Source organism: Jejuibacter sp. L23 (assembly GCF_050815825.1).
GTDB lineage: Bacteria > Pseudomonadota > Gammaproteobacteria > Enterobacterales > Enterobacteriaceae > Jejubacter > Jejubacter calystegiae.
This window is the reverse complement of sequence record NZ_CP138199.1, coordinates 2,066,995-2,124,433: the sequence shown is the minus strand read 5'-3', so window position 1 is coordinate 2,124,433 and position 57,439 is coordinate 2,066,995. Positions and strand designations below refer to the sequence as shown.

Sequence of the window (57,439 nt, the reverse complement as noted above, 5' to 3'; positions counted from 1 at the left end):
GGGCCTGGCGCTGCCGGAGAATATTTTTACCCTTAGCGTCGCCATCCGCGGAGTGCGCCATACCTATGCGCGCATTGCCCGTTCAATAAATCGCTGAGCCCGCGTAGCGTTGAGCCGGGGTTTACCCCCGGCCGCGTAAAACGGTTTTGTCGTTAACATTATTTAAGGAGTGAACATGCGCGTCCTGGTCGTGGAAGATAATGCGCTGTTACGCCATCACCTGCAGGTTCAGTTACGTGAGCTGGGCCACCAGGTAGATGCCGCGGAAGATGCCAAAGAGGCGGACTATTTTCTGAATGAGCATATGCCCGATATCGCCATTGTCGATCTGGGGCTGCCGGGCGAAGACGGCATGTCGCTGATTCGCCGCTGGCGCGGCCATGATGTCACCCTGCCCATTCTGGTGCTGACCGCCCGCGAAGGCTGGCAGGACAAAGTGGAAGTGTTAAGCGCCGGTGCCGACGACTACGTGACCAAGCCGTTCCATCTGGAAGAGGTGATGGCACGCATGCAGGCGCTGATGCGCCGCAACAGCGGTCTGGCCTCGCAGCTTATTTCGATGCCGCCGTTCCAGGTGGATCTGTCACGCCGCGAGCTTTCAATTAACGGTAACCTGATCAAACTGACCGCGTTCGAATACACCATTATGGAAACGCTTATCCGCAACGCCGGTAAGGTGGTCAGCAAGGATTCCCTGATGCTACAGCTTTATCCCGACGCCGAGCTGCGTGAAAGCCACACCATTGACGTTCTGATGGGGCGACTGCGCAAGAAGATTCAGGCAGAGCACAACGGCGATGTCATCACCACCGTGCGCGGCCAGGGCTACCGGTTCGATCTCAACTAAATGAAAATTCTGCGCCATTTTCTGCCGCTTTCGCTGCGGGTCCGCTTCCTGCTGGCCACCGCCGCCGTGGTGCTGGTGCTGTCGCTGGCCTACGGCGTGGTAGCGCTGGTGGGCTACAGCGTCAGTTTCGACAAAACCGCCTTCCGGCTGCTGCGCGGCGAGAGCAATCTGTTCTACACCCTGGCGAAGTGGGAAAACGGCAAAATCAGCGTCGAAATGCCGGAAAATCTCGACAGGCAAAGCCCCAGCCTGGCGCTGATCTACGATGAGCGCGGTAAGCTGCTGTGGCAACAGCGCCAGGTACCGCACCTGATCGCCCAGATCCGCAAGGAGTGGCTGCACGCCGACGGCTTCCAGGAGCTGGAGGCCGACTACACCACCAGCAGGGAGCTGCTGGGGGCCAATGCGCTGCTGCAAAATCAGCTCAATGAACTGAGCGACGACGATAAAGACGACGAAACCACCCACTCCATCGCCATTAACCGCTATCCCGCCACCGCCACCATGCCCGCCCTGACCATTGTGGTGGTGGACACCATTCCCAGCGAGCTGAAGCACTCTTATATCGTCTGGAACTGGTTTTTCTACGTGATGGTCGCCAACCTGCTGCTGGTGCTCCCGCTACTGTGGGTCGCCGCCTGGTGGAGTCTGCGCCCTATCGAAGCCCTGGCCCGGGAGGTGCGCGAACTGGAAAAACACGATCGCGAAACCCTGAACCCGGAAACCACCCGCGAGCTGACCAGCCTGGTCAACAACCTTAACCAGCTGCTAAAGAGCGAGCGCGAGCGTTACGACAAGTACCGCACCACCCTGACCGATCTGACCCACAGTCTGAAAACGCCGCTGGCGGTGCTCCAGAGTACCCTGCGTTCGCTGCGTACCGGTAAGCTGGCGTTGGAACAGGCGGAGCCCCAGATGCTGGAGCAGATTAGTCGTATCTCTCAGCAGATCGGCTACTACCTGCATCGCGCCAGTATGCGCAGCGGCAGCGCCCTGATCAGCCGCGAGGTGCACCCGGTGGGACCGCTGCTGGATAACCTGACCTCGGCCCTGAACAAGGTGTATCAGCGTAAGGGCGTCTCTATTTCGCTGGATATCTCGCCGGAGATTGTCTTTATCGGTGAGCGGAACGACTTTATGGAAGTGATGGGCAACCTGCTGGATAACGCCTGTAAGTACTGCCTTGAGTTTGTCGAAGTCTCCGCCCGTCAGCAGGAAGAGACGCTGCACCTGATTGTCGAAGACGACGGACCGGGCATACCGGAAACCCTGCGCGGTCGGGTGTTCGATCGCGGCCAGCGCGCCGATACCCTGCGCCCCGGCCAGGGGGTGGGACTGGCGGTGGCCCGCGAGGTGGCGTCGCAATATCAGGGGCAAATTGTCGCCGGAGAAAGCCCGCTGGGCGGCGCGCGCATGGAGGCGATTTTTGGTCGCCAGCGCCTGGGTGAAGCCGAAAGCTGAAGCCCGCCCCGGCCTTCATGTATACTTGACACAAGCCCGAAACCTCACGCCGCAACGGAAAATATATGGATTACCGCTTAGAGTTAAACTGGCCCGACTTTATTCAACGCTACTGGCAGAAGCGCCCGGTGGTGTTAAAGCGCGGCTTTCAAAATTTCGTCGATCCCCTTAGCCCTGACGAGCTGGCCGGGCTGGCGATGGAAAGCGAAGTGGACAGCCGACTGGTCAGCCACCAGGACGGTAAATGGCAGGTCGGCCACGGCCCCTTTGAAAGCTACGATCACCTTGGCGAGACCAACTGGTCGCTGCTGGTACAGGCGGTGGATCACTGGCACGAGCCTGCGGCGGCGCTGATGCAACCGTTCCGCGCCCTGCCCGACTGGCGCATCGACGATCTGATGATCTCCTTTTCAGTGCCCGGCGGCGGCGTGGGGCCCCATCTGGACCAGTACGACGTCTTTATTATTCAGGGTATTGGCCGCCGCCGCTGGCGGGTGGGCGAAAAGACCCCCATGAAGCAGCACTGTCCGCATCCCGACCTGCTGCAGGTCTCCCCCTTTAACGCCATTATCGATGAAGAGCTGGAGCCCGGGGATATTCTCTATATTCCGCCCGGCTTCCCGCACGAAGGCTACTCGCTGGAAAATTCGATGAACTATTCGGTGGGCTTCCGCGCCCCCAGCGGCCGGGAGCTGATCAGCGGCTTCGCCGATCACGTGCTGGAGCATGAACTGGGCAGCCGCCGCTATGGCGATCCGGAGATTCCCCAACGCCAACACGCGGCGGATATTCTGCCGGAAGAGCTGGATAAAGTGCGGGCCATGATGCTGGAGCTGATCGACGATCGCGATAACTTCCGCGAGTGGTTCGGCGAGTTTATCAGCCAGTCGCGTCACGAACTGGATGTTACGCCGCCGGAGCCCCCTTATCAGCCGGACGAAATCTACGACGCGCTCCAGCAGGGAGACGCCCTGCGCCGCCTGGGCGGGCTGCGGGTGGTGCGTATCGGCGAAGAGATTTACGTCAACGGCGAGCGGGTGGAAAGCCCGCTCCGCCCGGCGCTTAATGCCCTGGCGGATCACACCACGCTCGAAGCCCGCCACTTTGGCGAAGCGCTGGACGATCCTTCGTTCCTGGCAATGCTGGCGGCGCTGGTGAACAGCGGTTACTGGTACTTTGCCGAATAAGACTTGCAGGCAGCGATAAAAATCCCGGGGTCAGTGATGGCACCGGGATTTTTCAGTTTTATCGCCTCTACACCGGGCAAATCATTATTCTACCCGGCTCAATGTGCACCTTCACCAAACAGCCGGTTTCGAATCCGGCTTCGCCCAGCCAGTGGCCTTTCAGATGCAGACTGGGGCTGCGGCTGTAATAAAACAGGGGTGGCCTGAATTTCTGCTTCCTGAATCTGTCTCGCAATAATTCTGTGTTGTTTCATGGAGGTGGCAATATTTTCGTAATGATGCTGTCTTCAGGGGAAATATGTCGCGCTGGCGAAGATTCCGTTCACTTTAAGGTGATTTCTCTTATATCAGTTCCGGAACCGGTGAACGGGTCAGGAGGCTCAAGCGCCGCCTCCTGACAACCTGGCTTTCCGGCGTAAAAATCGCCCTTCGGGTCCCCTCCGCTTTTCCCATCCGCCGGACGGGTCGGGCATAACGGCACATCCCTGTGCCGTATGCCCTCAGCCAGACTTCCCTGTCTGGCTGACCCTGGCGGCCGTGAACGCTGCGGCGATTTTCAGGCCGGAGAATGTCATCGCTTTGACCTTCTGTCCTGACTGACAAAAAAGAGTGTGCTGGACGCATTTGAGCAATCCAACTGAAGCGACGAGGATGTTATGTCCCGGCTTAAAAACGCCGGAGCGTTCACGGAGGGCCGGAGGAGTGACAGGGATGTCACTCCAGGGCGAGGTCGCCAGGGATGGCGACTCTCGCCCGTGCCGAAAAGCCCGACGGGAAGTAGCGGAGGACAAAATTGCCGGGAGCAATTTTGAACAACGCCGCAGGCGTTGCCCCGAAGGGGCCCGGCCCAGGGATGGGCCGGGTTATTCCCGAAGGGCGTTTTTTACCGCCGGGGAGCCCGGGTCGCCGGAGGGGTGGCGCCTGAGCTCCCCTGGCCCGTTCACCGGCTGTGAATCAACAGAGAAGCAGTCACGCAAAGTGAACGGAACAGCCCACCGCTTCATTATATTCTGCCGGTTTTCAGATTTCGCTTTCGAACACTCCAGCTAATCTGCGACAAACCGATTTTACGCCCGCTGAGCCGTCAGCTCAGCGATACGCACAATCACCGCCACCGCTTTCTCCATCCCCTCCAGCGTCACAAACTCATGCTTACCGTGGTAGTTATAGCCGCCGGTAAACAGATTCGGACAGGGCAGCCCTTTAAAGGAGAGCTGCGCGCCATCGGTACCGCCGCGAATCGGCTTCATCTGCGGTTCGATACCGCAATCCACCATCGCCTGACGGGCCAGATCCAGAATATGCGGATGAGCAGCCACCTTATCGCGCATATTGTAGTAGCTGTCCTCAATAGTCAGTTCGATATAACAGTCGGGATGCAGCCCCTTCCCGACCCTTTTAGCTGTCTCCATCATAGTACGCTTACGAGCTTCAAAACGATCGCGATCGAAATCGCGAATGATGTAGTGCATCTCGGCCCGTTCAACGCTGCCCTTCATGCTATGCAGATGATAAAAACCGTCGTGGCCGTCGGTGCACTCCGGGGTTTCATCGGCCGGTAGCGCGGCCTGAATACGCGCCGCCAGCGACAGCGCATTCACCATCACCCCCTTCGCCGAACCAGGGTGAACGTTATTACCCACAATGCGAATGCTGACCGAAGCTGCGTTAAAATTCTCATATTCCAGCTCGCCCACGCCGCCGCCGTCCACGGTATAAGCCCAGCGAGCATTAAAGGCCTCCACATCGAAATATTTAGCCCCTTTACCCACCTCTTCATCCGGGGTGAAAGCAATGCGGATATCGCCGTGCGGAATGTTCTGCTGCTTGAGGATTGCCAGTGCGGTCATAATCTCGGCGACGCCCGCTTTATCATCCGCCCCCAGCAGCGTTTTGCCATCGGTGGTGATAAGCGTCTGCCCCAACAACTGGTGCAGCACCGGAAACATCACCGGCGACAACACCTCATCGCCGATCCCCAGCGCAATATCGCCACCGCGATAGTTTTCCACAATCTGCGGATTCACGTTTTTACCGCTAAAATCGGGAGAGGTATCAACATGAGAGATAAACCCGATGGGCGGCACATCGCCTGTAACATTGGCAGGCAACGTCGCCATCAGCGTGCCGTGGTCGCTGAGCGTGATATCAGTAAGCTTCAGCTCTTCCAGTTGCGTTTTCAGCAGTCGCAGCAGCCTCCACTGTCCCTCGCTGCTCGGCACATGCCTCACGCCCGGCTTCGACTGGGTATCCAGAGAGACATAATGCAGAAAACGCTCGAGTAATTTATCCATCTATCCGCCCTCATGTTAGTGCTGGTCATTATCCGGAAGAGCCCGGGGATAAATATTGAGTCAGGTCACTATTAGTCCTGTATCGCCGAGATTATTCTCCAGAGCTGCGTGAATGGCGTACTATTTGTCTATCCTTCTATTAGATTATTAACCAAATCGCCATGAATCTTGTTCCTATAGTCCTCAAAGCATTGGCGATTTTTGCGGTTTGCCGTAGAATGCCTGCCCTCAGACAGTACCCCGGCCTGATACACCGGTACTGACGGGGTACCGATTTGTTATGTGCCGCACCCTGAGGGGGTATACCACACACCCAGCGCCGGATTGAAGACTTGCGCGTTCATATGGGACAGAGTAAGAAATTGAATACACAGACTCGTTCACTTTCACCGCTGGTGCAACTGTCGGGAATCGGTAAAAGTTTCGATGGCAAAACCGTTATTTCCGACCTCTCCCTGACCATCAATAATGGCGAATTCCTGACGCTGCTTGGCCCTTCCGGTTGCGGAAAGACCACGGTATTACGGCTTATCGCAGGACTTGAAAACGTCGATACCGGCACCATTTCCCTGGACGGCCAGGATATTACCGAGGTTCCGGCGGAAAGCCGCTACGTCAATACCGTCTTCCAAAGCTACGCGCTATTTCCCCATATGTCGGTATTCGACAACGTAGCCTTCGGCCTGCGAATGCAGAAATGCCCCAACGCCGAAATCACGCCCCGGGTCACCGAAGCGCTGAAAATGGTACAACTGGAAGAGTTTGCCCGGCGTAAACCGCATCAGCTTTCCGGCGGCCAGCAGCAGCGGGTGGCTATCGCGCGCGCGGTGGTCAATCGGCCTAAGATCCTGCTGCTGGATGAGTCGCTCTCGGCCCTGGATTACAAACTGCGTAAGCAGATGCAGAACGAGCTGAAAGCGCTGCAGCGTAAGCTGGGCATCACCTTCGTGTTCGTGACTCACGACCAGGAAGAGGCGCTGACCATGTCAGACCGTATCGTAGTGATGCGTAACGGCATCATCGAACAGGACGGCTCGCCGCGTGAAATCTACGAAGAGCCGAAGAACCTGTTTGTGGCGCGCTTTATCGGCGAAATCAATATTTTCGACGCCACCGTGAGCGAGCGGGTGGATGAACAGCGGGTGCGGGCCAGCGTGGAAGGCCGCGAGTGCCATATCTATGTCACCTTCCCGGTCACCCAGGGCCAGCGTCTGAAAGTGCTGCTGCGCCCCGAGGATCTGCGAGTGGTCGAAATCAACCACGAAGGCGAGGCCGAAGGGTTTATCGGCTACGTGCGCGAGCGCAACTACAAGGGCATGACCCTGGAATCCAGCGTTGAGCTGGAAAACGGCAAGATGGTGATGGTCAGCGAATTCTTTAACGAGGACGACCCTGACGTCGACCATTCGCTGGATCAGAAAGTGGCTATCACCTGGGTAGAAAGCTGGGAGGTTGTACTGGCTGATGAAGAGCTCGAATAAATTCCAGAATGTGGTAATCGCCACCATCGTCGGCTGGCTGCTGCTGTTCGTCTTTTTACCCAATCTGATGATCATCGGTACCAGTTTCCTGACCCGGGACGACGCCAACTTCGTGAAGATGGTCTTTACGCTGGACAACTACGCCCGGCTGATGGACCCGCTCTACTTCGAAGTACTGCTGCATTCGCTGAATATGGCGCTGATCGCCACCCTCGCCTGCCTGGTTCTGGGCTATCCCTTCGCCTGGTTTCTGGCGCGACTGCCCGAACGGATCCGTCCGCTGATGCTGTTTTTGTTGATAGTCCCGTTCTGGACCAACTCCCTGATTCGCATCTACGGGCTGAAGATCTTCCTGAGCACCCGCGGCTATCTGAATGAGTTCCTGCTGTGGCTTGGAGTGATCGACACGCCGATCCGCATTATGTACACCCCATCGGCGGTGATTATCGGCCTGGTCTACATTCTGCTGCCCTTTATGGTGATGCCGCTCTATTCCAGCATCGAAAAGCTCGATAAGCCGCTGCTGGAAGCAGCCCGGGATCTGGGCGCCAGCAAGTTGCAGACCTTTATCCGCATCATTATTCCACTAACCATGCCAGGCATTATCGCCGGTAGCCTGCTGGTAATGCTGCCAGCAATGGGGCTGTTCTATGTCTCGGATCTGATGGGCGGCGCCAAAAATCTGCTGATCGGTAATGTGATTAAGAGCCAGTTCCTGAACATCCGCGACTGGCCGTTCGGCGCAGCCACCAGCATTACGCTGACCGTGGTGATGGGGCTGATGCTGCTGGTGTACTGGCGCGCCTCGCGCCTGCTGAATAAGAAGGTGGACCTGGAATGATGGGACGTTGCCTGCGTGGCGGCTTTATGGCCGTCATCTACGCCTTTTTATATATTCCGATCGTGATTCTGATCGTTAACTCCTTTAACCGTTCACGCTTCGGTATTAACTGGCAGGGGTTCACCACCCAATGGTATGAACTGCTGTCCAATAACGACAGTCTGCTGCAGGCGGCCCAGCACTCGCTGACCATGGCGGTGCTCTCTGCCAGCTTTGCCACCGTGATCGGCTCCCTGACCGCAGTGGCGCTCTATCGCTACCGCTTTCGCGGCAAGCCCTTCGTTAATGGCATGCTGTTTGTGGTGATGATGTCGCCGGACATCGTGATGGCTATCTCGCTGCTGGTGCTGTTTATCCTGCTGGGGATTCAGCTCGGTTTCTGGTCGCTGCTGTTTTCCCATATCACCTTCTGCCTGCCCTTTGTGGTGGTGTCGGTCTACTCGCGTCTGAAGGGTTTTGATGTGCGGATGCTGGAGGCGGCGAAGGATCTGGGCGCCAGTGAATTCACTATCCTGCGTAAAATCATTCTGCCGCTGGCCATGCCCGCGGTAGCGGCCGGCTGGCTGCTAAGCTTTACTCTGTCCATGGACGACGTGGTGGTCTCTTCGTTCGTCACCGGGCCGGGGTATGAAATTCTGCCGTTGAAGATCTATTCAATGGTGAAGGTCGGCGTTTCGCCCGAGGTGAACGCTCTGGCCACTATCCTGCTGGTGCTGTCACTGGTTCTGGTGATTGCCAGCCAGCTCATTGCGCGAGATAAAACACAGGGGAAGTAAAATGAAAAAATGGTCACACCACCTCCTGGCGGCAGGCGCTCTTGTTCTGGGTATGAGCGCCGCCCACGCAGATGATAAAACGCTCTACTTCTATAACTGGACCGAGTATGTGCCCCCCGGCCTGCTGGAACAGTTCACTAAAGAGACGGGCATTAAAGTGATCTACTCTACCTATGAGTCCAATGAGACCATGTATGCCAAGCTCAAAACCTACAAGGACGGCGCCTACGATCTGGTGGTTCCCTCCACCTACTTTGTCGATAAGATGCGCAAAGAAGGGATGATTCAGAAGATCGATAAGAGCAAGCTCAGCAACTTCCATAATCTGGATCCGGATATGCTGAACAAGCCGTTCGACCCCAACAATGACTACTCCATCCCCTATATCTGGGGCGCCACCGCCATTGGCGTTAACGGCGACGTGATGGATCCGAAGAGCGTGACCAGTTGGGCCGATCTGTGGAAGCCGGAGTATAAGAACAGCCTGCTGCTGACCGATGACGCCCGTGAAGTGTTCCAGATGGCGCTGCTGAAGCTGGGCTATTCGGGCAATACCACCGATCCCAAACAGATTGAAGCGGCCTATAAAGAGCTGCAGAAGCTGATGCCGAACGTGGCGGCCTTTAACTCAGACAACCCGGCCAACCCCTATATGGAAGGCGAAGTGAATCTGGGGATGGTATGGAACGGTTCCGCCTGGGTGGCGCGGACTCAGGGCGGTACGCCGCTGGAGGTGGTGTGGCCGAAGGAAGGCGGTATCTTCTGGATGGACAGCCTCTCAATTCCGGCTAATGCCAAAAACGTCGACGGCGCGCTTAAGTTGATTAACTTCCTGCTGCGCCCGGAAATCGCGAAGCAGGTGGCGGAAACCATCGGCTATCCGACCCCGAACCTGGCGGCGCGTAAGCTGCTGGATCCGTCCGTCGCCAACGACAAGTCGCTCTATCCGGACAAGGCGACCATCGAAAAAGGCGAGTGGCAGAATGACGTTGGCCAGGCCAGCGCCATCTACGAGTCTTATTATCAGAAGCTGAAGGCGGGGCGTTAAATACCCCTCCCTCCCCCGCAATCGCCCCTTGCTCGTTATTTTGAATAAGGGGCTTTCACTTTTCTTTTTAAGAGTTATCCAGTCACTTTTCTCCCTCTGCCCCCCCTATTTCGCACCGCTAATGGTGTAACAAAATATCGACAAAACAATCTGTTACAGCCAATTCCTTCGCCACAAGCGCCTGCATACCGCAAATAAAGATTTCTGTCAGAATTCCGATAATATCTTTGATCTTTGTTCTCTAAGGAATGGAAAGCATGCTAAGCAAAATAAAAATCATCAATGGAATACTGACTGCAATTGGTTTGTTCGTTATTCTCCAGTTAGTTTCCGGGGGGCTGTCTTATAACGCCATGAGAACCAATCAAAAGAATATTCAGGAGTTAAATCACCTTTCTCACCAACTGACTATCCTTGAAAGTAGCTGGAGTAATATGCTACAGGCGCGAATTGAACTTAATCGCGCAGCCCTGCGTGTTATAGGCGATGACAACATTGACGTAAATGAAACCCGGGAAAAAGAGAAAAGCCTGAAATCTGCAGAACAGCTACTCAGAACGACGCAACAAAAAATCACAGAATTTAGCAAAATGCCACAGGACCATATAGATCCAGACGTTAGAAAAAACGTTATTGAGGCATTCAACAACTATGACACCGTCCTGCATAATTTCATGTCTATGATACAGGGGCGTAATTTTCAAGGCATATTAACCACCCGCTGGCAGGATCATCAGGAAGAGTTAAGGCATCACTATGATATCTTCCAACAGAGTAGCCAGCGATTCTATCAGTCGGCATTCGAAGAGTCGCACCACGGATATCAATCAGCAATCTGGAGCCTGATCGCCAGCTTAATTATCATGGCTATCATCACGCTCGTGGTCTGGCGGGGCTTTCATCATATTCTGCTGCGACCGCTCAGAACGCTGATAGAAGCGATTCATCATATGGCCGCCAGCGACTTGACCAGGAAAATTGATATCACAGGCACCAATGAAATGGGGGTACTGGCAGCTAACTTTCGCGATATGCAGACGGCGCTGGCAAGCACCGTTGGTGAAGTCCGGGTCAGCGCCAACGCAATACATACAAGGGCGATGGAAATCTCCGCCCGCAATACCGATCTTTCTTCCCGAACCGAACAACAGGCCGCTTCGCTGGAAGAAACCGCTGCCAGCATGGAAGAGTTGACCGCGACCGTGAAACAAAACTCTGAAAATGCCACTCATGCCAACAACTTTGCCCAGGAGGCCTCAGAGATCGCCCGCCAGGGTGGCGAAGTCGTTAATAAGGTCGTGACGACCATGGATACGATCGTTTCCAGCTCCCAAAAAATTGCCGAGATCACCAACACCATCGATGCCATCGCTTTTCAGACCAATATACTGGCGCTGAATGCGGCTGTTGAAGCGGCCCGGGCGGGGGAACAAGGCAGAAGCTTTGCGGTCGTCGCAGGCGAAGTCCGCAACCTTGCACAGCGTAGCTCGAAAGCGGCTGGTGAAATTAAACAGCTTATTGATGATTCCTCCAGCCAGGTCGCTCATGGTTCAGTGCTGGCTAAAAATGCGGGTAACACCATGCAAGAGGTTGAGAAGGCCGTAGCTCGCGTCACCGATATCATGGGAGAAATTGCGCTGGCTTCTCAAGAGCAAAGCCGGGGTATCAGCCAAATCAGCATCGCCATTTCCGAAATGGATATCGTGACGCAACAAAATACCGGTCTGGTTGAAGAATCTGCGACTGCGGCGCATACGCTGGAAAAAGAAGCCAACAACCTGATAAGTTCGGTCGCCGCATTTAAAATCGATCAATCCGGTGCGCATACGGTAAATAAAAAAACGCCGCCTGCGAAAATATCCCCTCTTCCTGCTGCTGAAAACACAAACAGCTCATGGGAAACCTTCTGACGGCTTCGTTCTTTCCCCTTCCTGATTCAGGAAGGGGATTTGCGTGAAATCTAAAATCACATCTCTTTCAGCAGTTCTTCGATATACGCTGGCACCACTTCGCTCGCCAGACCATAGTGCTTCTCTTCAAATTCGCTGCCGACCTGGCTCGGCTCCAGGTTCAGCTCCACGGTATGAGCGCCCTGTAACTTTGCTTCGTGTACAAAGCCCGCCGCCGGATAGACATGACCCGAAGTGCCGATGGCGATAAACAGATCGGCGCTGGCCAGTGCCTGGTAGATCTCATCCATCTGCAGCGGCATTTCGCCAAACCAGACCACGTGGGGGCGCAGCAGCGCCGGAAACTGGCAGCAGTGGCAGCGCTCGCCGGGCTGGACATCCCCTGCCCATTCCAGCACCTGGCCGCTACGTTCGCAGCGCACCTTCAGCAATTCACCGTGCATATGGATGATATTGTGATTCCCTGCCCGCTCGTGCAGGTTATCGATATTCTGAGTCACCAGCAGAAAGCGATCGCCCAGCGCCTGTTCCAGTTCGGCCAGCGCCAGATGCGCGGCGTTGGGTGAAATCTCCGGCTGGGATAGCTGACGGCGGCGTTGATTATAGAAGTTCTGCACCAGCTCTGAGTCACGAGCAAAGCCTTCCGGGGTGGCGACATCCTCAACCCGATGCTCTTCCCACAGACCATCGGCGGCGCGAAAGGTACGGATACCGGATTCGGCGGAGATCCCCGCGCCGGTTAGTACCACTACTCTGGGTTTATCCATAGCGTCCGATCCCATTCTGTCGTTGAAAAATGCCCGCTGGCGCTGGCGCTCGCGCAAACGACGCTTGCTTCTTCGGAAACGGCTGAGCCTGTTCAGACGGCGCGATTGTATCATCATCCTCTGCGGTTACTCCTTCAGATGCAAAAAAGCGGCGCCGCGCATACCGCCCGCGGCACCGTGACGCGCGCGCTCGATAGGCGGCACCCGGGCGGCAGGCAGCAGGTGGCGCGGCAGTCGGGCGGGTAGCGCCTCTATCAGCTCGCTAAAGCCGGACAGGCCGCCGCCAATCACCACCAGATGCGGATCCACAACAGTTAACAGATTAGCCATACAGACCGCCAGCAAGTCAAGATAGCACGCGACATGCTCCCGGGCCTGGCTATCCCCCGCCTGCCAGCGTTCAACAATTTCCGGCGCCGTCAGCCGACTGCCATAGTGATGCTGCCACAGCCAGGCGAAGCCGCCGCCGGAAAGATAGTTTTCAATACAGCCGGACTGGCCGCAGCCGCAGCGCAGCAGCGGAATATCGCGCCCCAGCACCGTCAGGGCATCCACCGGCAGTCGGGTATGGCCGAATTCGCCGCTAAGCCCGGTCTGACCGCTAATCACGCGGCCATTCATCACCAGCCCGCCGCCCACGCCGGTGCCCAGAATCAGCCCCATCACCAGAGGGTAGCGACGAAACTCATCGTCCCAGGCCTCGGACAGGGTGAAGCAATTGGCGTCGTTTTCAATCCGCACTTCGCGCTCCAGCAGCGCGCTCAGATCGCGGCCCAGCGGGCGACCGCTGGCGGCGGAAAGATTGGCGGCATACAGCGTGCCGTCGGCGCTGGCCGGCAGCCCCGGAATACCGATGCCGACGCTGCCCGGCTCGCCGTACAGCGCATCGGCTTCCCGGACCATCCCAGCCAGGGTATTCAGAAAGCGTGAATAGTCGTCATGCGGCGTCGGCACGCGGGTTTCACGCACCAGACGCCGCTCAGAATCGTAGACGCCCAGAGCAATTTTACTGCCCCCGATATCAAAGCCGTAAAACATGGCCTCTCCTCGCCGTTACTGACCGCTCAGCACCCGGGCCGGGTCGAGATTGCTGGCGCGCCGCGCCGGATACCAGCTGGCAAGCAGGCTCAGCACCAGCGCAGTTAACAGCACCCAGACCACATCCATGGCGTGCAGCTCGGACGGCAGGAAGTCGATAAAGTAGATATCGCCGGACAGGAAGTGATGCCCGGTAATCGTTTCAATAAAGCGGATAATATCGGTCAGGCGCCAGGCGGCCAGCACGCCGATAATCACGCCCACCACGCTGCCCAGCAGCCCTGCCAGCAGTCCGTACCAGACGAAAATGGCGCGAATCAGCCCATCCTTCGCCCCCAGGGTGCGCAATACCGCGATATCGCCGCTCTTATCCTTCACCGCCATCACCAGGGTGGAGACAATATTGAAACAGGCCACGCCAATCACCAGCACCATCGCCAGATACATAATGGCGCGAATCATCTGGATGTCGCGGTACATATAGCCGTAGGTGCCAATCCAGCTCTTAATATAGACGTAGGCATTGGTCACTTCCCCGGCAGCACGCACCAGCTTATTGGCGTTAAAGACATCGTTAACCTTGATGGCGATACCGGTGACGCTGTCCCCCATATCGAGGTAATTCTGGGCGTCCTGCATCGGCACCATGGCGAAGCTGTGGTCCAGTTGGCCGCTAAGCTGCAGGATACCGGCTATCTGCAGGCGCACCCGTTTGGGCTGCAGCAGCTTCTTACCGCCGTCGGAATTGTCGGGGATCATGATCGAAATCCAGTCCCCCTGCTTCACCTTCAGGGCATCGGCCACCCCTTTACCCAGGATAATCTGCTGGGCACCGGCGCGGAAATTGCGCCAGGCGTTGTTCTGAACAAAGGACGGCAGCGCGCTCAGGCGCTGTTCCTGCTGAGGGTTAACCCCCTTCACCTGGATGGCGCGCAGATTGGCTCCGCTTTCCACCAGCCCGGTAAAATTGATATAAGGCGCGGCGGCAACGATACCTTTCACCTTTTCCACCCGTCCCAGCACATCGTTCCAACCGTTAAACGGCTGGTGTACCGGCTCGATTTCACCATGGGGCACCACCGCCAGAATGCGGTTATTCAGCTCGCGCTCAAAGCCGTTCATGGCGCTTAAGCCGACAATCAGCACCGCCACCCCCAGCGCGATACCCACGGTGGAGATCACCGAAATCAGCGATACCATGCCGCTGCGCCGCCGACCGCGGCTAAAACGCAGCCCAATCAGTAACGAGAGAGGTGAAGCCATTTTACTTCGCCCCCATCAACGTCAGCCGATCGCTCAAATGACCGTCGCGCATCTCCAGCCTGCGGGTCATACGCCCGGCCAGTTGCAGGTCGTGAGTCACTACCAGGAAGGCGGTGCCCTGACGGACATTCAGCTCGCCCAGCAGCTCAAAAATGGCGTCGGCGTTGCGGGCGTCCAGGTTACCGGTCGGTTCATCCGCCAGTACCAAACGCGGCTGATTCACCAGGGCCCGGGCGATAGCGACGCGCTGACGCTCCCCGCCGGACAGTTCAGAAGGCCGATGACTGGCGCGATGTTCCAGCCCCACCGCCGCCAGCATTTCGCGAGCGCGATTTTGCGGCTCATCGCCTTTTTTATGGCCAATCAGCAACGGCATCGCCACGTTTTCCAGCGCGGAGAAATCCGGCAGCAGATGGTGGAACTGATAGATAAAGCCCAGCTCGCGGTTACGCAGTTCAGCTTTGGCCGCCGAAGACATGGAAGACAGAGAGCGGCCGTCAAAAATCACATCGCCGGAGGTCGGCGAATCCAGGCCGCCCAGCAGGTGCAACAGGGTACTCTTGCCGGAGCCGGAGCTACCGACAATCGCCATCATTTCGCCGCTGCCAATGCTGAAGCTGACATCGTGCAGCACGTCCGTCTGCACTTTCCCCTCCTGGTAGCGTTTGCACAGTTTGTCGCACTGCAACAGGACAGAATTACTCATAACGTAAAGCCTCGGCGGGTTGAGTGGCGGCGGCGCGCCAGGACGGATACAGCGTGGACAGCAGCGCGACGGCCATCGCCACCAGCGCGATACCCACCACCTGCAGGGGTTCAATAGCCACCGGTAGCGCCGCGCCATCAAGCACAGCGCCAATAACCGGCATCAGATTATTCAGCTGGCTGGCCAGCAGCGTTCCTAACGCGGCGCCCAGCAGCGCGCCGATCACGCCAGCGCTGGCCCCCTGGACCATAAACACCGCCATAATCTGGCGGCGGGTCAGCCCCTGGGTCTGGAGGATCGCCACCTCGCCCTGTTTTTCCATTACCATCAGTCCCAGCGAGGTGATGATATTAAAGGCAGCCACCGCCACGATCAGGCTCAGCAGCAGCCCCATCATATTCTTTTCCATACGGACGGCCTGAAACAGTTCACCCTTCCGATCGCGCCAGTCCTGCCAGTGGGTCCCTTCCGGCAGTCTCTGTCGGCTGAGGCTGTCCACCGCCAGCGGATTCTCAAGGTAAAGGCGCCAGCCGGTGATGTTACCCGTTGGATAGCGCATCAGGCGCGAAGCGTCCTGAATATTGACCAGCATCTGATAACCGTCCACCTCGCTATTGGCGGCGAAGGTGCCAATCACGGTAAACAGTCGCTGGCTAGGCACCCGCCCCATAGGAGTGAACTGGCTGGCGGAAGGCACCATCAGGCGGATACTGTCGCCGGGACGCACGGCGAGCTGCCCGGCAAGCTGCTCGCCGAGAATCACGTTATAGCGCCCTTTTTCCAGCTGCTGCTGCTTTACATTCACCAGCCAGGGCGTCAGCGGATCTTTTTGCTGCGGGTCGATGCCCAGCATTACGCCAACGGCCACGTTATGGGGGCTTTGCAGCACCACATCGCCGGTGGTCAGCGGCGATGTGCGCGTGACACCCTGTAACTTTAACTGGTCCGCGGGTAGCTGTTCAGGATTTACCGAGCCTTTGTCGGCGGTGATCAGCGCCTGAGGCATTAGCCCCAGGATGTTGTTCTGCAGCTCGCGTTCAAAGCCGTTCATCACCGACAGCACAGTGACCAGCGCCATCACCCCCAGGGTAATGCCGATGGTGGAGAGCCAGGAGACGAAGCGACCGAAGCGATCCGCTGCTCGCCCACGCATATAGCGCAGGCCAATAAATAACGCGACAGGTTGATACATGAAGTCCGTGTAACCGCGATTTGGCAAATGAACAGGCAGTATATAAGCGATACGGTAGCGGGTAAATGAAAGATAGCGCGGCATAATGCCCGGCTGTTACAGAAAATCACTACTGAATCAATCTGATAACCATGGCATACAGGCAGAGCCCCGATTCCGTGATTTCCGCAACTTGCGGTTAAAACCACCCTGATCCTTTTCCGAATTTTGGCAAAAACCGCGAAAAACAGACAATTCGAGGTAGAGATGTGTCCATAGTACTTTCAGGATGAGCGTTTCGAGCAAAAGCAAATACGGCCTGGTAAGTATGAAAAACAAACAACTTTGGATAAATCAGATCAAGGGCATGTGTATCTGCCTGGTGGTGATCTATCACTCCGTCATCACCTTTTATCCGCACATTTTGCCGCAGCTTACGGGGAACGCGACTTACCTCGCTAAGCTGTGGGTCTATGGCAACCTCTATCTGGCGCCGTTCCGCATGCCGGTGTTCTTTTTTATCTCTGGTTTTCTGATCACCCGCTATACCGATCAGGTGCCGTGGCGCGGCTGCATCAATAAACGGGTGTGGAATATCGCCTGGGTATTGGTGCTGTGGGGCGTGATCCAGTGGCTGCTGATTAGCCATATCAATCAGTGGATCCCAGGAGTTGAGCATAACCCGGCCTCCAACGCCGCCTATGCTGAAACCCTGGGCCAGTTTGCCTTCAGCATGCTGACCGCCGGAACCAGCCTGTGGTATCTGTATGCGCTGGTGGTCTACTTTATCGGCTGTAAGCTGCTGCATCGCTATAAGAACCTGGTCTTCCCGCTGCTGATTCTGGTGAGCGTGGGGATAAACTTCCTGCCTACCCCGTTCTGGGGCATGAACAGCGTGATCCGCAATATGCCCTATTACGCCATGGGCGCCTGGTTCGGCTCACAGCTGGTGGAGATGATGAAGCTGTGGCAGGTCATGAAACGGCCTCTGCCGCTGATCGCCGCCCTGGTGGTCGCGCTGGCGCTCTACTTTAAGAACGTCAATCTGCCGCTGTCGATGCTGTCTATTCTGCTGATCATGAAGTGCTTTTTCACTATGGAGCAGAAGTTTGGCAGCAGCCCTAACTCGCTGTTCAACGTTATCGGCTCCAACACCATCGCTATCTACACCACCCACCGGATTCTGGTGGAAGCGTTAAGTCTGGTGGTGATCGGAATGTTTAACCAGCATCGTCTGTCATCCGGCGTCGAGATAGCGATACTGTTGTGCTATCCACTGTTCAGCTTAGGTCTTTGTACCCTACTGGGGCTGGTGATGCGCCGCCTGTCCAAAATCGCCACCGGCGATCTGCTGTTTACACCCCCCCGCGGTCTGGTGGCCGAACGTTAACCCGCCTGCGCCCCCAAATTTTGGGGGCGTCATTCCTGTTTTATACTGTAATCAGTGCAACGGTTGCCAACCGCAGCCGTTCGCGGATAATAACGCCCTGACAAATGAACCCTTTTCCGCACGCTGGCCGGGCCGCCTGGACGACGCGCGGCGCAAGCAGAGAGATTGCAGCCTCCTCTATGTCTGAAAAGAATCGATACAGCCTGCCTCTGAAAGCAGGTGACCAGCGCCAGTTGGGCGAACTCACCGGCGCGGCCTGTGGCCGTGAAGTGGCCAGTATTGCCGAACGCCATCCCGGCCCGGTGGTCCTGATTGCCCCCGATATGCAAAACGCCCTGCGCCTGCAGGATGAGGTCCGGCAGTTTACCGATGCACTGGTAATGAACCTCGCGGACTGGGAGACCCTGCCCTACGACAGCTTCTCGCCCCACCAGGAGATCGTTTCGGCCCGTCTGACCACCCTGTGGCAGCTCCCTTCGATGAGTCGTGGCGTGCTAATTTTACCGGTTAACACCCTGATGCAGCGGGTCTGCCCCCATAGCTATCTGAACGGTCACGCCCTGCTGATGCGCAAAGGCGAACGGCTGTCGCGTGACGGCCTGCGCGACAGGCTGGAGCAGGCGGGATATCGCCATGTCGACCAGGTGATGGAGCATGGCGAATATGCCACTCGCGGCGCTCTGCTGGATCTGTGGCCGATGGGTAGCGAACTCCCCTATCGGCTCGACTTCTTCGATGACGAAATCGACAGCCTGCGTCTGTTTGATCCCGACAGCCAGCGCACCCAGGAGGAGGTGGAGCAGATAAACCTGCTGCCGGCCCACGAATTCCCCACCGATAAAACAGCCATCGAACTGTTCCGAAGCCAGTGGCGCGACAACTTCGAAGTACGGCGCGATCCCGAACACGTGTATCAGCAGGTCAGCAAGGGGACGCTTCCGGCAGGTATCGAATACTGGCAGCCGCTGTTCTTTAACGAACCGCTGCGGGATCTGTTCAGCTATCTGCCTGCCAATACCCTGCTGGTGAATACCGGCGATCTGCAGGGCAGCGCCGAACGCTTCTGGCAGGAGGTTAACGCCCGCTATGAAAGCCGCCGCGTGGATCCGATGCGCCCTCTGCTTCCTCCGGAACGCCTGTGGCTGCGGCCGGATGACCTGTTTGGCGGGTTGAAACAGTGGCCGCGGGTACAGCTAAAAACCGACACCCTGCCCGATAAAGCGGCCTGCGTAAACCTGGGCTACCAGCCGCTGCCGGATCTCTCGGTTCAGCCCCAGAATAAAGCGCCGCTCGATAATCTGCGCCGCTTCCTGGAAGGCTTTGATGGTACGGTGATTTTCTCGGTAGAGAGCGAAGGCCGACGCGAGGCGCTGGGTGAACTGCTCGGGCGCATTAAAGTGGCGCCGAAGCGCATCTGGCGCCTGGACGAAGCCCGGCCTGGTGCCGCGTGGCTTATCCAGGGCGCCAGCGAGCACGGGTTTATCGATACCCTGCGTCATCAGGCGCTGATTTGCGAAAGCGATCTGCTGGGCGAGCGAGTCAGCCGCCGTCGCCAGGAAAACCGGCGTACCATCAACCCCGATACCCTGATCCGCAACCTGGCGGAGCTGCATCCCGGCCAGCCGGTAGTGCATCTGGAACACGGAGTTGGCCGCTATGTGGGAATGACCACTCTGGAAGCGGGCGGCATCACTGGTGAATACCTGATGCTCAGCTACGCCGGGGATGCCAAACTCTATGTCCCTGTTTCGTCACTGCATCTGATTAGCCGCTACGCCGGCGGCGCCGAGGAGAATGCCCCGCTGCACAAACTGGGCAGCGACGCCTGGTCCCGGGCGCGCCAGAAAGCGGCGGAAAAAGTGCGCGACGTGGCGGCGGAACTGCTGGATATCTACGCTCAGCGCGCTGCCAAACCCGGCTTCGGCTTTAAGCATGACCGCGAACAGTATCAGCTGTTCTGCGACAGTTTCCCGTTCGAGACCACGCCGGATCAGGCCCAGGCCATCAATGCCGTATTGAGCGATATGTGCCAACCGCTGGCGATGGACCGGCTGGTATGCGGCGATGTGGGCTTCGGTAAGACCGAAGTCGCCATGCGCGCCGCCTTCCTCGCCGTGGAAAACCACAAGCAGGTGGCGGTGCTGGTGCCCACCACCCTACTGGCCCAGCAGCACTTCGACAACTTCCGCGACCGCTTCGCCAACTGGCCGGTACGCATCGAAATGCTGTCGCGCTTTCGTAGCGCCAAAGAGCAGGCCCAGGTGCTGGAGCTGACCGCCGAGGGTAAGGTCGATATTCTGATCGGCACCCACAAGCTGCTGGGCAGCGAGCTGAAATGGCGCGATCTGGGGCTGCTTATCGTCGACGAAGAGCACCGCTTCGGCGTACGTCATAAGGAGCGCATTAAGGCAATGCGCGCCGACGTCGATATCCTGACCCTGACTGCCACGCCGATCCCGCGTACCCTGAATATGGCCATGAGCGGCATGCGCGATCTGTCGATTATCGCCACCCCACCGGCTCGCCGGCTGGCGGTCAAAACCTTTGTGCGCGAGTACGACAGTCTGGTGGTGCGCGAAGCTATCCTGCGTGAGGTGCTGCGCGGCGGCCAGGTCTACTACCTGTATAACGATGTAGAAAATATTCAGAAGGCGGCCCAGCGTCTTGCAGAGCTGGTTCCCGAAGCGCGTATCGCCGTGGGCCACGGGCAGATGCGCGAACGCGAACTGGAGCGGGTGATGAACGACTTCCATCATCAGCGCTTCAACGTGCTGGTCTGCACCACCATTATCGAGACCGGCATCGATATCCCCAGCGCCAACACCATTATTATCGAGCGGGCCGATCACTTCGGCCTGGCCCAGCTCCACCAGCTACGCGGCCGCGTAGGCCGTTCCCACCACCAGGCCTACGCCTGGCTGCTGACGCCGCATCCAAAGGCGATGACCGCCGATGCCCAGAAGCGGCTGGAGGCAATCGCCTCACTGGAAGATCTGGGCGCCGGATTCGCGCTGGCGACCCACGATCTGGAGATTCGCGGCGCCGGTGAGCTGCTGGGCGAGGATCAGAGCGGTCAGATGGAGACCATCGGCTTCTCGCTCTATATGGAGCTACTGGAAAATGCCGTCGATGCGCTAAAAGCGGGACGCGAGCCGTCGCTGGAGGATCTGACCAGCCAGCAAACCGAAGTGGAGCTGCGCATGCCGTCGCTGCTGCCGGACGACTTTATCCCGGACGTCAATACCCGGCTTTCGCTCTACAAGCGTATCGCCAGCGCCACCGACAGCGACGAACTGAACGAAATCAAAGTAGAGCTTATCGATCGCTTCGGGCTGTTGCCGGATCCCGCCCGCAATCTGCTGGATATCGCTGCACTGCGCCAGCAGGCTCGCAAGCTGGGGATCCGCAAGCTGGAGGCTAATGAAAAAGGCGGCGTGATGGAGTTCAACGAAAAGAACCACGTCGACCCCGGCTGGCTTATCGGCCTTCTCCAGAAAGAGCCCCAGCATTACCGGCTGGACGGCCCGACCCGCCTGCGCTTTACGCGCGAGCTGGAAGAGCGCACCGCACGGATGGAGTGGATCCGCGGCTTTGTGCGTCAGCTTGAAGAGCACGCCATTCCCTGACGTACACGGACGTTACGGTGCCCGTGAGACTGATGACAAACCTGGGCCGAACGTGTTCGGTCCAGGAATCACCAGAAAAATAAACGAGGAAAATCAACTCATTGATTTTCGGCCGATAACCACAAAGAGGGAAAAAAACCATTTTTTCCCCTCTTTGTCATCAACCTGACGGGCGCTACGGCGCCCGTCTTCTTTTTACAAAACATTGCACATCGCCTGGATTTCCCGACAGCGCATTACAGATAATTCGCACACAGGAAATCTAACGGAGTTTCGCGCAATGATGGTACCTGCACGCCTTTCCCGCTGGCTAAGCGGGCTTACCCTGTGCGCCGCCATGGCGCTCAGCGCCCTGCCCGCCAGCGCCAATACTTACCCGCTCCCTGCATCAGGTAGCCGACTGGTGGGGGAAAATCTCTACCATCAGGTAGAGCCCGGCGGCGGCTCGCTGGAAGAGATCGCCAGGAAATATAATGTCGGCTTTCTGGCCCTGATGCAGGCCAACCCTGGGGTCGATCCCTGGGTACCGCGCCCCGGCAGCATTCTGACCATTCCGCGCCAGGTGCTACTGCCGGACGAGCCACGTAAGGGGATCGTTATCAATCTGGCAGAGCTCCGGCTCTACTATTATCCGCCCGGTAAAAACGAGGTGGTGATTTATCCGATTGGTATCGGCCAGCTCGATGGTAACACCGTCACGCCCACCATGAAGACCGTGGTGTCGCAGAAGCGCGCCAACCCAACCTGGACGCCCACGGCCAATATTCGCGCCCGCTATAAAGCAAAAGGCATCGAGCTACCGGCGGTCGTCCCCGCGGGTCCGGACAATCCGATGGGCCATCACGCTATCCGCCTGGCCGCTTACGGCGGGGTTTATCTGCTGCACGGCACTAATGCCGACTTCGGTATCGGAATGCGCGTCAGCTCTGGCTGTATTCGCCTGCGCGATAACGATATCAAATGGCTGTTTAATACCCTGCCGGTCGGTACGCCAGTCAATATCATCAATACGCCGATTAAAGCATCTCTGGAGCCGGATGGCCGCCATCTGGTGGAGGTGCATCAACCGCTATCGAAACGCCTGGAGGACGATCCCCAGACCCTACCGATTCCGCTGAATAGTGCCATGAAGGCGTTCCGTGACAGCCCGGTCACCGAGCGTGCCGTATTCGATAAAGCACTGAATATTCGTTCCGGTATGCCGATTGAGGTCGGTCATGATATGCAACCGACTCAGCCCCATAAAATCTAAAAAAAAGCCACCCCCAGGGAGGGGCGGCTAACTTAATGAAAGGCCTTGCGTTAAAACAAGGCCTTTTTTAGTGGCATATATAAGGGTTAAGCGTTTTGAGGGAAAACGCTTATAGGGTTAACGGCGTATCGCGGTGGGTTTAACACGACAGCCGCCCGAACGTTTGACCGTGTTCAGACCAGTCTGGCGCCCGTTTCAACATCCCCTGCTTCTGATATGGATTCAGTCAGGAGGGACTGACAAAAATCCCGGAAGCAAAGGCGATGAAAGCAGTTAATCTCTATTAAGTTAACGATCGATAACTTAATAATAAGGGTGATCATAATCACAGTCAACCTGGCCATTAATGAATATCGAACTAATTGTTATCAAAAAGTGTCTTTAAAGGGATTTATCCGACCCGCCATACGCTGGTAGCGACTGGCGAATCTTTTTATAATAGCGGACCACACAACAATAAGGTTAGACGGCACTATGACATCAGCAACAGGCTATGCCAGACGGAGCCGCGGCCGGCCAAAAGTTTTCGACAGGGACGCTGCGCTTGATAAGGCTATGGCCCTCTTCTGGCAACATGGTTATGAAGCCACTTCCATGGCGCACCTGGTGGAGGCGACCGGGGCCAAGGCACCTACGCTGTACGCAGAGTTCACCAATAAAGAAGGGTTGTTCCGCGCGGCGCTGGACCACTACATCGCCCGCTTTATTGAAACAAACGAAGCCCTGCTGTTCGCCACCGATAAGTCGCTGGAACAGGCGCTGGGCGACTATTTTGGCGCTATCGCTCGCTTCTTCACCAGCAAAGAGACGCCCAACGGCTGCTTTATTATCAGCACTTCGTCAGCGCTGGCGGCCTCTTCAGAAGACATTGCCCACACTATCAAAGCACGGCATGCCCGCCAGGCCCAAACAATAACGCGCTTTTTACAGCAGCGTCAGCAGCAGGGTGAGATACCATTACAGTGTAACATTCATCATCTGTCCGACTATTTGTGCTGTGTTTTGCAGGGGATGTCGGTCAGCGCCCGGGAAGGTATTAACCTCACCTCACTGATGCGGGTGGTTGAAACTACGCTGCGCATATTACCAGAACTTATCAAAAACTAAACGGGTGCGGTGCCCCGCCGCCCCCATCATTTCGCTATATCGCACATTTTTGCCATTACCCTCTCTTTTCATAAGGAAAATCTCATTAATTAACCTTACCTTTTACATTGATAGTCAATTAAGGGTAAGGTATTCGCATTCGCAACAATACCTCATCAGGCGCTGTTTCTTCGGTGGATTCATCGATATAGCGCCAAATGCACGATGTCTCTGACGGCAAAAATAATAAGCATTCTTAATCGCCCTTCGTTCGGTGCGACGGCATCGTGCGCTCAAAATAAGAAGGAATACAAAATGTTTTTACTGCTGCCCCTGATTTGGGTACTGGTTGGAATCGTTGTGCTCTGTGGACTGTGGCTGGTGTGTGGCAGCTCACTTATTTTTGTGGTGCTGTCGGTGGCGGTTACTCTGGCGCTGCTGGTGCGCCAGAATAACCAGCTATAGATAAACGGGCTCAGCTCTTCTGATTAAGCACCAGTTGCCCGTTTTCATCCAGGGGGATCTGGCTACCGGGCTCGTGCTCAGTACGCACTTTCCCCTGGCGATCGCCGATTTTGTAAGTCACGTCGTAGCCAATCATCTTCTCTGATTTGTCATAAACAGTCTTACAGCGCTGCTGGGTGGTGGTGTAGGTATCATTATCCTGCATGGCACCCTGGATCTGGTGACCGGCATAACCGCCACCCAGCGCGCCGGCAACTGTCGCCACATCTTTACCACGACCGCCGCCAAACTGATGACCAATCACCCCCCCGGCTACGGCGCCAAGCGCTGAACCGATCAGGCGATTTTCATCCTGTACCGGACGGCGATGGGTGACGTTAACGTTCTGGCATACTTTGCGTGGCGTTTTTACCGTCTCTTTGATCGGCGTGGCGGAAACTACCTGGGCATACTGAGGCCCACGGTTAAAAACATCCATGCTGGCGACCGCGGCAACGCCCAGCGCGCCCACTACGCCAATCCCTATCCCCGCTAGCATTGATTTATTCACAGGACCTCCTTCTTGCTGCGTTAATGCTAACAATTTTGCAACGTGAAGGCCGGTTTAACAAATCAGAAAGCGGATCAAAAATGCGAGATTATATTGATTTGGCGGCTATTTAGGAGTTATCCCAGAAAATAACGGCCGATAAAACAGAAGATTATGCTGCTCCCTCCGGGTTCGGAGGGAGCGGACGGCAGGTCGATCAGTGCAGTTTAAGACGCGGGCGAATCACCCGGTTAATACTGCCCACCAGCATCATCAGGCCGGTCTTAAAGTAGCCGTGCAGCGCAATCTGATGCATGCGATAGAGCGAAATGTACACCATACGCGCCATGCGCCCTTCCACCATCATGGAGCCGCGCATCAGGTTACCCATCAGGCTACCCACGGTAGAGAATTTCGACAGCGACACCAGCGAGCCGTGATCCTTATAGACATAGTCATGCAGCGGCTTGCCTTTCATCTGCGCCAGAATGTTTTTCAGCGCGCAGCTCGCCATCTGATGCGCCGCCTGAGCGCGCGGCGGTACAAATCCGCCTTCCGGGCGCGCGCAGGAGGCGCAGTCGCCAATGGCATAGATATCCGGATCGCGCGTGGTTTGAAGCGTCGGCTCGACCACCAGTTGGTTGATACGGTTGGTTTCCAGACCGCCAATCTCTTTCATAAAGTCCGGCGCTTTGATGCCCGCGGCCCATACCATCAGATCGGCCTGAATAAAGTCGCCGTCTTTGGTGTGCAGGCCATCCGGTGTGGCGCTGGTGACCATGGTCTGGGTTCTGACATTAACCCCGAGCTTGGTCAGCTCGCTGGCAGCGGCAGAGGAGATACGAGGCGGCAGCGCCGGTAGAATACGTTCACCCGCTTCCACCAGCGTCACATTCAGCGCCTCGCCGGTCAGTCCCTTAAAGCCGTAGCTATGCAGCTGCTGCACCGCATTATACAGTTCTGCAGAGAGTTCAACGCCGGTCGCCCCGCCGCCAACGATAGCGATATTCACTTTGCCGCTGGCGCCAAGATTGACCGAGTATTTCAGGAACAGGTTAAGCATCTCCTGGTGGAAACGCCGCGCCTGGGAAGGATTATCCAGGAAGATGCAGTTTTCCCGAACCCCCGGGGTATTGAAGTCGTTAGAGGTGCTGCCCAGCGCCATCACCAGGGTGTCGTAGGGAATACGACGCTCGGGTACCAGCAGCTCACCCTTCTCGTCGTGCAGAGCCGCCAGAGCGACGGTTTTCGCTTCCCGGTCGATATCCATCACCGATCCCATCTGGAACTGGAAGTGATGGTGACGAGCGTGGGCCAGATAGCTCAGGGCATCCACCCCTTCATCCAGAGAGCCGGTCGCCACTTCATGCAGCAGCGGCTTCCACAGGTGGCTGTGATTGCGATCCACCAGCGTGATTTTTGCTTTCTTGCTACGCCCCAGCTTTTTACCCAGCTGCGTCGCCAGTTCCAGACCACCGGCGCCACCGCCGACGATCACAATGCGTTTTACAGTCATAGACAACGTGACCTCTCAAAATCATTACCAATCGTTAACTAAACGTGACCAGAAGGAGCGCTTAATTAACGACAGGACGCTAACTGAATCGATACAAGCTGTTCGCATCATAGCATGGCTGGCCCATTGGTCATACCAACTTTGATATACATCAAAGTTTTCCGCTTAAAAGATAGACAGGCTTCCGGAAAGGCGATCTACAGAGAGAATATCAGCGAGGAATTCGGGGCCAGCCGTTGCGTCAGCCCCGTGAAGGAACGAGCCTCAGCCCAGGGTTTTAAAGGCCTGAATACGCTGCAGATGGGGCGAGATGCTTTTGAACTTATGGGTCTGCTCTTCGTCCCAGACAATTTCGTAGTAATGGTGTAATAGTTCCGCCGTACGCTGGCTGTCCAGCGCTTCATCGTTACGCGACAGGATAGTCAGGCAGCGATCGCGGTTCTTTTCCCGAAAGTTTTCCACGCATTTGGTGGCGATATCTTCATACTCTTCGGGCCGGTCAATCTTACCTTCCATATTTTCATGCGGATAAAGATTGGGGTTGAAAATCACCTGGCGAATATCGCACAGAAAACCAATGCGCTCCGCCCAGTAACCACCCAGCCCCACCCCGCAGATCAGCGGCCGCTCATCGACGTTGAGCTGTAGCATTTTGTCCACTTCGCGCAGCAGGTGCTGCATATCGTGTTTGGGGTGCAGCGTGCTGTAACTGATTAACCGGACATCCGGGTCGATAAACTGCAGCTGCAGCACTTTCTCGTGGTTGCCGGGACTGTTGGAATCAAAACCGTGTAAGTAAATAATCATTGCATCCTCACCACTTCCTTATTCCCTTGTCGTTTCGGGCCGCAGCGCGGCCCGCCTCTCCAGCGCCATAAGCCGCTTAGCGCGCCACTTTTTCCGCCTGCCAGCGTTCATGGAGCGCCGTCAGCTGCGCCGACACCCGCTTCCAGCGCCCGGAGGCCATCAGCGTCTCGCGCGTCACAGAGCCGGAGTGATACAGCGCGGTGACGCGTGGCGCCGTTACCGGAGCGAGATTGTCCAGTACGGAAGTCGCCCCTTTACGATTATTACAGACCAGAATCATATCGCAACCCGCGTCCAGCGCCGCCTGGCCGCGCTGAGCGTAATCGCCCATGATCGCCGCGCCTTCCATCGATAAATCGTCAGAGAAGATCACGCCATCGAAACCCAGCTCGCCGCGCAGGATCTGTTTAAGCCACACCGGCGAACCGCTGGCGGGACGTTGATCGACTGCGCTGTAGATCACATGGGCAGGCATGACCGCATCCAGCTTGTTACGCGCGATCAGTTCGCGGAACACCCGCATATCGCGGGCGCGGATTTCGGATTCGCTACGGGGATCGCACGGGGTTTCCTTATGGGAGTCGGCGCTGACCGCGCCGTGGCCCGGAAAGTGTTTACCGGTGCTCTTCATGCCCGCTTCACGCATCCCATCGATAGCGTTTTCCGCCATCACCTGTACCTGATGCGGCTCGTCACCCCACGCCCGTTCACCAATAGCGGCGCTGACATGCCCGACATCAAGCACCGGCGCAAAGCTGATGTCGATATCCATGGCAATCATTTCGCTGGCCATCAGCCAACCCGCCTCGCGGGCCAGTTCCGCCCCCTGCTCCATGCCCAGCAGCGCCGCATAGGACTGCGCCGCCGGTAGCGCGGTGAAGCCGTCGCGAAAGCGCTGTACCCGTCCCCCTTCCTGATCCACCGCCACCACCAGTCGGTTACGGGATGCGGCGCGAATCTGGCGTACCAGCTCACGAAGCTGCTCAGGGTCATGATAGTTACGGGTAAAAATAATCAGCCCGCCGACCAGCGGGTGCTGCAGAATCTCACGTTCTTCCGCGTCCAGCTCAAAGCCAGCCACGTCCAACATTACCGGGCCCACGCTCACCACTTTTGCTCCTCTGTCTGCAGATGGCGCCATGCGTCATCCGCCAGTTGAATAAATTGTTGTTGCCCCGTCTGCCGCCAGCGGCACTCATACCAGCTGGCCATTAACAGACCAACCCAGGGGCGCCATCGGGCCACCTGGCGCGCCAGATTCTGCGAATCGAGCCGCGCCTGTACGCCATAATGCGTTACCAGCCGCTGAGCCTCACCGGCACTCATACCGGAAATTAGCGCCGCCAGCTCCAGGGCCACGTCGCCGTCACCAGCGTACTCCCAGTCGATCAACCGCAAACGCTGCCCCTGGCGAATCAGATTACCGGGGTGAACATCCATATGCAGCGGAGCCAGCCTGAGCGGCCTGGGCTCCCCGCGGCGCTGTAGCCGCTTTAACTTACGCAGCCAGCCGGGCGAACGCCGCGACGGATGCGCCGCCAGCCAGTAATGCTCCAGCAGCCCGGAGACCGAAACAGGCCAGCCGTACAGCGGCTGATGGTGCAAATCATACAGCAGACGCGACAGGGCCGGGAGCGGCGGAAAGGCATCGCTCTGTTCTCCCGCGATCCATTCGCTCAACAGCCAGCCGTCGGCCAGCAGTCTGGGGCGCGGCCCAATAACTGCTGTCTGTAGCCGCTTCAGCGCCCGGTACTGGCGGCTCAGTGACACCCCGGGCATCGCCGGTACCGGCACCTGCCGCGCCGCCAGCAGGCCGTCCGGTAGCCGGATTCGCATACTGCCGCTGCTTAACCCGGCGACAGAAATAACACCGGCGGCATCAGCCGCCGGAAAATGTCTGGCAAGTAACACACCCAGCGTCATATTACTGCGTGCGTTCAACGCTACCTTTGCCCGACCAGATAATTTCACCGGTCTGCACCAACATCAGCTGCATCGCCAGCGTCGGCGTATTCACATTACCTGTGGCGCTGGTGTAGAGCACATACTGAGCCCCCACGTTACGCGCAATGCCAATCGCCTTACTACGGCTGCCCAGGCTGTCCTGTGCTGAAAGCCCCAACTGCTGTTTGGCCATGGCCAACTGCTGAGCGCCCACCAGGGTGAATTTCCCGTTGTTGGCCAGCGCATTGCGCAGCGCCTCGGTGGCTTTCGCCGACGGCAGGCTGCCATTGGTGCGGTTATTAACGCTATCCACCAGCAGCACGCTGCCTGGGGTAACGCCATCCGCCTGTAGCATCTTCGCCACCATTGGCTGCGCGGCCTGCTCCCAGTTCCAGGTACGCTCCGGCGCAGGCGGCGGCGTTTCCGGCTGCGTCACCGGGCCCGGCTGTTCCGGTACCTCAGGCACTTGAGGAACCTGCGGCTGCGGCGCAGGTTGTTCAGGCGTTGGCTTCGCCTCTTCAACCGGTGCCGGTTGCCCGGTATCGCGGATACCACAGCCCACCAGGACCAGTGCCGTTGAAACCACAATCAGGTAACGATGGATTCCCTTAATCAAAATTCACCCCTCAGAGCCAGATATTAAGGCGCACCTTGTGAGCGCCCATAAAGTTGCCGCTGGAGCCGATGGACACGCTGGAGTGCGGCGGCACCATAATGCTGCGCGGCTGTTCCAGCGGGTGCATCTCCAGTCCCTTGGCGTCATACCAGTAGAAACGGTAGTTAACTTTTATCGCTTTGCCGCGCTCATTGTACAGACGCGATACGGCAACCGGTTGAATATCCCTGCTGGAAAAATCCGGTTTATCGGCAGTAATTCCCGCCGCCAGCACGGTGGATTCCATCACCAGCGTCTGGCGATCGTTAACCGGAATGCCGGGATCGGAGGAGCATCCCGTCAGCGCGAGCAACAGCGCAGCAACAGACACCGCACGCAGCGTCATCTTACTGCCCTTTCGTCAGCAGCGGTCCCAGCGGGCGGCCACCAAGCAGGTGCATATGAATATGATAGACCTCCTGTCCGGCATGGCGATTACAGTTAACAATCAGTCGATAGCCGTCTTCAGCAATCCCTTCCTGTTCGGCGATCTTCGCCGCCACCGTCATCATCCGCCCCAGCGCCAGTTCATGCTCTTCCTTTACATCGTTAACGGTCGGAATCAGCACATTGGGGATAATTAAGATGTGGCTCGGGGCCTGAGGAGAGATATCGCGAAACGCGGTAACCAGGTCGTCCTGCCAGACAACATCCGCGGGAATTTCGCGGCGAATGATTTTACTGAAAATGGTTTCTTCAGCCATGACGGTTTCCTTTTATATGAACCTGACTGGAGTATGAGCGAGTTAATCCTTTTCTTTCAACCTCTACGCCACTTTTCACTGACCATTTGCTGCGCTTTAAAACAAAAAGAGGCCCCTGAGGGCCTCTTCGTGTCTCCCCAAACCGGGGTTAACTATTACGGATGTAGTCATCCATTTCGGTTTTCAGGTTATCGGACTTGGTGCCGAAGATAGCCTGAACGCCGGAGCCTGCCACCACCACGCCAGCGGCGCCAAGCTGCTTCAGGCCCGCCTGGTCAACTTTAGCCACATCGGCCACGCTGACGCGCAGACGGGTAATACAGGCATCCAGGTTAGTGATGTTGTCTTTACCGCCGAAAGCCTTAACCAGCGCGGGTGCCATGGTGCCTTCCGCTGCGGTCTGGGTTTCGGTGCTATTGTCTTCGCGACCCGGAGTTTTCAGGTCCAGCGCTTTAATCAACACGCGGAAGATGGTGTAGTACGCCGCCGCGTAGCCCAGACCGATAATCGGGAACAGCCACAGCTTGCTGCCGTTGCCGCTCAGAACGATAAAGTCGATCAGACCGTGCGAGAAGCTGGTGCCATCGCGCATTCCCAGCAGAATACAGATCGGGAAAGCCAGGCCAGCCAGAATCGCGTGAATGATGTAAAGCACCGGCGCCACGAACATGAAGGAGAACTCGATCGGCTCGGTAATCCCGGTCAGGAACGCGGTCAGTGCGGCAGAGATCATGATACCGCCCACTTTAGCGCGGTTTTCCGGTTTCGCGGAGTGCCAGATAGCAATCGCCGCAGCCGGCAGACCGTACATTTTGAACAGGAAGCCGCCAGAGAGTTTACCGGCAGTCGGGTCACCCGCCATATAACGCGGGATGTCTCCGTGGAACACCTGACCTGCGCTGTTGACGTATTCGCCAATCTGCATCTGGAAAGGAACGTTCCAGATATGGTGCAGACCGAACGGCACCAGGCAGCGTTCAATAAAGCCGTAGATACCGAACGCCACTACCGGGTTCTGATAAGCGGCCCACTGCGAGAAGGTCTGAATCGCGCTACCGATCGGCGGCCAGATAAAGGAGAGGATCACGCCGAAGACAATGGCGGTCAGACCCGAGATAATCGGCACAAAGCGCTTGCCCGCGAAGAAGCCCAGATACTCAGGGAGCTTGATGCGATAAAAGCGGTTAAACATATAGGCCGCGATGGCGCCGGCGATAATACCGCCAAGAACCCCGGTATCGGCCAGATGCTGGCTGGCAATCTCTTCCGCTGACTGGTGCAGAACCAGCGGCGCCACGACGGCCATGGTTTTCACCATGATGCCATAGGCTACAACGGCTGCCAGGCCGGATACGCCATCGTTATTGGTAAAGCCCAGTGCGACACCAATAGCAAAGATCAGAGGCATGTTGGCGAATACGGAACCGCCCGCTTCCGCCATAACGTGGGAAACAACTGCCGGCAACCAGCTGAAGTTTGCGGAACCGACGCCCAGCAGGATACCTGCAACGGGCAGTACGGATACCGGCAGCATCAGCGATTTACCCACCTTTTGCAGGTTAGCAAATGCATTTTTAAACATAATTGTGAGTGCTCCTGAGTAGTAGTGCTCTTTTTTCGCTTACGCGTGCCCCGCGGGGAGAAGCGGGACCGGTGCAGGGTATCTGAGTGCCCTTTTATTTATTACGAAGAGTAAAATAAATAACCTTTCCGTTATTTGATGGTTGTCACGTTTCAGCAAAATCCAACGGTAAATCCTGACGTTAGTTAGCAAAAAATGCTGCAAAAACGAACCATAACAGCATGACACCGCCGTTAATGGCGGTGCACTTTACGCTTTTCACTGATTAATTACGAGTCTTAAAATAACTCTCGCTCAAGGAAGATTCAGGCGGGCGGGCTCTACGGGGAAGAGATTAGCAAAGTTTTGCGTGGTGATTTCTGCCAGCTCTTCCACGGAGATCCCCTTCAGGACGGCCATATATTCCGCGACATCGCGCACCAGCGCCGGCTGATTCTCTTTGCCTCTGTGTGGCACCGGCGCCAGATAAGGCGAGTCAGTCTCCACCAGCAGCCTGTCCAACGGCACATAGCGGGCGGCATCGCGCAACGACTCCGCATTGCGAAAGGTCACAATACCGGAGAAGGAGATATAGAAGCCCAGATCCAGAAGTTTGCCCGCGGTCTCCCGATCCTCAGTGAAACAGTGTAGTACCCCACCGCAGTCTGTCACTTTCTCTTCGCGAAGTATCGCCAGAGTATCTGCACGGGCATCGCGGGTGTGAACGATAACCGGTTTTTTCAGCTCGCGTCCCACCTGAATGTGCTGGCGGAATGAGAGCTGCTGGCGCGCTTTGGTTTCCGGCGTATAGTAATAATCCAGACCGGTTTCTCCCATCGCGACCACTCCCGGCTCTGCCGCCAGGCGCAGTAACTCTTCCGGCTCGTAGCTTTCATCCTGATTGAGCGGGTGAACCCCGCAGGAGAATGCCACATCCTCGCGCTCGCCAATCAGTTTGCGCATCGCCCGGTAACCGGGAAGCGTGGTGGCAACCGCCAGGCAGAATTTCACGTCACGAGCCCGGGCTTTCGCCAGTACGTCGTCTACGTCCTTATGCAGGGTCTGATAATCCAGGCCATCGAGATGGCAGTGTGAGTCGACTAAAAACATAACGTCTCTCTCAGAGGTGTGGTGCGGGCAGCGGCGTGCCGGGTTGCATCAGATGCTCCCAACCCAACAGCAGCCCGGTAAGAATTAATTCGCGGTTAACGCCGGTAACGGTTATCAGCTGTTCGCGGGCGCGACAGAGCGTCCAGAGCATGGACTGCAAACGGACGACCGGCACCGCAGCCGCGATTGCCGCCACCTGCTGACGCCTGTCGTCATTGACCAGCACATGAGTGACCCCCTGATGCCATTTCAGGGCATCCAGCAGCAGCGCGCTCAGCCAGTGCAGACGCACCGCCGCACTTTCGTGATTCAGCGCCGCGAGCAGGCTGAGCCAGTTACCGCTTTGTAATACGCCATCGAGCGCGCTGTTCAGCGTATCTCGATCCTTCCACTGGTCGGATTCCAGCAGGGTCAACGCCGCGCCAGGCGCCCCGGCGCTCAGCCGCAAAGCCGCCCGCAGCGGCTCCTGCGGTAATGGATGCTCCCGTCCCAGCCAGGCGATGGCGAAAGCCTCATCCGGGGGAGCCAGGTGCCAGTACAGACAGCGACTACGCAACGTGGCGGGCAGCCGCTCCGGCTCCCGGCTACTCATCAGGAACCAGCAGTTTTCCGGCGGCTCCTCCAGGGTTTTCAGTAGCGCATTGGCCGCGGCTTCAGTCAGGGCATCGGCGTTGGGTAGCCAGACCACTCTGGCGCCGCCCATACGTGCGCGATCGTACAGCTTTTCGCACAGGGCGCGAACCGGCTCGATACCCAGCGCGCTTTTGCCCTTTTCCGGCTCCAGCACCCGATAGTCGGGATGCGTGCCCGCCTGCATTAACTGGCAGCCGTGGCAGTGACCACAGCTTTTGCTCCCTTCCGGATGCTGGCACATCAGCCAGCGGCTCAGGGCATAGTTCAGGGCATCGTCGCCCATCCCCGGCAGCGCATGCAGCAACAGTGCATGATGCCCTTTCCCCGCCTGGTAGCGGGCGACCAGACGATCGAAATGAGGGCGAAGCCAGGGATACCAGCGCATTACTGCTGCTCCTTCAACCATTTCGTGACAACGTCACTAATCTGCTGAATGACCTGCTCCAGCGGCTGAGTGGCATCGATCGTCATAATCCGCGGATCGGATTGCGCCAGCGCCAGATAGCGGTCACGGGTGCGATTAAAGAAATCCAGCGACTCCTGTTCAATGCGATCCAGCTCGCCGCGAGCCCGGGCGCGCTGCAGCCCCACTTCCGGCGTGACGTCGAGATAGAGCGTCAGATCCGGGGCGAAGTCGCCCAGCACCGCATCACGCAGGGTGTTAAGCAGTCCGGCATCAATGCCGCGCCCACCGCCCTGATAAGCCTGAGTTGAGAGATCGTGACGGTCGCCAACGACCCAGGCGCCGCGCGCCAGCGCCGGTTTAATCACGGTCTCCACCAGCTGTACCCGGGCAGCGTAAAACATCAGGACTTCGGCTTTATCGGTGATCGCTTCATCGCCCGAGGACTGGCAGTCCAGGGTCAGAGCACGCAGTTTCTCGGCCAGCGGCGTTCCACCCGGCTCGCGGGTAAACACTATGTCATCAATACCCTGAGCACGCAGTGTCTCCACCACTTTGTCACGGGCGGTCGTCTTACCGGCGCCTTCCAGCCCCTCAATCACGATAAATTTACTGGCCATCTTTGTCCCTGAGTGCATTCAGATAGTCACGCACCGACTTATTGTGGTCGCGCAGATTGGTATTAAAGGTGTGACCGCCTTTACCATCGGCCACGAAATAGAGATAAGGCGTTTTCGCCGGCTGAGCCGCCGCTTTCAGCGAGGCTTCGCCCGGCAGCGCGATAGCGCCCGGCGGCAGGCCGCCAATCACATAAGTATTATAGGGCGTGGGCCGCTCCAGGTCGCTGCGCGTCAGCCTGCCATTATAGCGCTCTCCCATGCCGTAAATCACAGTAGGATCGGTCTGCAGACGCATGCCAATACGCAGACGGTTGATAAAGACCGAGGCAACCCGGTCACGCTCGCCCGCGACCGCCGTCTCTTTTTCGATGATCGAGGCCATGGTCACCAACTGATTCTTATCTTTATAGGGAAGCCCTTCTTTACGCCCCTTCCAGGCCAGATCGACCGCCTCCACCATGCGCTGATGAGAGCGCTTAAGCAAGGCGACATCCGTGGTGCCGGCGGTATAGAGCCAGGTATCGGGATAGAACCAGCCTTCCACCTGTTCGGGATGTTCCAGCTTGAGCGCCTGCGCCAGAGTGGCGTAATCATCATCCTTCAGGGTGTGTTTAATGTACGGCGACTCGCGCAGGAGTTTCAGCAGATCGCTGACCCGGGAGCCCTCGACAAAGCGCAGCGGGAATTGCGCCTCTTTACCGCTCACCAGCAGGCCCAACATATCGGTAACCGTCATTTTCGGCGTCAGGCGATAGGTTCCCGCCTTGAAATGCGACAGCTCGGGCTTTACCCGCAGCAGCCACTGAAATACCCTGGGACGGGTTATCAACTTCTCATCGTAGAGCTGCTGGCCCAGCGCCGTACGCCCGGTTCCGGCTTTAAGAGTGAAGATCTTATCTTCCTTAAGATCCAGCGGCGTATGCGCCAGCTGCCGTACCTTCCACAGCCCCACGCCCGCCGCCATGCCCATTGCCACGGCCAGCAGCAGAATAAAACGCAACATCTTTTTCATAAATGACCGATTACTCACATCCCGGTAGTAAAAACTGATACAGTTCGCGGGAACTGTAGCGCCACTGTTCGGCCTGCTGCACCGGCAATACCGGCATCAACGCGTTACAGACCAGCACTTCATCTGCATTGGCCAGGGTTTCGGGTCGCTCACGAACTTCATGAATCTGCCACCCGGACGCCTCCAGCAGGCGCATAATTCGCTGACGCATGGTGCCATTCACCCCGGCGCGATCCAGCACGGGCGTAAAGACCGACGTTCCCTTACGCCAGAACAAATTAGCCGCACAGCATTCCGTAAGCCACCCGTCGCTGTCAAGCACCAGGGCCTCATCGGCCGTTGTCTGTTCAAGATGCGCGCGAATCAACACCTGCTCCAGACGGTTAAGATGCTTAATTCCCGCCAGCCAGGGGTTGCAGCCCAGCGGCACCGGACTGAGCGCCAGGCGGATACCCCGGTTGCGCCATGCCTCATAGTGCATGGGCCAGGGCGCCAGATGCAGCAAACGCGAGGGTCGATCGCAGCCGAGCGCGCTATATCCCCTTCCCCCCTCACCGCGGGTGATCATCACTTTAAGCGTCGCTCGCGCCTCTCCCTGCGCCAGCTCGCACATCTCCCGGGCCAGGATCTCTTCATCGGGCATCGGAATGCCAAGCCGTTCACAACCCTGCGCCAGACGCTTCAGATGGTCGTCAGCAAAACGGACCTTCCCATCCACAATTCGTGCAGTGGTAAAGCAGCCGTCACCGAACTGAGTCGCCCGGTCACTGGCCGCGATCTGCGTCTGCCATTCACCATTAATCAGCCACATAGGTGCTCCTTTACACGCCCAGGCAACAGGGTCTCAGGGTCAGGGGAATCGGGCAAGGGGGGAGTTCTGAGAAAGTGACAGGGCGGGCCTTAAACAAAAAAGCCCCTGAACGTGAATTCAGGGGCTTAGCGGAATCAGATCTTTTTGAAGATCAGAGAGCCGTTAGTACCACCAAAACCAAACGAGTTACACAGGGTGTACTCAAGGCCAGAGACCTGGCGCGCTTCGTGGGGCACGAAGTCCAGATCGCAGCCCTCGTCCGGATTATCGAGGTTGATGGTCGGTGGCACGGTCTGGTCGCGCAGAGCCAGGATAGAGTAGATAGACTCTACCGCGCCCGCAGCGCCCAGCAGGTGGCCGGTCATCGACTTGGTAGAGCTGACCATCACCTTCTTAGCCTGCGCGCCGAATACCGACTTCACCGCCTGAGCTTCCGCCAGATCGCCCGCCGGCGTGGAGGTGCCGTGCGCGTTAACATAGCCGATCTGCTCCGGGGTAATACCTGCATCACGCAGCGCATTCTGCATAGCCAGCGCGGCGCCAGCGCCGTTTTCCGGCGGCGACGTCATATGGTAAGCATCGCTGCTCATACCAAAGCCGACCAGTTCGCAGTAGATCTTCGCGCCGCGACGCTTCGCGTGCTCATACTCTTCCAGTATCAGGATACCGGCGCCGTCGCCAAGAACGAAACCATCGCGATCTTTATCCCACGGACGGCTCGCCGCCTGGGGATTATCGTTACGGGTAGAGAGTGCGCGCGCAGCGCCGAAGCCGCCTACGCCGAGCTGAGTACTGCCCTTCTCCGCACCGCCTGCCATCATCACGTCTGCATCGCCGTAAGCGATGATTCGTGCCGCATGGCCGATGTTATGCACACCGGAAGTACAGGCCGTAGCGATGGAGATGCTCGGACCGCGCAGACCAAACATAATGCTCAGGTGTCCGGCCACCATATTCACGATGGTGGAAGGCACGAAGAACGGACTGATTTTGCGCGGACCGCCTTTCATCAGCGCGGTGTGGTTCTCTTCAATCAGGCCTAAGCCGCCGATGCCCGAACCGATGGCAGCACCAATACGTGGCGCGTTCTCATCGGTCACGTTGAGGCCTGCGTCATGCATAGCCTGAACGCCGGCGACAATTCCATATTGAATGAAGCCATCCATCTTGCGCTGATCTTTACGCGAGATGAACTCTTCACAGTTAAAGTCCTTTACTAAGCCAGCAAATTGGGTTGCATAGGCGCTAGTATCAAAATAGTCGATGGGGCCGATGCCGCTCTGACCGGCTAGCAGAGTTGCCCAGTTGGACTCTACAGTATTGCCGACAGGAGACAACATGCCCAGTCCGGTCACAACTACACGACGCTTAGACACGCTTGTCCTCCAGGGAGGGAATTATTGACACGAGTGGGACAAAAAACAGAAAAAACTCAGGCGGTCGAGCGACCGCCTGGAGATGTTCACTTACGCCTGGTGGCCGTTGATGTAATCAATGGCTGCCTGAACGGTAGTGATCTTCTCAGCTTCTTCGTCCGGAATCTCAGTGTCAAACTCTTCTTCCAGAGCCATTACCAGCTCAACGGTGTCAAGAGAATCAGCGCCCAGATCTTCAACGAAGGAAGCATTGTTAGTCACTTCTTCCTGCTTAACGCCCAGCTGTTCGCCAATGATTTTCTTAACGCGTTCTTCGATAGTGCTCATACTCTTAAATTTCCTATCAAAACTCGCTTTCGCGATGGTTTTCGTAGTGTATAAAATGTTGAAAAAGTTGCAACTAAATCCCGGCTGGTCGAACCACGATTTTACGCTATTTTGCGTGCTTTCGCCCGCATAATGCAAATAAAAATATCGTCGATTAAACCATATACATTCCGCCATTGACGTGCAGGGTCTCACCAGTGATGTACCCTGCCTCGTCAGAGGCTAAAAATGCAACCGCGCTGGCGATTTCTTTTGGGTCGCCCAAGCGACCCGCCGGAACCTGCGCCAGAGTGCCAGCACGCTGATCGTCAGACAGCGCGCGAGTCATGTCCGTTTCAATAAAACCCGGAGCAACAACGTTCACAGTAATACCGCGCGACGCAACTTCACGCGCCAGCGATTTACTGAAGCCAATCAGCCCGGCCTTCGCCGCAGCGTAGTTAGCCTGACCGGCATTTCCCATGGTACCAACCACAGAACCGACAGTGATAATACGGCCATGACGTTTCTTCATCATAGCGCGCATTACCGCTTTTGACAGACGGAAAACAGATGACAGGTTGGTTTCGATAATATCGTTCCACTCGTCATCTTTCATACGCATCAGCAGGTTATCGCGAGTAATACCGGCATTATTCACCAGAATATCGACTTCGCCAAACCCTGCACGAATATTTTCCAGAACAGATTCTATAGATGCAGCATCGGTCACATTCAGCATCATGCCCTTGCCATGCTCGCCAAGATAATCGCTGATCGCCTGTGCGCCGCTTTCGCTGGTGGCGGTACCGATAACGGTCGCGCCGCGAGCCGCCAGGGTTTCAGCAATGGCACGCCCGATACCGCGGCTTGCGCCGGTCACCAGGGCGATTTTTCCTTCAAAACTCATGGTTGTCCTCGTTTTACTGTGCCAACGCCGCTGACAGCGCTTGCGGCTCATTAATGGCCGACGCGGTCAGGGTATCAACAATACGTTTCGTCAGGCCGGTCAGAACTTTGCCCGGGCCCACTTCGTACAGCTGGCTAACGCCCTGCGCCGCCATAAATTCCACGCTTTTCGTCCACTGAACCGGGCTGTAGAGCTGGCGGACCAGCGCATCGCGAATCGCCTCGGGCGTGGTTTCGCACTTCACGTCCACGTTGTTAACGATCGGGACTTCAGGCGCACTGAACGCTATTTTCGTCAGCTCCAGCGCCATTTTTTCCGCTGCGGGCTTCATCAGCGCGCAGTGGGAAGGCACGCTCACCGGCAGCGGCAGCGCACGCTTGGCGCCAGCAGCTTTACAGGCGACACCCGCGCGCTCTACGGCCTCTTTGTGGCCGGCAATCACCACCTGCCCCGGCGAGTTGTAGTTGACCGGAGAAACCACCTGCCCCTGGGCCGCTTCTTCACAGGCTTTGGCAATGGCGTCATCGTCCAGACCGATAATCGCCGCCATAGCGCCAGTGCCTTCCGGTACGGCTTCCTGCATCAGCTTACCGCGCAGTTCCACCAGACGCACCGCGTCCGCAAAAGCGATCACGCCCGCGCAGACCAGGGCGGAGTATTCGCCCAGGCTATGACCGGCCATCAGCGCAGGCGTTTTACCACCCTGCTTCTGCCAGACACGCCATAGCGCCACAGAGGCGGTCAGCAGCGCCGGCTGGGTCTGCCAGGTTTTGTTCAGCTCTTCTGCAGGACCTTCCTGAGTGAGCTTCCAGAGATCGTAGCCCAGAGCGTCAGAAGCTTCACGGAAAGTCGCTTCAATCTCCGGGTAGTCGGCCGCCATGGCAGACAGCATCCCCACGGTCTGAGAGCCCTGTCCCGGAAAGACAAATGCAAATTGCGTCATGTTTTTAATCCTTATTAATCAAAAACGAACCAGTGCCGAGCCCCAGGTAAAGCCACCGCCGAACGCTTCAAGCAGCAGCAGCTGACCGGGTTTGATTCGCCCGTCGCGAACGGCTTCGTCCAGCGCCGCAGGCACTGATGCCGCAGAGGTATTGCCGTGTCGGTCGAGCGTAACCACCACGTTATCCATCGACATACCGAGCTTTTTGGCCGTCGCGCCAATAATACGCAGGTTAGCCTGGTGCGGAACCAGCCAGTCGAGATCGCTACGGTCAAGATTGTTGGCCTTCAGCGTCTCATCAACGATATGGGCCAGCTCGGTCACGGCAACTTTAAAGACTTCGTTACCCGCCATGGTGAGATAAATCGGATTTTCCGGATTCACGCGATCGGCGTTAGGCAGGGCCAGCAGCGAGCCGTAGCTGCCATCGGCATGCAGGTGAGTAGAGATGATGCCAGGCTCTTCAGAGGCGCCAAGCACCACGGCACCCGCGCCGTCGCCGAAGATAATAATCGTGCCGCGATCGGCTGGATCGCAGGTACGCGCCAGCACGTCTGAGCCGATCACCAGCGCACGCTTCGCCGCGCCGTTTTTCACATACTGATCGGCAATGCTCAGCGCATAAGTAAAGCCTGCGCAGGCTGCAGCTACGTCAAAAGCCGGGCAGCCTTTAATCTCCAGCATCGCCTGAATCTGGCAGGCCGCACTGGGAAATGCATGGGTGGAAGAGGTGGTGGCGACAATAATCAGGTCGATCTCTTCTTTGTTAACGCCAGCCATCTCAAGGGCGCGCAATGCGGCCTGATGACCCATAGTCGCCACGGTTTCGTCAGCGGCGGCGATACGACGTTCACGAATACCCGTACGGGTGACAATCCACTCGTCGGAAGTCTCCACCATTTTTTCCAGATCGGCGTTAGTACGCACCTGGCCGGGCAGGTAGCTGCCGGTGCCTATAATCTTTGTATACATGTACGCTCAGTCACTCTCGGGTAATACAGATTCCAGGCAAGCGGCGATTCGCTGAGGAACCTGCCGCTGCACCGCCTGCACTGCCTGTTCAATCGCGACCTCAAACGCTCGCTGATTGGCCGCACCATGGCTCTTAATCACGGTGCCGCGCAATCCTAACAGACAGGCGCCATTATACTGGTCGGGGTTGAGGTGACTGAATCGCCTTGCCAGCTTCTTTTGTAACCAATGCTTAAGCAAACGCAGCCACCACGACCGCCCTTTCTTCTCTTCCTGCGATTTCAGCAGAGAGAGAAACATTCTGACAACACCTTCCATCGTCTTGAGCGTAACGTTTCCGACAAAACCGTCACAGACCAGCACGTCGGTCTTTCCCGTCAGTAGCTCGTTAGCTTCAAGATAGCCAATATAGTTCAGCCCGGGCAGGGTTTTTAACAGCGCCGCTGCATCGCGAATGCTATCGAGACCCTTAGTCTCTTCTTCACCGATGTTCAGCAACGCCACTCTTGGCTCAGGGATCCCCAGTACCTCTTCAGCCATCACGGACCCCATGATGGCGAACTGTACCAGCATGGTACTGTCGCAGGCGACATTCGCGCCCAAATCCAGCACCACCGTTTTACCTTTACGCTGATTCGGCAATACCGACATCAGCGCCGGCCGCTCGATCCCCTCCAGCGGTTTAAGCAACAATTTCGCCAGGCCCATCAGCGCACCGGTATTCCCGGCACTGACGCAGGCCTGCGCTCTGCCCTCTTTAACCAGTTCCAGCGCCACTCGCATAGAAGTTCCGCGACTGTTGCGCAGAGCCTGCGAAGGGCGTGCATCACTGGCCACAACCGATTCCGCCGCAATAATATGCAGACGCGAACGCTGCCCGAAATCGGCTCTGGCAAGTAATGGCGTGATAGCGTCGGGGTCACCGACAAGCAGAAGGTGCAGTTGAGTATTAGTACTCAGTGCCTGCAGGGCTGCAGGCACTGTAACGGCGGGGCCATGATCCCCGCCCATGGCATCTAACGCCAGCGTTAGATCGGTCAAGATATCGCCGGATTACTTAGCGATAACCTTGCGACCGCGGTAGAAACCGTCGGCAGTAACATGGTGACGCAGGTGAGTCTCACCGGAAGTCTTGTCTACAGACACAGTGGCGGTGGTCAGGGCATCGTGAGAACGACGCATGCCACGCTTGGAACGGGTTGGTTTATTCTGTTGTACGGCCATGGACCTTACTCCTCAATTACTTACGCTTTAAACTGGCTAATACGGCAAATGGGTTTGGCTTTTGCGCCTCATCAGGCAGTTCACCAAAGACCATGTCCGCCTCGGACACTTCACAGTGTTCAGAATCATGCACCGGAACCACCGGCAGGGAGAGGATGATTTCATCTTCTACCAATGCCCGCAGATCGATTTCACCGAATTCGTTAACCTCAATCGGATCATACGCTTCCGGCAGTGCTTCGGCCTGTTCGTCGTTAACAACCGGGCTGAAACACCAGGTCGCGTGAACCTGATGCGTAAACGGCTGGCCGCAGCGCTGGCAGCTTAGCGTTACCGTAACATCGGCATGGCCGGTGATAACAGCAAGGCGCTGGCTGTCGATAGCAAACGACATCGCACATTCAACATCACTGTCCACACTGACGACGGATTCGGCCACACGCTCCGCCTGTTCAGGCGTGTAGATGCCAAGATAGTCGAGGCGTTTCTGAGCGGTACGAACCGGATCCAGAGTCAGGGGTAATTTTACCTTTTGCATAGGGCGCGCATATTAACTTTGTAACGTCACGGAGTCAAAGGAAAAGGCGGAGCGGCCCTTCCTTTTGCTATTAATTCGCGCAAGCGCGAGTCCTCAGTTTAAAATGAAGGCCATCTATTCGCTATTTATAAACGGTAAAAAAGATGTCATCCGTCGTGCTTGCCTCCACCTCCCCGTTTCGCCGAATGCTGCTGGAAAAACTGGGCATCCCCTTTATTAGCGCCGCTCCCGAGGTCGATGAAACGCCAGTGCCTGGCGAATCGGCCCGTCAGTTGGTGACCCGACTGGCGCAGGCCAAGGCTCAGGCGCTGGCGGAACGCTATCCTGAGCATCTGATTATCGGCTCCGACCAGGTGTGCGTGCTGGACGGTGAAATCGCCGGTAAGCCCCACACTACCGAACGGGCCGTGGCGCAGTTGAAGCAGGCCAGCGGCCATATTGTGACCTTCTATACCGGTCTGGCGCTCTATAACAGCGCTAACGGCCAGTTGCAAATCGAGTGCGAGCCTTTCGACGTACACTTTCGTCATCTGACGGAAGCGGAGATTCAGCGCTATGTGGAACGGGAGCAGCCCCTGAACTGTGCGGGGAGCTTTAAAAGCGAGGGGCTGGGAATTGCGCTGTTCGAAAAACTGGACGGTCGGGATCCCAATACCCTGGTGGGACTGCCGCTGATTGCGCTGTGTCGGATGCTAATTAATGAGGGGCGCAACCCGCTGGGCTGACCCCGTTATCGGTCAGGCGCCGCGCCGTAGCACCTTCAGGCAATGTCGGAGTTGCTCATCCATCGGCGCCTCTACCCGCATCACTTCACCACTCTTCGGATGCGTGAAACGCAGCGCCGCGGCATGCAGAAACAGACGATTCAACCCGGTATCCCCTAACTGCCTGTCGAAGTCGCGATCGCCATAGCGATCGTCAAAGGCAATAGGATGCCCTGCATGCAGCGTGTGAACGCGAATCTGGTGGGTACGTCCGGTCACCGGGCTACAGCGCACCAGGGTAGCAAACGCATAGCGCTCTTCCACCTTAAAGCGAGTTTCCGACGGCTTGCCCTCCTGACTCACCCGCACGATACGCTCACCGCTCTGCAGCATGTTCTTCAGCAACGGGGCCCGCACCGCCTTAACGTGGGACTGCCAGTGGCCGCGAACCAGCGCCAGGTAATCCTTCTGCATCCCCTTTTCGCGCAGTTGCTCATGCAGCGAACGCAGCGCGGACCGCTTCTTGGCTACCAGCAGTACGCCGGAGGTATCCCTGTCAAGGCGGTGGACCAACTCCAGGAAACGGGCTTCCGGACGCAGCGCCCGCAGCCCTTCGATCACGCCGAAGCTCAAACCGCTGCCGCCGTGCACCGCAGTTCCCGACGGCTTATTCAACACCAGAATATGTTCATCTTCATAAATAATGGCGTCGTTAAGCGCGGCCACTTTATCCAGATGCGGCGACAGCGCCGCCTCTTCGCGTTCCGCCACGCGCACCGGTGGAATGCGAACCTCATCCCCCGCCGCCAGCTTATATTCCGGCTTAATACGTTTCTTATTTACCCGCACCTCACCTTTACGCAAAATGCGGTAGATCATGCTCTTCGGCACCCCTTTAAGCTGGGTGCGCAAAAAATTATCGATACGTTGCCCCGCTTCGTCGGCGGAGATGGCAACTATTTTTACGGATGGCGTCTCTGTTTTCATGGTCGGCGATTCTAATTATCGTCAGGGATTCGCGCCACTCATTTTTATCAGCCTATACTTATCATCAAGCCAGCTTTAAACAGCGAAACCGCCGTTTTTGTACGTTATTACAGCAACCAAAATGGCCCGGTTAAAAAACTGTGAGAAAGCCGGTGATAAAAGGCAAAAGTCATCTTGCTATAACGCGGTTAGCAGTGGAATAATGTCGCAGATTTCCGCTCTGATACTTTGTTATAACAAGAAGTTTTGCGGAATTACCCATTTTGTCTGAGCGTTCATCCACGCAGCAATGGCGTAAGACGTTATGAACTTTCAGACAGTTACGGGCTGCGGGTTGCAGACCTTACCGGTATACGGAATCTTCTCTGGCGAAACCAATCCAGGCTGTTCCCAAGGACTAATTGCGCTGCTTTTCCGGTTGAAAAGCAGGCTACCGATACTTTGCGCCTCATAGCACGCGACAACCGGGAGGTTGACGGCGATGCTCACTAGTCACGAGGCCATCGGTTCTTATCCGGCGAGTCGTCCCATGCCCGCAGCTCTGTCACTAATGCAAGAATAATGAGTTAGTTACGATGAAAAGAATGTTAATTAACGCAACTCAGCAGGAAGAGTTGCGTGTTGCCCTGGTCGACGGGCAGCGTCTGTACGACCTGGACATCGAAAGCCCGGGGCATGAACAGAAAAAAGCGAACATCTACAAAGGCAAGATCACCCGCATAGAACCCAGCCTGGAAGCGGCATTCGTCGACTATGGCGCCGAACGTCATGGCTTCCTTCCTCTCAAAGAGATCTCCCGCGAATACTTCCCCAGCAACTACTCTGCACATGGTCGTCCCAACATTAAGGATGTACTGCGTGAAGGTCAGGAAGTGATCGTCCAGATTGATAAAGAAGAGCGTGGCAACAAAGGGGCCGCGCTGACCACCTTTATCAGCCTGGCGGGCAGCTATCTGGTGCTGATGCCGAACAACCCTCGCGCTGGCGGCATTTCGCGCCGTATCGAAGGCGATGACCGCACCGAGCTTAAAGAGGCGCTGGCGTCTCTGGAAGTGCCGGACGGCATGGGGCTTATCGTTCGTACCGCAGGGGTCGGCAAATCCGCCGAAGCGCTGCAGTGGGACTTAAGCTTTCGCCTTAAGCACTGGGAAGCGATTAAAAAGGCCGCCGAAAGCCGCCCTGCTCCCTTCCTGATTCACCAGGAAAGCAACGTTATCGTGCGTGCATTCCGCGACTATCTGCGCCAGGATATTGGCGAGATTCTGATCGATAACCCGAAAGTGCTGGAGCTGGCGCGTCAGCATATCGCCGCGCTGGGCCGCCCCGATTTCAGCAGCAAAATCAAGCTGTATACCGGCGAAATCCCGCTGTTCAGCCATTATCAGATCGAGTCCCAGATTGAGTCCGCCTTCCAGCGCGAAGTGCGTCTGCCTTCCGGCGGCTCTATCGTTATCGATACCACCGAAGCGCTCACCGCTATCGATATCAACTCCGCACGCGCCACACGCGGCGGCGATATCGAAGAGACCGCCTTCAACACCAACCTGGAAGCGGCCGACGAGATCGCCCGTCAGTTGCGTCTGCGTGACCTTGGCGGCCTGATTGTTATCGACTTTATCGATATGACGCCGGTACGCCATCAGCGCGCCGTTGAAAACCGCCTGCGCGAAGCCGTGCGTCAGGACCGTGCCCGAATTCAGATCAGCCATATCTCCCGCTTTGGTCTGCTGGAGATGTCGCGTCAGCGTCTTAGCCCTTCCCTGGGCGAGTCCAGTCACCATGTGTGCCCACGCTGTAGCGGTACCGGCACCATCCGTGACAACGAATCGCTGTCGCTCTCCATCCTGCGTCTGATCGAAGAAGAGGCGCTGAAGGAGAACACCAAAGAGGTGCACGCCATCGTTCCGGTGCCCATCGCCTCTTATCTACTTAATGAAAAACGCGAAGCGGTTCACGCTATCGAAAAACGTCAGGGCGGCGTGCGCTGCGTCATCGTTCCGAGCGATCAGATGCAGACCCCGCACTACTCGGTACTGCGGGTACGCAGCGGCGAAGAGACCAATACGCTGAGCTACAAGCTGCCTAAACTGCATGAAGAAGAGATGGCCATGCCGTCCGCCGATGATTTCCCGGAGCGACGCGCCCCTGAGCAACCTGCGCTGGCCGCGTTTGTGATGCCGGAGGTACCGCCTCTGCCGAGCGAGCCGACCCCGACTGCCGCACCTATCCAGCCTCAGGCTACGGCGGCTGCCGCTGTCGCCACGCCGGGTCTGGTTAGCCGTCTGTTCGGCGCGCTGAAGAAAGTCTTCGCCGGTGAGCCGGAAGCGGAAGCCCCGGCCCAACAGGTCGAGGAAGCGCCGAAGAAATCCGAAGGCCGTCCGGATCGCCGTAACAATAACCGCCGTCAGAACAACAATCGCCGCGACCGGGGCGATCGTAACGAGCGCGGCAATCGTGACAGCCGCGATCGTGATAACCGCGAAGCTCGCGACAACCGCGACAATCGTGAAAATCGCGAGGAAAACCGCCGTAATCGCCGTCAGGCGCAGCAGCAGAATGCCGATACCCAGAAGACGCAGACTGCGGCAGATGCCGGTGAAGGCGAGAAGAACCGCGAGCCGCGTCGCGAACGCAACCGTCGCCGTAACAACGACGAGAAGCGTCAGACCCAGCAGGAAGCCAAAGTCGTAGAGCAGCAGGTGGAAAAGCAGGCCGAAACGGTCAGCGACGCCACCAGCGAAGAGCGTAAGGAAGAGCGCGTGCAGGTGATGCCGCGTCGTAAACAGCGCCAGCTGAGCCAGAAGGTCCGTATCACCGATGGCGCCGAAGACATCGCCATGGCGAATGACACCCAGTCTGGCACCGAAGTTGCGACTATTCCGTTGCCGGCCGTTGTCGAAGGCGAAACCGCGAAAGCGGCTGAAAAACCGGAAGAGCAGCGCAGTGAGGCGGGTGAGGAAAATACCGACGGCCGCAACGAGAATAACGCAGGTATGCCGCGTCGTTCTCGTCGTTCTCCGCGTCATCTGCGGGTTAGCGGTCAGCGTCGTCGCCGTTATCGTGACGAACGTTACCCGAGCCAGTCGCCGATGCCGATCGCCACAGGCTGCGCTTCTCCGGAGCTGGCATCCGGTAAGGTATGGATCAGCTATCCGGTGAACCGCGCTCAAGAGCAGGAGCTGCCGGAACAGCATACCCATTCCGATCAGCCGATTATCCCGCCGGTTCATCCGCAGAGCGAAACCGATGCGCAGCCGCAGGCTGTCGTACCAGAGCAGCCGATCGTGAAGACCGAGCATCCGGAAGCGATCGCTACCCCGGTGGACGAAGCGCCGCAGCTGATTGCCGAACGCGATGAAGCGACCGCTGAGCGGATTGCCGAAGAGGCTATTCCGGCTGAAGAACACGAGCCGCCGATGACGGCGGGTGGTAAACCTGCGAAGATCGTACCGCGTCAGGACGAAGTGCCTGCGCCGGTTGCAGAGCCGCAGCCGGAAATCGTCGAGCCGTCTGAAGTTATCGCTCAGGCCGACGCTGAAGAGCAGCCTCAGGTTGAAGAGCAGCCGGAAGCCGTTGTCGAACCGCAGTCTCCGGTTGAAGAGCAGCCGCAGGCAGAACCGCAGCCGCAGGTTGAGGAAACCGCCGAGCCGGCGCCGGAAGTTCAGGCAGAACCAGAGGTTCAGGTAGCCCCACAGCCTGTCGCCACATCGGTAGATGAGACGGCAAGCCGTCACGCCAGCGCTCCAATGAGCCGCGCACCGGCCCCGACCTGGGTGCCAGAGCCGCCGCGTCACAGCGACTGGGTGCGTCCAGCCTTTAACTTTAGCGGTAAGGGCTCTGCGGGTGGCCATAGCGCTACCCATCAGGCTACCGCCCCGGCGGGTAAACCGCAGCAGTAAGCCTGGCCTTAGCCGATAAAAGCCGACCCTTATGGGTCGGCTTTTTTTATTGCCATTAAGAAACAGCCTGGTGTGATCGCTTTATTTATCGCATCACCAGGCTCCTCATTTCTTTTTTTACCCGCCAGCCCCACTATCTTGCCCCCTGCAGGATCGCCAGTGATAAAAAAACCCGGTCAGCACAGGCTGACCGGGTCCGATTAGTGAAATTCGCGTTATGCGGTACGGCGGGCAAAATCCCGGGGCCGGAAGCCCAGCAGCGCCAGCGTGGCGAAGTAAGCCACAACCCCCACCAGCACCACCGCCATCAGACGCGCCAGTCGATACGGCATGCCCCCCTGCGACCACTCCGGCATCACATACAGCATCCCTACCAGCGCCGCCGCCATCACCACCACAGCAATCACCAGACGCACCAGGAAACGCATCCAGCCCGGCTGTGGCGTGAAAATATCCTGTTTACGCAACTGCCAGTAAAGCAGGCTGGCGTTCAGACAAGCCGCCAGACCGATAGAGAGCGCCAGACCGGCATGCTTCAACGGGCCGATAAACGCCAGGTTCATCAGTTGGGTCATAATCAGGGTCACAATCGCAATCTTCACCGGGGTTTTAATGTCCTGGCGCGAATAGAAGCCCGGCGCCAGCACCTTCACCACGATCAACCCCATCAAGCCTACCGCATAGGCCACCAGCGCCCTCTGGGTCATCGCGGCATCGAAGGCGCTGAATTTACCGTACTGAAACAGCGATACGGTCAGCGGTTTAGCCAGCACGCCAAGCGCCACGGCACTGGGCAGCGCCAGCAGAAAACAGAGACGCAGCCCCCAGTCCATCAGGCGGCAGTATTCATCATGATTACCGCTGGCGAAGCTTTTCGAGAGCGACGGCAGCAGAATGGTGCCCAATGCCACGCCCAGCACGCCGGAAGGAAACTCCATCAGGCGATCGGCATAGTACATCCAGGAGACCGAACCGGAGACCAGAAACGAAGCGAAAATGGTGTTGATAATAAGCGAGATCTGGCTGACCGAAACGCCGAGGATTGCGGGCCCCATCTGTTTCACCACCCGCAGCGCCCCGGCGTTTTTAAAGCTCACGCGCGGCAGCACCAGCATGCCAATTTTTTTCAGATGTGGCAGCTGGTAAAACAGCTGTAGCACACCGCCGACGGTGACCGCCCAGCCCAATGCCAGTACCGGAGGATTAAAGTAAGGCGCGGCAAACAGCGCAAAACCAATCATGCTGATATTCAGCAGCGTGGGAGCAAAGGCCGGCACCGAAAAGCGGTTCCAGGTATTGAGAATGGCCCCCACCAGCGATGCCAGCGAGATCAACAGGATATAAGGAAAGGTAATCCGCAGCAGCTGGCTGGTGAGGTTAAATTTATCCGCCGTATCGGCAAAGCCCGGCGCCGTAATCATAATCACCCAGGGCGCCGCCAGCATTCCGGCGATGGTGACCACCGCCAGCGCCAGGGTCAACAGCCCGGAGACATAGGCGATAAACAGCCGGGTCGCCTCTTCACCCTCTTTGCTCTTGTATTCCGCAAGGATAGGCACAAAGGCCTGGGAGAAGGCCCCTTCGGCAAAGATCCGCCGTAACAGGTTGGGAAGTTTAAACGCCACAAAGAAGGCGTCTGTCGCCATCCCTGCGCCAAAGGCGCGCGCCACAATGGCATCGCGTGCAAAACCCAGCACGCGTGAAAACATGGTCATAGAGCTGACTGCCGCCAGCGATTTTAATAAATTCATGGATCCCTTGTTCCATAGACAACGCGGGCGCCTGTAATACAGGCGCCGGTCTGATTAGGAAGCGCTTAGTCTACCCGAGCTAAAATGAATTACTACCGGGAGTTGTTACCGTTGGTTATTCGCTGACGGCCTCGCGCCACAGCTGCTCCACCACGCGCTGGGCACGTAACGCCTCTTCGCCCGAGGTTTCCGGAACCGTCTGATTTGCCACACAATCGATAAAATGGCGGGCGCAGCCCGCAAAACCGCGTTGCTCAAGGGTACTCTGCCAGCCAGGCACCGGCAGGGTCACTACGCCTGCGCCCCGCTCTTCACGCCACTCGCGCATATCGGTTACCTCAAGCCAACCGCCGTCGGTCACCATCTGTACCTGCTCGCGCTGGCTACCAGCCCGGCGATGCATGCAGGTGGTGACCTGGAGCTGAGAACGCTGGAAGTGATGCTCGGCCCACAGCATCTGCCCTTCATCATTGGTACAGATAGCACCGCTGGATAGCCTGGCATCCCCCCCGGCCAGCCACAACGCGGTATCCACCAGATGCAGATAGTCATCGAGCAGGGTAAAGCGCAGATCGCCAGGGCCGATGCTGTCGGCACGATGTTTATCCATGCGCAACGAGGCCCGTTCGCCGGTTGTCGCCTTCAGAGCCTGGTAGCGCGGCGCAAAGCGACGGTTGAAACCGACCATCAGCGACAGCCGCTGCTGGCTGGCCTGCGCCACCAGCTTTTCGGCATCGCGCAGATTTTCCGCCAGCGGTTTATCCACGCAGACGTGGACTCCGGCGCTGAGCAGTTCGCTGACCACCGCGTAATGGCTGGCGGTAGCGCTGTGAACAAAGACCGCATCGCACTGCGCAGCCAGCGCCGACAGCGATGAGAAATAGTCGATACGATACGTCTGGCAAACCGGTAGCGCCCGTTCGCGGGTGGGCGAAAACGCCCCCACCAGTTGCCAGTCACTGGCGGCGGCCAGCACCGGCAGCCAGGCCTTTTGCGCGATGCTCCCCAGCCCCACCACCCCAATACGTAGCTGCCTCATCGCTTAGTCTCCCAGGTGCGCCAGCAGAGAATCGAGACGCGCTTTAAGCTCCGCCACTTCCTGCTCCAGCTGTTCCACACGCTGCGTCAGACCAGGAGCACTGGCCTGCGGTTCAGCGATTTCCGGCTCCGCTGCCGCCACTTCACCGCAGAACAGATGCATATAGCGGCTTTCGCGTTTGCCCGCCTCCCGGGGCAAACGTGCCACAAAGGGGCCGTCATCGCGCTGAGCCAGTCTTTCCAGGGTATTTTCCAGTTCCGTCATATCGGCGAACTCATGCATTCGGGCACAGCGGCTACGCAGCTCACCCGGCGTCTGAGCGCCGCGCAGCAACAGCGTCGTCACCAGCGCCACCTCCGCCGTGGAAAGTTTCAGATCGCCAAAGGCCGAATTGCAAAAACGCTGCTCATATTTGGTCACCCGACTGCCGAAACCGCTTTGGGTGCTGACGTAGTGGCGTTTGACCAGCTCATCCAGGGTCTCCTGGACGTCAATGTTGGAAAGGTTCATCACCGGATCGCGGTTGGTTTTCTGATTACAGGCAACGACAACGCCATTAAGGGACATAGGGTATTGATCCGGGGTGGTGACCTGCTTTTCCAACAGGCAGCCAATCAGACGGGCCTGAAGCGGGCTGAACTGATACTTCATCTTCTCTCCTTTGAGCAAGCTTTAGCGGCCGGGGACCCATGATGGGGTCGTCAGCGCCGTTAGCACGTGATCGCGCCAGACGCCGTTAATCAACAGATAGTCGTGGGCATAGCCCTCTTTTTTGAATCCCAACCGGGCGAGCAGCGCGCCACTGCGCTGATTGTGAGGCATGTAGTTAGCCATAATACGATGAATATGCTGGGTGCGCTGCATATAACGAATGGCGGAGGTCAGCGCCTCGAACATGATCCCCTGCCCCTGCCATTTCTCACCCAGCGAATAGCCCAGATAGCAGGCATGGAACGAGCCGCGCACCACATTAGAGAAGTTAGCCACGCCGCGGATCTCATGTTCGTCGGGATCCAGCAGGGCAAAATAGAAGGCGCTGCCCTGACGGTGCAGCTCTTCGATCATCGCTAAACGCGGCTGCCAGCCTGAAGGATAACAGTGACTTTCATCGCGCACCGGCTCCCAGGGCTTAAGAAACTGGCGATTTTCCGCGTAATAGTCGGCCAGTCGCCATGCGTCTCTGGCATGGACCAGCCGCACAACCAGACGCTCTGTCGTGAGTCGCGCTTTCGGGACATGACTACGGTAGCCAAACATCTTATTCCCTGTCTCCTTATCTCTTATGTTCGTCGCTTTGGTCATCCGGCTCAGATTCTCTTACTATAAACGTCCGGTAACCCGCGTGAAAACAGCAACATGCCCTTTTTTGCGTTCGCTCTCCCTTTGCGTCATTCAGGCGTTCAACCAGGCATCGTGCAGTTGCTGAAGATCGATCTTCTTCATCGGGTACAGCGCTTGCATCACCTGATACGCTTTATGCTGCTGGCGCCCGTCCAGCAGCATCGGCAGCTCCCGCGGCAGAATCTGCCAACACTGACCGAAGGCATCGCGCAGCCAACCGCAGGCGATCTCCTGTCCCCCCTCGCCCAGAATCCGCCACAGCCTGTCGATCTCATTCTGGCTGTCACACCAGACGCACAGCGAAAAGGCGCTGGACAGCACAAAATCGTGGGAATGATCGTTTTCCTGTAACAGGAAAGGCTGGCCACACAGCAGAAAGCGCGACTGCTGGAGCGTACCGTCCGGATTGAGGATCGCCTCCTCCCTCTCACAGGGGGCCAGGGCGTTTCCCCAGGCGGCAATCGCCTCATTTCCCCGACCATATAGCGCATCGCAGAACATCATTCCGGGCGCTATCTCATCACGATCCGCCAGCCGTAGCTGCCAGTTAAGGCCGAAGGGATCCGCCAGCCAGCCAAAACAGTCGCTGAACGGGTAGCTGTCCAGCGCCATCAGTTCGCTTCCGCCTTCGCTTAGCGCCGCCCACAGTCGCTCAAGCCGCTCGCGAGAGCTGCAGTCGACACGCAGAAACTGGGCAGGGGAAAACGGCATTTTCGCATCGCCGTTAAGCGCCAGGAGCTCACAGTCCCAGAGACTAAAATCGACGGTCATCACCGTTCCCCGGGGGAGATGACGATCGTCCGGGTAGTAGTTACGCATCCGCTCATGGCCGTTTTCAAACGCCTGTAGCCAGAAACTGACCGCCTCCTGCGCCCGTTCCTGTAGCCACAGACAGGGAACTATTTTGTTCATCTTTCCCCTCCTCGCCAGCCTAACCATTACTATAGTGCATGGCGGATGGCCAAACAGACGCAAATCAATCCGCCAGCCCTCATCGTCCTCTGCCCGCCGGGGAGTTTTCAGTTTTTTCTGCTGGTTATCTTCCCGCTGGTGCAGGATGCTGCTTTGTGTCAGGATCTGAGGATCCGGCATGCAAAAGAGGAATGCTATGAAAAAGTTTGTAATGGCCGCGGCGCTGGTGATTGGCGGCCTGCTGGCAGGATGTAACCAGCTCACGTCTTATACTATCAGCGAACAGGAGATTAACCAGGCGCTGGCGAAGCGCAATGATTTCTCCAAAGATATTGGTGTGCCCGGCGTGGCCGATGCCCATATCGTACTGACCAATCTGGCCAGCCAGATTGGCCGTGAAGAACCCAATAAGGTCACCCTGACCGGGGATGCCCAGTTGGATATGAGTTCGCTGTTCGGTAATCAGAAAGCCACCATGAAGCTTACCCTGAAAGCGCAACCCTTCTTCAATGCGGAACAGGGCGCTATTTACCTGCGTGAAATGGAAGTGGTGGACACGACCATCGAACCGAAAAAGATGGAGTCGGTACTCCAGACTATCGTTCCCTATCTGAATCAGTCGCTGCGTAGCTACTTTAACCAGAAACCGGCCTACGTTTTGCGCGAAGACAACAGTAAAGGCGAAGCCATGGCGAAGAAATACGCCAAAGGCATTGAAGTGAAACCCGGCGAGATAATCATCCCCTTCACGGATTAATCCTCCCCCGCCCCCCCGGAAAATTTTACGCCGGGGGGTGCAAAGGAAAACGTTTCCGCTTATCCTTAGTGCCCGGCATAATCAGGCCCCACCCGACCGATTCCCTTTAGCCGGAGCACCTCCATGACCGAACAGATCCAGGTTTTAAAAATCCGCCGCCCCGATGACTGGCACCTTCACCTGCGCGATGGCGAAATGCTGCAGACCGTGGTTCCCTGGACCAGCGCCACCTTTGGCCGGGCGATTGTGATGCCCAACCTGGTCCCGCCGGTAACCACGGTAGAAGCCGCCCAGGCCTATCGCCAGCGCATTCTGGACGCCGTTCCCGCCAATCACCACTTTGAGCCGCTGATGACCTGCTATCTGACCGATTCCCTCGATCCGGATGAGCTGGAGCGCGGTATGAAAGCGGGCGTCTTTACCGCAGCCAAACTCTACCCGGCCAACGCGACCACCAACTCCAGCCACGGCGTCACCAGCATTGATGCCATTATGCCGGTACTGGAGCGGATGGAAAAAATCGGTATGCCTCTGTTGGTACACGGTGAAGTCACCCATGCCGATATCGATATTTTCGACCGTGAAGCGCGCTTTATTGAAACCGTGATGGAACCGCTGCGCCAGCGTCTGCCCGGCCTGAAAGTGGTGTTCGAGCATATCACTACCCAGGAAGCAGCCTGGTATGTACGCGACGGCAACGAGCGGCTGGCGGCCACCATTACGCCTCAGCATCTGATGTTTAACCGTAATCATATGCTGGTCGGCGGCGTGCGCCCGCACCTCTACTGCCTGCCGATCCTCAAGCGCAACGTGCATCAACAGGCTCTGCGCGAGCTGGTCGCCAGCGGCTGCGATCGCGTCTTCCTGGGGACTGACTCCGCGCCACATCCCCGCCACCGTAAAGAGGCCTGCTGCGGCTGCGCAGGCTGTTTTAACGCCCCGGCAGCTATGGGCGCCTACGCCACGGTGTTTGAAGAGCTGGACGCGCTGGCGCATCTGGAAGCCTTCTGTTCGCTCAATGGCCCACGCTTCTATGGGTTGCCGGTCAATGAAGAGACCATTGAACTGGTGCGTGAACCGCAACAGATGCCGGAAAGTATTGCCCTTAGCGATGATGCTTTAATCCCTTTCCTGGCGGGTGAGACCCTGGCCTGGTCGGTTAAACGCTAACGGCTGACGATAATCGTCATTCCCCTGTTGCAAGTCGTACGGCTTAACTGTATATATATACAGCATCACCAACAGGGGATTTTTTTATGCGTATTGAAGTGACCATTGCCAGGACCACGGTGTTGCCGCCCGGCGCTCTCGACGCGCTTAGCGGCGAATTCTCGCGTCGTATTGAAAATGCCTTTCCCGAAAGCCCGGGGCAGATTCTGGTGCGCTATGCCGCCAGCAATAATCTCTCCGTCATTGGCGGCTCGTCGGATGATAAAGAACGCATTCGCGACATTCTGCAGGAAACCTGGGAAAGCGCCGACGACTGGTTTTACTCCGCCTGACGCCCCTCTCTTTCTTTGTGCTATTTTGCCGGGATTCGCCGCCCGGCTTTTTTCCCTCCGTTACGTTTCTTAAGAATACTCTCTGAAATTTTAATCCCATTCCCATCGAAACGATGATTTATTGCTCGTATTAATCAAAAAAAGCGCAATCAGTAATCTTAATTTTTATTCAGACTGCAGTACTGGTTGTTTTTTGATATAATGATACTGCTTCACGAATAAAATATGCATTGATCCTCACAGTCCGTTGCTACAAACACGTATTAAGGGGGTATCATGGAAAAAAATAACGAAGTAATTCAGACTCATCCCCTTGTCGGATGGGATATCAGCACCGTAGACAGTTACGATGCTCTGATGTTACGCCTGCACTACCTGACCGCGAATCAAGCTCAGCCGGACGAAACTGAAGTTGGCCAGACCCTTTGGTTAACCACCGATGTTGCCCGCCAGTTTATTTCTATTCTCGAGGCGGGAATAGCCAAAATCGAATCGGGGGAATACCCGGTGAATGACCATCTTAAGCACTAAATCAAAAATAAATCATTGCAAGGCGCCGACACGGCGCCTTTTTTATTTTTCGGGCTTGTGTGTTATCAACAGGTTAATTACCCTGCAGTGATAGCACCACAATAGAGAGAGCAGCATGGATTACGATTTAATCATCGTCGGGAGCGGTTCGACAGGCGCCGCCGCTGGCTGGTACGCCACCCGTGCCGGTCTGCGGGTCTTAATGACGGACAGCGCCCATCCTCCCCATGACGAAGGCAGCCATCACGGCGCCACCCGCCTGATTCGCCACGCTTACGGCGAAGGCGAAAAGTACCTGCCGCTGGTCCTGCGGGCCCAGGAGCTGTGGGATGAGTTACATAAAGAGAGCGGCGAGCGCATCTTCGCTCGTACCGGGGTGCTGAATCTGGGCCCTGCCAGCTCCGATTTTATGCATAACGTCGAGCAGAGTGCAGCACAGTGGAAGCTGCCGCTGGAAAAGCTTGATGCTCAGGCATTAGTAACCCGCTGGCCGCAGGTTGCCGTACCGGACGACTATCTGGGACTGTTCGAACCCAACTCAGGCGTGCTGTACTGCGAAACGGCGATTACGGCCTGGATTCGCCTTGCCCGTGAGGCGGGATGTGCTCAGCTCTTTAACTGCCCGGTCACGGAGATACGCCGCTGTGAGGGTGGCGTTGAAGTGGAAACTATCGACGGCACATACAGCGCCCCCAGAATACTGATTAGCGCTGGTACCTGGGTTAAACGTCTGGTGCCCAATCTGCCCGTCACGCCAGTACGTAAAATCTTCGCCTGGCACCAGGCCGATGGCCGCTACAGCGCAGAAAATCACTTCCCGGCCTTTACCGGCG

56 protein-coding genes (2 of these 56 running past the window's edge) are annotated in these 57,439 nt (G+C 57.2%); 21 read left to right on the top strand and 35 right to left on the bottom strand.

The window, feature by feature from the left end:
* The 4 genes from SCU88_RS09770 to SCU88_RS09755 form a co-directional block, all read left to right on the top strand.
* Positions 1–97, top strand: the 3' end of a protein-coding gene (locus tag SCU88_RS09770; protein WP_175339882.1) for a haloacid dehalogenase-like hydrolase. The gene continues 827 nt to the left of window position 1, outside the view; only the last 97 of its 924 coding nucleotides appear in the window; the start codon falls outside the window, past its left edge; it ends in the stop codon at positions 95–97.
* A gap of 78 nt (positions 98–175) precedes the next feature.
* Complete coding sequence (gene phoP, locus SCU88_RS09765) at positions 176–847, top strand: two-component system response regulator PhoP (RefSeq protein ID WP_138097111.1); 672 nt, start codon at positions 176–178, stop codon at positions 845–847.
* Positions 848–2,308 carry a two-component system sensor histidine kinase PhoQ gene (phoQ, locus tag SCU88_RS09760; protein WP_175339881.1) on the top strand — a complete coding sequence of 487 codons (1,461 nt, stop codon included), beginning with the start codon at positions 848–850 and terminating at the stop codon, positions 2,306–2,308.
* Between the two features lie 65 nt (positions 2,309–2,373).
* Positions 2,374–3,495 (top strand): cupin domain-containing protein, encoded by a 1,122-nt coding sequence (locus SCU88_RS09755; RefSeq protein ID WP_175339880.1) that lies wholly within the window; start codon positions 2,374–2,376, stop codon positions 3,493–3,495.
* Between the two features lie 67 nt (positions 3,496–3,562).
* Here SCU88_RS09755 and SCU88_RS09750 read toward each other — a convergent pair whose 3' ends face one another.
* Positions 3,563–3,730 (bottom strand): SymE family type I addiction module toxin, encoded by a 168-nt coding sequence (locus tag SCU88_RS09750; RefSeq protein WP_175339879.1) that lies wholly within the window; start codon positions 3,728–3,730, stop codon positions 3,563–3,565.
* An 832-nt stretch (positions 3,731–4,562) separates the two neighbouring features.
* A complete protein-coding gene (gene pepT, locus SCU88_RS09745; RefSeq protein ID WP_175339878.1) occupies positions 4,563–5,789 on the bottom strand; it encodes a peptidase T in 1,227 nt (408 codons plus the stop codon).
* Between the two features lie 344 nt (positions 5,790–6,133).
* On the opposite strand from pepT, the gene potA reads away from it, so the two are divergent.
* From potA to SCU88_RS09720, 5 genes are all read left to right on the top strand, one after another.
* On the top strand, positions 6,134–7,270 hold the full coding sequence (gene potA, locus SCU88_RS09740; RefSeq protein WP_175339877.1) for a spermidine/putrescine ABC transporter ATP-binding protein PotA: 1,137 nt from the start codon (positions 6,134–6,136) through the stop codon (positions 7,268–7,270).
* Positions 7,254–8,111: a spermidine/putrescine ABC transporter permease PotB gene (gene potB, locus SCU88_RS09735; RefSeq protein ID WP_175339876.1), complete on the top strand. Its 858-nt coding sequence runs from the start codon at positions 7,254–7,256 to the stop codon at positions 8,109–8,111. The genes potA and potB overlap by 17 nt, the downstream gene beginning before the upstream one ends.
* The gene (potC, locus tag SCU88_RS09730; RefSeq protein ID WP_138097097.1) at positions 8,108–8,887 is read left to right on the top strand and encodes a spermidine/putrescine ABC transporter permease PotC; all 780 of its coding nucleotides are present in this window, start codon (positions 8,108–8,110) and stop codon (positions 8,885–8,887) included. The genes potB and potC overlap by 4 nt, the downstream gene beginning before the upstream one ends.
* Position 8,888: 1 nt before the next feature.
* Complete coding sequence (potD, locus tag SCU88_RS09725) at positions 8,889–9,935, top strand: spermidine/putrescine ABC transporter substrate-binding protein PotD (protein ID WP_175339875.1); 1,047 nt, start codon at positions 8,889–8,891, stop codon at positions 9,933–9,935.
* A gap of 257 nt (positions 9,936–10,192) precedes the next feature.
* Complete coding sequence (locus tag SCU88_RS09720; RefSeq protein WP_175339874.1) at positions 10,193–11,845, top strand: methyl-accepting chemotaxis protein; 1,653 nt, start codon at positions 10,193–10,195, stop codon at positions 11,843–11,845.
* 56 nt (positions 11,846–11,901) lie between these two features.
* Here the strand turns inward: SCU88_RS09720 and cobB are convergent, their stop codons facing one another.
* The 5 genes from cobB to lolC are packed head-to-tail and all read right to left on the bottom strand — an operon-like array spanning position 11,902 to position 16,811.
* Positions 11,902–12,723, bottom strand: coding sequence for a Sir2 family NAD+-dependent deacetylase (gene cobB, locus SCU88_RS09715; RefSeq protein ID WP_175339983.1), 822 nt, complete (start codon positions 12,721–12,723; stop codon positions 11,902–11,904).
* A gap of 15 nt (positions 12,724–12,738) precedes the next feature.
* Positions 12,739–13,650, bottom strand: coding sequence for an N-acetylglucosamine kinase (gene nagK, locus SCU88_RS09710; RefSeq protein ID WP_175339873.1), 912 nt, complete (start codon positions 13,648–13,650; stop codon positions 12,739–12,741).
* Positions 13,651–13,665: 15 nt separating this feature from the next.
* Positions 13,666–14,913, bottom strand: coding sequence for a lipoprotein-releasing ABC transporter permease subunit LolE (lolE, locus tag SCU88_RS09705; protein WP_175339872.1), 1,248 nt, complete (start codon positions 14,911–14,913; stop codon positions 13,666–13,668).
* A 1-nt stretch (position 14,914) separates the two neighbouring features.
* Complete coding sequence (gene lolD / locus SCU88_RS09700) at positions 14,915–15,619, bottom strand: lipoprotein-releasing ABC transporter ATP-binding protein LolD (protein ID WP_175339871.1); 705 nt, start codon at positions 15,617–15,619, stop codon at positions 14,915–14,917.
* Positions 15,612–16,811, bottom strand: coding sequence for a lipoprotein-releasing ABC transporter permease subunit LolC (lolC, locus tag SCU88_RS09695; RefSeq protein ID WP_175339870.1), 1,200 nt, complete (start codon positions 16,809–16,811; stop codon positions 15,612–15,614). The genes lolD and lolC overlap by 8 nt, the downstream gene beginning before the upstream one ends.
* Positions 16,812–17,118: 307 nt before the next feature.
* On the opposite strand from lolC, the gene SCU88_RS09690 reads away from it, so the two are divergent.
* From SCU88_RS09690 to SCU88_RS09670, 5 genes are all read left to right on the top strand, one after another.
* Complete coding sequence (locus tag SCU88_RS09690; protein WP_138097083.1) at positions 17,119–18,180, top strand: acyltransferase family protein; 1,062 nt, start codon at positions 17,119–17,121, stop codon at positions 18,178–18,180.
* A gap of 179 nt (positions 18,181–18,359) precedes the next feature.
* Positions 18,360–21,806: a transcription-repair coupling factor gene (mfd, locus tag SCU88_RS09685; RefSeq protein ID WP_175339869.1), complete on the top strand. Its 3,447-nt coding sequence runs from the start codon at positions 18,360–18,362 to the stop codon at positions 21,804–21,806.
* A gap of 280 nt (positions 21,807–22,086) precedes the next feature.
* Complete coding sequence (gene ldtC / locus SCU88_RS09680) at positions 22,087–23,058, top strand: L,D-transpeptidase LdtC (RefSeq protein WP_138097077.1); 972 nt, start codon at positions 22,087–22,089, stop codon at positions 23,056–23,058.
* A gap of 474 nt (positions 23,059–23,532) precedes the next feature.
* Positions 23,533–24,165, top strand: a complete 633-nt coding sequence (locus tag SCU88_RS09675) for a TetR/AcrR family transcriptional regulator (protein WP_138097075.1) — start codon at positions 23,533–23,535, stop codon at positions 24,163–24,165.
* A 294-nt stretch (positions 24,166–24,459) separates the two neighbouring features.
* Positions 24,460–24,609, top strand: coding sequence for a hypothetical protein (locus SCU88_RS09670; protein ID WP_168198806.1), 150 nt, complete (start codon positions 24,460–24,462; stop codon positions 24,607–24,609).
* 10 nt (positions 24,610–24,619) lie between these two features.
* Here the strand turns inward: SCU88_RS09670 and SCU88_RS09665 are convergent, their stop codons facing one another.
* The 22 genes from SCU88_RS09665 to yceD form a co-directional block, all read right to left on the bottom strand.
* The gene (locus SCU88_RS09665; protein WP_138097073.1) at positions 24,620–25,159 is read right to left on the bottom strand and encodes a glycine zipper 2TM domain-containing protein; all 540 of its coding nucleotides are present in this window, start codon (positions 25,157–25,159) and stop codon (positions 24,620–24,622) included.
* Positions 25,160–25,355: 196 nt separating this feature from the next.
* Positions 25,356–26,654, bottom strand: a complete 1,299-nt coding sequence (locus SCU88_RS09660; protein WP_431810120.1) for an NAD(P)/FAD-dependent oxidoreductase — start codon at positions 26,652–26,654, stop codon at positions 25,356–25,358.
* A gap of 264 nt (positions 26,655–26,918) precedes the next feature.
* Positions 26,919–27,461: an alpha/beta hydrolase YcfP gene (gene ycfP, locus SCU88_RS09655; protein WP_138097069.1), complete on the bottom strand. Its 543-nt coding sequence runs from the start codon at positions 27,459–27,461 to the stop codon at positions 26,919–26,921.
* 76 nt (positions 27,462–27,537) lie between these two features.
* Entirely contained in the window at positions 27,538–28,563 is a 1,026-nt protein-coding gene (gene nagZ, locus SCU88_RS09650) for a beta-N-acetylhexosaminidase (protein ID WP_175339982.1), read from the bottom strand.
* Positions 28,564–28,565: 2 nt separating this feature from the next.
* Entirely contained in the window at positions 28,566–29,384 is an 819-nt protein-coding gene (gene thiK, locus SCU88_RS09645) for a thiamine kinase (protein WP_175339981.1), read from the bottom strand.
* A 1-nt stretch (position 29,385) separates the two neighbouring features.
* Positions 29,386–30,018: a penicillin-binding protein activator LpoB gene (lpoB, locus tag SCU88_RS09640; protein ID WP_421805460.1), complete on the bottom strand. Its 633-nt coding sequence runs from the start codon at positions 30,016–30,018 to the stop codon at positions 29,386–29,388.
* A 13-nt stretch (positions 30,019–30,031) separates the two neighbouring features.
* Positions 30,032–30,406: a YcfL family protein gene (locus tag SCU88_RS09635; protein WP_138097064.1), complete on the bottom strand. Its 375-nt coding sequence runs from the start codon at positions 30,404–30,406 to the stop codon at positions 30,032–30,034.
* Position 30,407: 1 nt separating this feature from the next.
* Positions 30,408–30,764, bottom strand: a complete 357-nt coding sequence (gene hinT / locus SCU88_RS09630) for a purine nucleoside phosphoramidase (protein WP_138097062.1) — start codon at positions 30,762–30,764, stop codon at positions 30,408–30,410.
* Positions 30,765–30,912: 148 nt separating this feature from the next.
* Positions 30,913–32,346, bottom strand: a complete 1,434-nt coding sequence (gene ptsG, locus SCU88_RS09625; protein ID WP_175339867.1) for a PTS glucose transporter subunit IIBC — start codon at positions 32,344–32,346, stop codon at positions 30,913–30,915.
* Positions 32,347–32,640: 294 nt separating this feature from the next.
* Positions 32,641–33,435, bottom strand: coding sequence for a metal-dependent hydrolase (locus SCU88_RS09620; protein WP_138097058.1), 795 nt, complete (start codon positions 33,433–33,435; stop codon positions 32,641–32,643).
* A gap of 10 nt (positions 33,436–33,445) precedes the next feature.
* On the bottom strand, positions 33,446–34,453 hold the full coding sequence (gene holB / locus SCU88_RS09615; RefSeq protein WP_138097056.1) for a DNA polymerase III subunit delta': 1,008 nt from the start codon (positions 34,451–34,453) through the stop codon (positions 33,446–33,448).
* Positions 34,453–35,091 (bottom strand): dTMP kinase, encoded by a 639-nt coding sequence (gene tmk, locus SCU88_RS09610; RefSeq protein WP_175339866.1) that lies wholly within the window; start codon positions 35,089–35,091, stop codon positions 34,453–34,455. Before tmk ends, holB begins: the two co-directional genes overlap by 1 nt.
* A complete protein-coding gene (gene yceG, locus SCU88_RS09605) occupies positions 35,081–36,103 on the bottom strand; it encodes a cell division protein YceG (protein WP_175339865.1) in 1,023 nt (340 codons plus the stop codon). The genes tmk and yceG overlap by 11 nt, the downstream gene beginning before the upstream one ends.
* A gap of 10 nt (positions 36,104–36,113) precedes the next feature.
* A complete protein-coding gene (gene pabC, locus SCU88_RS09600; RefSeq protein ID WP_138097051.1) occupies positions 36,114–36,914 on the bottom strand; it encodes an aminodeoxychorismate lyase in 801 nt (266 codons plus the stop codon).
* A 134-nt stretch (positions 36,915–37,048) separates the two neighbouring features.
* Positions 37,049–38,290 (bottom strand): beta-ketoacyl-ACP synthase II, encoded by a 1,242-nt coding sequence (gene fabF / locus SCU88_RS09595; RefSeq protein ID WP_138097049.1) that lies wholly within the window; start codon positions 38,288–38,290, stop codon positions 37,049–37,051.
* A 90-nt stretch (positions 38,291–38,380) separates the two neighbouring features.
* The gene (gene acpP / locus SCU88_RS09590) at positions 38,381–38,617 is read right to left on the bottom strand and encodes an acyl carrier protein (protein WP_000103754.1); all 237 of its coding nucleotides are present in this window, start codon (positions 38,615–38,617) and stop codon (positions 38,381–38,383) included.
* A gap of 154 nt (positions 38,618–38,771) precedes the next feature.
* Entirely contained in the window at positions 38,772–39,506 is a 735-nt protein-coding gene (fabG, locus tag SCU88_RS09585) for a 3-oxoacyl-ACP reductase FabG (protein ID WP_175339864.1), read from the bottom strand.
* Positions 39,507–39,519: 13 nt separating this feature from the next.
* A complete protein-coding gene (gene fabD / locus SCU88_RS09580; protein ID WP_175339863.1) occupies positions 39,520–40,449 on the bottom strand; it encodes an ACP S-malonyltransferase in 930 nt (309 codons plus the stop codon).
* An 18-nt stretch (positions 40,450–40,467) separates the two neighbouring features.
* Entirely contained in the window at positions 40,468–41,421 is a 954-nt protein-coding gene (locus SCU88_RS09575; protein WP_175339862.1) for a beta-ketoacyl-ACP synthase III, read from the bottom strand.
* Positions 41,422–41,427: 6 nt separating this feature from the next.
* Positions 41,428–42,462 (bottom strand): phosphate acyltransferase PlsX, encoded by a 1,035-nt coding sequence (plsX, locus tag SCU88_RS09570; protein ID WP_138097041.1) that lies wholly within the window; start codon positions 42,460–42,462, stop codon positions 41,428–41,430.
* A 12-nt stretch (positions 42,463–42,474) separates the two neighbouring features.
* Positions 42,475–42,645, bottom strand: a complete 171-nt coding sequence (gene rpmF / locus SCU88_RS09565) for a 50S ribosomal protein L32 (RefSeq protein WP_138097039.1) — start codon at positions 42,643–42,645, stop codon at positions 42,475–42,477.
* Between the two features lie 16 nt (positions 42,646–42,661).
* Positions 42,662–43,183, bottom strand: a complete 522-nt coding sequence (gene yceD / locus SCU88_RS09560; protein WP_138097037.1) for a 23S rRNA accumulation protein YceD — start codon at positions 43,181–43,183, stop codon at positions 42,662–42,664.
* Between the two features lie 143 nt (positions 43,184–43,326).
* On the opposite strand from yceD, the gene SCU88_RS09555 reads away from it, so the two are divergent.
* Positions 43,327–43,908 carry a Maf family nucleotide pyrophosphatase gene (locus SCU88_RS09555; protein ID WP_175339861.1) on the top strand — a complete coding sequence of 194 codons (582 nt, stop codon included), beginning with the start codon at positions 43,327–43,329 and terminating at the stop codon, positions 43,906–43,908.
* A 12-nt stretch (positions 43,909–43,920) separates the two neighbouring features.
* Here the strand turns inward: SCU88_RS09555 and rluC are convergent, their stop codons facing one another.
* Positions 43,921–44,874: a 23S rRNA pseudouridine(955/2504/2580) synthase RluC gene (rluC, locus tag SCU88_RS09550; RefSeq protein WP_138097033.1), complete on the bottom strand. Its 954-nt coding sequence runs from the start codon at positions 44,872–44,874 to the stop codon at positions 43,921–43,923.
* Positions 44,875–45,449: 575 nt separating this feature from the next.
* Here rluC and rne point away from each other — a divergent pair.
* Positions 45,450–48,773, top strand: coding sequence for a ribonuclease E (gene rne, locus SCU88_RS09545; RefSeq protein ID WP_175339860.1), 3,324 nt, complete (start codon positions 45,450–45,452; stop codon positions 48,771–48,773).
* Between the two features lie 215 nt (positions 48,774–48,988).
* Here rne and murJ read toward each other — a convergent pair whose 3' ends face one another.
* From murJ to SCU88_RS09520, 5 genes are all read right to left on the bottom strand, one after another.
* Positions 48,989–50,524, bottom strand: a complete 1,536-nt coding sequence (gene murJ, locus SCU88_RS09540; protein ID WP_138097029.1) for a murein biosynthesis integral membrane protein MurJ — start codon at positions 50,522–50,524, stop codon at positions 48,989–48,991.
* Positions 50,525–50,639: 115 nt separating this feature from the next.
* On the bottom strand, positions 50,640–51,563 hold the full coding sequence (locus SCU88_RS09535; protein WP_175339859.1) for a Gfo/Idh/MocA family oxidoreductase: 924 nt from the start codon (positions 51,561–51,563) through the stop codon (positions 50,640–50,642).
* A gap of 3 nt (positions 51,564–51,566) precedes the next feature.
* Positions 51,567–52,214: a DUF480 domain-containing protein gene (locus SCU88_RS09530; RefSeq protein ID WP_175339858.1), complete on the bottom strand. Its 648-nt coding sequence runs from the start codon at positions 52,212–52,214 to the stop codon at positions 51,567–51,569.
* A gap of 21 nt (positions 52,215–52,235) precedes the next feature.
* A complete protein-coding gene (rimJ, locus tag SCU88_RS09525; protein ID WP_138097023.1) occupies positions 52,236–52,820 on the bottom strand; it encodes a ribosomal protein S5-alanine N-acetyltransferase in 585 nt (194 codons plus the stop codon).
* A 135-nt stretch (positions 52,821–52,955) separates the two neighbouring features.
* Complete coding sequence (locus tag SCU88_RS09520; RefSeq protein WP_168198805.1) at positions 52,956–53,816, bottom strand: VOC family protein; 861 nt, start codon at positions 53,814–53,816, stop codon at positions 52,956–52,958.
* A gap of 196 nt (positions 53,817–54,012) precedes the next feature.
* On the opposite strand from SCU88_RS09520, the gene SCU88_RS09515 reads away from it, so the two are divergent.
* The 5 genes from SCU88_RS09515 to solA all read left to right on the top strand — a co-directional run.
* Positions 54,013–54,573 (top strand): lipoprotein, encoded by a 561-nt coding sequence (locus SCU88_RS09515; RefSeq protein ID WP_138097019.1) that lies wholly within the window; start codon positions 54,013–54,015, stop codon positions 54,571–54,573.
* 123 nt (positions 54,574–54,696) lie between these two features.
* On the top strand, positions 54,697–55,743 hold the full coding sequence (gene pyrC, locus SCU88_RS09510) for a dihydroorotase (protein ID WP_175339857.1): 1,047 nt from the start codon (positions 54,697–54,699) through the stop codon (positions 55,741–55,743).
* A gap of 86 nt (positions 55,744–55,829) precedes the next feature.
* Entirely contained in the window at positions 55,830–56,075 is a 246-nt protein-coding gene (dinI, locus tag SCU88_RS09505; RefSeq protein ID WP_138097015.1) for a DNA damage-inducible protein I, read from the top strand.
* 276 nt (positions 56,076–56,351) lie between these two features.
* Positions 56,352–56,606 (top strand): biofilm formation regulator BssS, encoded by a 255-nt coding sequence (gene bssS / locus SCU88_RS09500; protein ID WP_138097013.1) that lies wholly within the window; start codon positions 56,352–56,354, stop codon positions 56,604–56,606.
* Between the two features lie 115 nt (positions 56,607–56,721).
* A protein-coding gene (gene solA, locus SCU88_RS09495) for an N-methyl-L-tryptophan oxidase (RefSeq protein WP_138097011.1) crosses the window boundary here: on the top strand, positions 56,722–57,439 show its 5' portion. Its footprint extends 398 nt past the window's final position; 718 of the gene's 1,116 nt are visible here — the first part of the coding sequence; its start codon is at positions 56,722–56,724; its stop codon lies off the right edge, out of view.

What these genes read in the sequence shown, in the direction of transcription:
- phoP (WP_138097111.1), top strand. Translation starts at nt 176, where the DNA reads ATGCGCGTCCTGGTCGTGGAAGATAATGCGCTGTTACGCCATCACCTG.
- phoQ (WP_175339881.1), top strand. Translation starts at nt 848, where the DNA reads ATGAAAATTCTGCGCCATTTTCTGCCGCTTTCGCTGCGGGTCCGCTTC.
- SCU88_RS09755 (WP_175339880.1), top strand. Translation starts at nt 2,374, where the DNA reads ATGGATTACCGCTTAGAGTTAAACTGGCCCGACTTTATTCAACGCTAC.
- pepT (WP_175339878.1), bottom strand. Translation starts at nt 5,789, where the DNA reads ATGGATAAATTACTCGAGCGTTTTCTGCATTATGTCTCTCTGGATACC.
- potA (WP_175339877.1), top strand. Translation starts at nt 6,134, where the DNA reads ATGGGACAGAGTAAGAAATTGAATACACAGACTCGTTCACTTTCACCG.
- potB (WP_175339876.1), top strand. Translation starts at nt 7,254, where the DNA reads ATGAAGAGCTCGAATAAATTCCAGAATGTGGTAATCGCCACCATCGTC.
- potC (WP_138097097.1), top strand. Translation starts at nt 8,108, where the DNA reads ATGATGGGACGTTGCCTGCGTGGCGGCTTTATGGCCGTCATCTACGCC.
- potD (WP_175339875.1), top strand. Translation starts at nt 8,889, where the DNA reads ATGAAAAAATGGTCACACCACCTCCTGGCGGCAGGCGCTCTTGTTCTG.
- SCU88_RS09720 (WP_175339874.1), top strand. Translation starts at nt 10,193, where the DNA reads ATGCTAAGCAAAATAAAAATCATCAATGGAATACTGACTGCAATTGGT.
- nagK (WP_175339873.1), bottom strand. Translation starts at nt 13,650, where the DNA reads ATGTTTTACGGCTTTGATATCGGGGGCAGTAAAATTGCTCTGGGCGTC.
- lolE (WP_175339872.1), bottom strand. Translation starts at nt 14,913, where the DNA reads ATGGCTTCACCTCTCTCGTTACTGATTGGGCTGCGTTTTAGCCGCGGT.
- lolD (WP_175339871.1), bottom strand. Translation starts at nt 15,619, where the DNA reads ATGAGTAATTCTGTCCTGTTGCAGTGCGACAAACTGTGCAAACGCTAC.
- lolC (WP_175339870.1), bottom strand. Translation starts at nt 16,811, where the DNA reads ATGTATCAACCTGTCGCGTTATTTATTGGCCTGCGCTATATGCGTGGG.
- SCU88_RS09690 (WP_138097083.1), top strand. Translation starts at nt 17,119, where the DNA reads ATGAAAAACAAACAACTTTGGATAAATCAGATCAAGGGCATGTGTATC.
- mfd (WP_175339869.1), top strand. Translation starts at nt 18,360, where the DNA reads ATGTCTGAAAAGAATCGATACAGCCTGCCTCTGAAAGCAGGTGACCAG.
- ldtC (WP_138097077.1), top strand. Translation starts at nt 22,087, where the DNA reads ATGATGGTACCTGCACGCCTTTCCCGCTGGCTAAGCGGGCTTACCCTG.
- SCU88_RS09675 (WP_138097075.1), top strand. Translation starts at nt 23,533, where the DNA reads ATGACATCAGCAACAGGCTATGCCAGACGGAGCCGCGGCCGGCCAAAA.
- SCU88_RS09670 (WP_168198806.1), top strand. Translation starts at nt 24,460, where the DNA reads ATGTTTTTACTGCTGCCCCTGATTTGGGTACTGGTTGGAATCGTTGTG.
- SCU88_RS09660 (WP_431810120.1), bottom strand. Translation starts at nt 26,654, where the DNA reads ATGACTGTAAAACGCATTGTGATCGTCGGCGGTGGCGCCGGTGGTCTG.
- ycfP (WP_138097069.1), bottom strand. Translation starts at nt 27,461, where the DNA reads ATGATTATTTACTTACACGGTTTTGATTCCAACAGTCCCGGCAACCAC.
- thiK (WP_175339981.1), bottom strand. Translation starts at nt 29,384, where the DNA reads ATGACGCTGGGTGTGTTACTTGCCAGACATTTTCCGGCGGCTGATGCC.
- SCU88_RS09635 (WP_138097064.1), bottom strand. Translation starts at nt 30,406, where the DNA reads ATGACGCTGCGTGCGGTGTCTGTTGCTGCGCTGTTGCTCGCGCTGACG.
- hinT (WP_138097062.1), bottom strand. Translation starts at nt 30,764, where the DNA reads ATGGCTGAAGAAACCATTTTCAGTAAAATCATTCGCCGCGAAATTCCC.
- ptsG (WP_175339867.1), bottom strand. Translation starts at nt 32,346, where the DNA reads ATGTTTAAAAATGCATTTGCTAACCTGCAAAAGGTGGGTAAATCGCTG.
- SCU88_RS09620 (WP_138097058.1), bottom strand. Translation starts at nt 33,435, where the DNA reads ATGTTTTTAGTCGACTCACACTGCCATCTCGATGGCCTGGATTATCAG.
- holB (WP_138097056.1), bottom strand. Translation starts at nt 34,453, where the DNA reads ATGCGCTGGTATCCCTGGCTTCGCCCTCATTTCGATCGTCTGGTCGCC.
- tmk (WP_175339866.1), bottom strand. Translation starts at nt 35,091, where the DNA reads ATGGCCAGTAAATTTATCGTGATTGAGGGGCTGGAAGGCGCCGGTAAG.
- yceG (WP_175339865.1), bottom strand. Translation starts at nt 36,103, where the DNA reads ATGAAAAAGATGTTGCGTTTTATTCTGCTGCTGGCCGTGGCAATGGGC.
- pabC (WP_138097051.1), bottom strand. Translation starts at nt 36,914, where the DNA reads ATGTGGCTGATTAATGGTGAATGGCAGACGCAGATCGCGGCCAGTGAC.
- acpP (WP_000103754.1), bottom strand. Translation starts at nt 38,617, where the DNA reads ATGAGCACTATCGAAGAACGCGTTAAGAAAATCATTGGCGAACAGCTG.
- fabG (WP_175339864.1), bottom strand. Translation starts at nt 39,506, where the DNA reads ATGAGTTTTGAAGGAAAAATCGCCCTGGTGACCGGCGCAAGCCGCGGT.
- fabD (WP_175339863.1), bottom strand. Translation starts at nt 40,449, where the DNA reads ATGACGCAATTTGCATTTGTCTTTCCGGGACAGGGCTCTCAGACCGTG.
- SCU88_RS09575 (WP_175339862.1), bottom strand. Translation starts at nt 41,421, where the DNA reads ATGTATACAAAGATTATAGGCACCGGCAGCTACCTGCCCGGCCAGGTG.
- rpmF (WP_138097039.1), bottom strand. Translation starts at nt 42,645, where the DNA reads ATGGCCGTACAACAGAATAAACCAACCCGTTCCAAGCGTGGCATGCGT.
- yceD (WP_138097037.1), bottom strand. Translation starts at nt 43,183, where the DNA reads ATGCAAAAGGTAAAATTACCCCTGACTCTGGATCCGGTTCGTACCGCT.
- SCU88_RS09555 (WP_175339861.1), top strand. Translation starts at nt 43,327, where the DNA reads ATGTCATCCGTCGTGCTTGCCTCCACCTCCCCGTTTCGCCGAATGCTG.
- rluC (WP_138097033.1), bottom strand. Translation starts at nt 44,874, where the DNA reads ATGAAAACAGAGACGCCATCCGTAAAAATAGTTGCCATCTCCGCCGAC.
- rne (WP_175339860.1), top strand. Translation starts at nt 45,450, where the DNA reads ATGAAAAGAATGTTAATTAACGCAACTCAGCAGGAAGAGTTGCGTGTT.
- murJ (WP_138097029.1), bottom strand. Translation starts at nt 50,524, where the DNA reads ATGAATTTATTAAAATCGCTGGCGGCAGTCAGCTCTATGACCATGTTT.
- SCU88_RS09535 (WP_175339859.1), bottom strand. Translation starts at nt 51,563, where the DNA reads ATGAGGCAGCTACGTATTGGGGTGGTGGGGCTGGGGAGCATCGCGCAA.
- SCU88_RS09530 (WP_175339858.1), bottom strand. Translation starts at nt 52,214, where the DNA reads ATGAAGTATCAGTTCAGCCCGCTTCAGGCCCGTCTGATTGGCTGCCTG.
- rimJ (WP_138097023.1), bottom strand. Translation starts at nt 52,820, where the DNA reads ATGTTTGGCTACCGTAGTCATGTCCCGAAAGCGCGACTCACGACAGAG.
- SCU88_RS09520 (WP_168198805.1), bottom strand. Translation starts at nt 53,816, where the DNA reads ATGAACAAAATAGTTCCCTGTCTGTGGCTACAGGAACGGGCGCAGGAG.
- SCU88_RS09515 (WP_138097019.1), top strand. Translation starts at nt 54,013, where the DNA reads ATGAAAAAGTTTGTAATGGCCGCGGCGCTGGTGATTGGCGGCCTGCTG.
- pyrC (WP_175339857.1), top strand. Translation starts at nt 54,697, where the DNA reads ATGACCGAACAGATCCAGGTTTTAAAAATCCGCCGCCCCGATGACTGG.
- dinI (WP_138097015.1), top strand. Translation starts at nt 55,830, where the DNA reads ATGCGTATTGAAGTGACCATTGCCAGGACCACGGTGTTGCCGCCCGGC.
- bssS (WP_138097013.1), top strand. Translation starts at nt 56,352, where the DNA reads ATGGAAAAAAATAACGAAGTAATTCAGACTCATCCCCTTGTCGGATGG.